Source organism: Devosia chinhatensis (genome assembly GCF_000969445.1).
Classification (GTDB): domain Bacteria; phylum Pseudomonadota; class Alphaproteobacteria; order Rhizobiales; family Devosiaceae; genus Devosia; species Devosia chinhatensis.
In genome coordinates this window covers 1-56,096 of sequence record NZ_JZEY01000054.1, presented here as the reverse complement: position 1 = coordinate 56,096, position 56,096 = coordinate 1, and the positions used below count along the sequence as shown (strand labels likewise).

The 56,096-nt window shown below is 63.2% G+C and carries 57 protein-coding genes and 1 other RNA gene (1 of these 58 running past the window's edge); 27 read left to right on the top strand and 31 right to left on the bottom strand.

Annotated elements, in window-relative coordinates:
• The 6 genes from VE26_RS00510 to VE26_RS00485 form a co-directional block, all read right to left on the bottom strand.
• On the bottom strand, nt 1-1,575 hold the 5' portion of the coding sequence (locus VE26_RS00510) for a beta strand repeat-containing protein (protein ID WP_046103304.1). Its footprint begins 10,125 nt before the window's first position; only the first 1,575 of its 11,700 coding nucleotides appear in the window; the start codon lies at nt 1,573-1,575; its stop codon lies beyond the left edge, outside the window.
• Between the two features lie 112 nt (nt 1,576-1,687).
• A complete protein-coding gene (locus VE26_RS00505; protein WP_046103303.1) occupies nt 1,688-2,503 on the bottom strand; it encodes an efflux RND transporter periplasmic adaptor subunit in 816 nt (271 codons plus the stop codon).
• A gap of 68 nt (nt 2,504-2,571) precedes the next feature.
• Complete coding sequence (locus VE26_RS00500; RefSeq protein ID WP_046103302.1) at nt 2,572-4,047, bottom strand: TolC family protein; 1,476 nt, start codon at nt 4,045-4,047, stop codon at nt 2,572-2,574.
• 213 nt (nt 4,048-4,260) lie between these two features.
• Complete coding sequence (locus tag VE26_RS00495) at nt 4,261-6,786, bottom strand: autotransporter outer membrane beta-barrel domain-containing protein (RefSeq protein WP_046103301.1); 2,526 nt, start codon at nt 6,784-6,786, stop codon at nt 4,261-4,263.
• Nucleotides 6,787-6,954: 168 nt separating this feature from the next.
• Entirely contained in the window at nt 6,955-8,592 is a 1,638-nt protein-coding gene (locus VE26_RS00490) for a GMC family oxidoreductase (RefSeq protein WP_046103300.1), read from the bottom strand.
• A complete protein-coding gene (locus VE26_RS00485) occupies nt 8,589-9,155 on the bottom strand; it encodes a gluconate 2-dehydrogenase subunit 3 family protein (protein WP_160297764.1) in 567 nt (188 codons plus the stop codon). The genes VE26_RS00490 and VE26_RS00485 overlap by 4 nt, the downstream gene beginning before the upstream one ends.
• 97 nt (nt 9,156-9,252) lie before the next feature.
• On the opposite strand from VE26_RS00485, the gene VE26_RS00480 reads away from it, so the two are divergent.
• A complete protein-coding gene (locus VE26_RS00480) occupies nt 9,253-10,410 on the top strand; it encodes an SEL1-like repeat protein (protein ID WP_046103298.1) in 1,158 nt (385 codons plus the stop codon).
• 83 nt (nt 10,411-10,493) lie between these two features.
• Here the strand turns inward: VE26_RS00480 and VE26_RS00475 are convergent, their stop codons facing one another.
• From VE26_RS00475 to VE26_RS00450, 6 genes are all read right to left on the bottom strand, one after another.
• Nucleotides 10,494-11,567 carry an ABC transporter ATP-binding protein gene (locus VE26_RS00475; protein ID WP_046103297.1) on the bottom strand — a complete coding sequence of 358 codons (1,074 nt, stop codon included), beginning with the start codon at nt 11,565-11,567 and terminating at the stop codon, nt 10,494-10,496.
• Between the two features lie 14 nt (nt 11,568-11,581).
• Nucleotides 11,582-12,406 carry a carbohydrate ABC transporter permease gene (locus VE26_RS00470; protein WP_046103296.1) on the bottom strand — a complete coding sequence of 275 codons (825 nt, stop codon included), beginning with the start codon at nt 12,404-12,406 and terminating at the stop codon, nt 11,582-11,584.
• Entirely contained in the window at nt 12,403-13,254 is an 852-nt protein-coding gene (locus VE26_RS00465) for a carbohydrate ABC transporter permease (protein ID WP_046103295.1), read from the bottom strand. Before VE26_RS00465 ends, VE26_RS00470 begins: the two co-directional genes overlap by 4 nt.
• Nucleotides 13,255-13,470: 216 nt before the next feature.
• On the bottom strand, nt 13,471-14,775 hold the full coding sequence (locus VE26_RS00460; RefSeq protein ID WP_200897198.1) for an ABC transporter substrate-binding protein: 1,305 nt from the start codon (nt 14,773-14,775) through the stop codon (nt 13,471-13,473).
• A gap of 110 nt (nt 14,776-14,885) precedes the next feature.
• The gene (locus VE26_RS00455; protein ID WP_046103294.1) at nt 14,886-16,043 is read right to left on the bottom strand and encodes a serine hydrolase domain-containing protein; all 1,158 of its coding nucleotides are present in this window, start codon (nt 16,041-16,043) and stop codon (nt 14,886-14,888) included.
• 3 nt (nt 16,044-16,046) lie between these two features.
• The gene (locus VE26_RS00450; protein WP_046103293.1) at nt 16,047-16,997 is read right to left on the bottom strand and encodes a glycoside hydrolase family protein; all 951 of its coding nucleotides are present in this window, start codon (nt 16,995-16,997) and stop codon (nt 16,047-16,049) included.
• Between the two features lie 128 nt (nt 16,998-17,125).
• On the opposite strand from VE26_RS00450, the gene VE26_RS00445 reads away from it, so the two are divergent.
• The 4 genes from VE26_RS00445 to VE26_RS00430 all read left to right on the top strand — a co-directional run bounded on the left by VE26_RS00445 (nt 17,126) and on the right by VE26_RS00430 (nt 22,175).
• Nucleotides 17,126-18,136, top strand: coding sequence for a LacI family DNA-binding transcriptional regulator (locus tag VE26_RS00445; RefSeq protein WP_046103292.1), 1,011 nt, complete (start codon nt 17,126-17,128; stop codon nt 18,134-18,136).
• Between the two features lie 95 nt (nt 18,137-18,231).
• The gene (locus VE26_RS00440) at nt 18,232-20,877 is read left to right on the top strand and encodes an outer membrane protein assembly factor BamB family protein (protein WP_046103291.1); all 2,646 of its coding nucleotides are present in this window, start codon (nt 18,232-18,234) and stop codon (nt 20,875-20,877) included.
• A gap of 48 nt (nt 20,878-20,925) precedes the next feature.
• Nucleotides 20,926-21,678: a cytochrome c oxidase assembly protein gene (locus VE26_RS00435; RefSeq protein WP_046104855.1), complete on the top strand. Its 753-nt coding sequence runs from the start codon at nt 20,926-20,928 to the stop codon at nt 21,676-21,678.
• Nucleotides 21,675-22,175, top strand: coding sequence for a CopD family protein (locus VE26_RS00430; RefSeq protein WP_052715568.1), 501 nt, complete (start codon nt 21,675-21,677; stop codon nt 22,173-22,175). Before VE26_RS00435 ends, VE26_RS00430 begins: the two co-directional genes overlap by 4 nt.
• On the opposite strand, the gene VE26_RS00425 is transcribed toward VE26_RS00430, so the two are convergent.
• The gene (locus VE26_RS00425; protein WP_084619804.1) at nt 22,156-22,710 is read right to left on the bottom strand and encodes a DUF2231 domain-containing protein; all 555 of its coding nucleotides are present in this window, start codon (nt 22,708-22,710) and stop codon (nt 22,156-22,158) included. The two genes, VE26_RS00430 and VE26_RS00425, sit on opposite strands and share 20 nt — an antisense overlap.
• A 3-nt stretch (nt 22,711-22,713) precedes the next feature.
• Here VE26_RS00425 and coxB point away from each other — a divergent pair, with 3 nt between their 5' ends.
• Genes coxB through VE26_RS00405 form a run of 4 tightly spaced genes read left to right on the top strand, consistent with a single transcriptional unit; the run spans nt 22,714 to nt 27,155 of the window.
• Complete coding sequence (gene coxB, locus VE26_RS00420) at nt 22,714-23,391, top strand: cytochrome c oxidase subunit II (RefSeq protein ID WP_046103290.1); 678 nt, start codon at nt 22,714-22,716, stop codon at nt 23,389-23,391.
• The gene (gene ctaD / locus VE26_RS00415; protein ID WP_046103289.1) at nt 23,378-25,885 is read left to right on the top strand and encodes a cytochrome c oxidase subunit I; all 2,508 of its coding nucleotides are present in this window, start codon (nt 23,378-23,380) and stop codon (nt 25,883-25,885) included. The genes coxB and ctaD overlap by 14 nt, the downstream gene beginning before the upstream one ends.
• Nucleotides 25,882-26,196 carry a hypothetical protein gene (locus VE26_RS00410; protein ID WP_046103288.1) on the top strand — a complete coding sequence of 105 codons (315 nt, stop codon included), beginning with the start codon at nt 25,882-25,884 and terminating at the stop codon, nt 26,194-26,196. Before ctaD ends, VE26_RS00410 begins: the two co-directional genes overlap by 4 nt.
• A 56-nt stretch (nt 26,197-26,252) precedes the next feature.
• Nucleotides 26,253-27,155, top strand: coding sequence for an SMP-30/gluconolactonase/LRE family protein (locus VE26_RS00405; protein WP_046103287.1), 903 nt, complete (start codon nt 26,253-26,255; stop codon nt 27,153-27,155).
• A gap of 66 nt (nt 27,156-27,221) precedes the next feature.
• Here the strand turns inward: VE26_RS00405 and VE26_RS00400 are convergent, their stop codons facing one another.
• Entirely contained in the window at nt 27,222-27,611 is a 390-nt protein-coding gene (locus VE26_RS00400; RefSeq protein ID WP_046103286.1) for a PRC-barrel domain-containing protein, read from the bottom strand.
• Between the two features lie 190 nt (nt 27,612-27,801).
• On the opposite strand from VE26_RS00400, the gene VE26_RS00395 reads away from it, so the two are divergent.
• Nucleotides 27,802-28,059, top strand: a complete 258-nt coding sequence (locus VE26_RS00395; protein ID WP_046103285.1) for a hypothetical protein — start codon at nt 27,802-27,804, stop codon at nt 28,057-28,059.
• Entirely contained in the window at nt 28,059-28,352 is a 294-nt protein-coding gene (locus VE26_RS00390; RefSeq protein ID WP_046103284.1) for a hypothetical protein, read from the top strand. The genes VE26_RS00395 and VE26_RS00390 overlap by 1 nt, the downstream gene beginning before the upstream one ends.
• Nucleotides 28,353-28,399: 47 nt before the next feature.
• On the opposite strand, the gene VE26_RS00385 is transcribed toward VE26_RS00390, so the two are convergent.
• Entirely contained in the window at nt 28,400-29,065 is a 666-nt protein-coding gene (locus tag VE26_RS00385; RefSeq protein ID WP_046103283.1) for a YiaD family glycine zipper/OmpA-like lipoprotein, read from the bottom strand.
• A gap of 97 nt (nt 29,066-29,162) precedes the next feature.
• Nucleotides 29,163-29,933, bottom strand: coding sequence for an SDR family NAD(P)-dependent oxidoreductase (locus tag VE26_RS00380; protein ID WP_046103282.1), 771 nt, complete (start codon nt 29,931-29,933; stop codon nt 29,163-29,165).
• Between the two features lie 325 nt (nt 29,934-30,258).
• On the opposite strand from VE26_RS00380, the gene hemA reads away from it, so the two are divergent.
• Entirely contained in the window at nt 30,259-31,539 is a 1,281-nt protein-coding gene (hemA, locus tag VE26_RS00375; protein WP_046103281.1) for a 5-aminolevulinate synthase, read from the top strand.
• Between the two features lie 196 nt (nt 31,540-31,735).
• On the opposite strand, the gene VE26_RS00370 is transcribed toward hemA, so the two are convergent.
• From VE26_RS00370 to mscL, 4 genes are all read right to left on the bottom strand, one after another.
• The gene (locus VE26_RS00370) at nt 31,736-31,951 is read right to left on the bottom strand and encodes a cold-shock protein (protein WP_046103280.1); all 216 of its coding nucleotides are present in this window, start codon (nt 31,949-31,951) and stop codon (nt 31,736-31,738) included.
• A 199-nt stretch (nt 31,952-32,150) separates the two neighbouring features.
• Nucleotides 32,151-32,321 (bottom strand): DUF116 domain-containing protein, encoded by a 171-nt coding sequence (locus VE26_RS17955; RefSeq protein WP_160297763.1) that lies wholly within the window; start codon nt 32,319-32,321, stop codon nt 32,151-32,153.
• Nucleotides 32,322-32,402: 81 nt separating this feature from the next.
• Entirely contained in the window at nt 32,403-33,038 is a 636-nt protein-coding gene (locus VE26_RS00360) for a response regulator transcription factor (RefSeq protein WP_046103278.1), read from the bottom strand.
• 334 nt (nt 33,039-33,372) lie between these two features.
• A complete protein-coding gene (gene mscL / locus VE26_RS00355) occupies nt 33,373-33,768 on the bottom strand; it encodes a large-conductance mechanosensitive channel protein MscL (protein WP_046103277.1) in 396 nt (131 codons plus the stop codon).
• A gap of 157 nt (nt 33,769-33,925) precedes the next feature.
• On the opposite strand from mscL, the gene VE26_RS00350 reads away from it, so the two are divergent.
• Entirely contained in the window at nt 33,926-35,548 is a 1,623-nt protein-coding gene (locus VE26_RS00350) for an ATP-binding response regulator (RefSeq protein ID WP_052715567.1), read from the top strand.
• Between the two features lie 101 nt (nt 35,549-35,649).
• On the top strand, nt 35,650-36,576 hold the full coding sequence (locus VE26_RS00345; RefSeq protein WP_046103276.1) for a pirin family protein: 927 nt from the start codon (nt 35,650-35,652) through the stop codon (nt 36,574-36,576).
• Between the two features lie 17 nt (nt 36,577-36,593).
• Here VE26_RS00345 and sthA read toward each other — a convergent pair whose 3' ends face one another.
• Both sthA and VE26_RS00335 read right to left on the bottom strand, forming a co-directional pair.
• Nucleotides 36,594-38,066 carry a Si-specific NAD(P)(+) transhydrogenase gene (gene sthA / locus VE26_RS00340; RefSeq protein WP_200897220.1) on the bottom strand — a complete coding sequence of 491 codons (1,473 nt, stop codon included), beginning with the start codon at nt 38,064-38,066 and terminating at the stop codon, nt 36,594-36,596.
• A 97-nt stretch (nt 38,067-38,163) separates the two neighbouring features.
• A complete protein-coding gene (locus VE26_RS00335; RefSeq protein WP_425283805.1) occupies nt 38,164-39,030 on the bottom strand; it encodes an LOG family protein in 867 nt (288 codons plus the stop codon).
• Between the two features lie 152 nt (nt 39,031-39,182).
• Between VE26_RS00335 and VE26_RS00330 the strand changes: the two genes are divergently transcribed.
• Nucleotides 39,183-39,725 (top strand): pseudouridine synthase, encoded by a 543-nt coding sequence (locus VE26_RS00330; RefSeq protein ID WP_046104850.1) that lies wholly within the window; start codon nt 39,183-39,185, stop codon nt 39,723-39,725.
• On the opposite strand, the gene VE26_RS00325 is transcribed toward VE26_RS00330, so the two are convergent.
• Complete coding sequence (locus VE26_RS00325; RefSeq protein ID WP_046103274.1) at nt 39,722-40,453, bottom strand: phosphatase PAP2 family protein; 732 nt, start codon at nt 40,451-40,453, stop codon at nt 39,722-39,724. The two genes, VE26_RS00330 and VE26_RS00325, sit on opposite strands and share 4 nt — an antisense overlap.
• Nucleotides 40,454-40,542: 89 nt before the next feature.
• On the opposite strand from VE26_RS00325, the gene VE26_RS00320 reads away from it, so the two are divergent.
• Both VE26_RS00320 and VE26_RS00315 read left to right on the top strand, forming a co-directional pair.
• Entirely contained in the window at nt 40,543-41,469 is a 927-nt protein-coding gene (locus VE26_RS00320; RefSeq protein WP_052715566.1) for a diacylglycerol/lipid kinase family protein, read from the top strand.
• Complete coding sequence (locus VE26_RS00315) at nt 41,466-42,290, top strand: metallophosphoesterase family protein (RefSeq protein WP_046103272.1); 825 nt, start codon at nt 41,466-41,468, stop codon at nt 42,288-42,290. The genes VE26_RS00320 and VE26_RS00315 overlap by 4 nt, the downstream gene beginning before the upstream one ends.
• Nucleotides 42,291-42,317: 27 nt before the next feature.
• Here the strand turns inward: VE26_RS00315 and VE26_RS00310 are convergent, their stop codons facing one another.
• Both VE26_RS00310 and VE26_RS00305 read right to left on the bottom strand, forming a co-directional pair.
• Nucleotides 42,318-42,563 (bottom strand): hypothetical protein, encoded by a 246-nt coding sequence (locus VE26_RS00310; protein ID WP_052715565.1) that lies wholly within the window; start codon nt 42,561-42,563, stop codon nt 42,318-42,320.
• A 224-nt stretch (nt 42,564-42,787) separates the two neighbouring features.
• A complete protein-coding gene (locus tag VE26_RS00305; RefSeq protein ID WP_046103271.1) occupies nt 42,788-43,042 on the bottom strand; it encodes a hypothetical protein in 255 nt (84 codons plus the stop codon).
• A 337-nt stretch (nt 43,043-43,379) separates the two neighbouring features.
• Between VE26_RS00305 and VE26_RS00300 the strand changes: the two genes are divergently transcribed.
• The 5 genes from VE26_RS00300 to recR all read left to right on the top strand — a co-directional run bounded on the left by VE26_RS00300 (nt 43,380) and on the right by recR (nt 47,958).
• Nucleotides 43,380-44,867, top strand: coding sequence for a PAS domain-containing protein (locus VE26_RS00300; protein ID WP_046103270.1), 1,488 nt, complete (start codon nt 43,380-43,382; stop codon nt 44,865-44,867).
• Nucleotides 44,868-44,987: 120 nt separating this feature from the next.
• Nucleotides 44,988-45,084: signal recognition particle sRNA small type (gene ffs, locus VE26_RS17310), an RNA gene on the top strand.
• 127 nt (nt 45,085-45,211) lie between these two features.
• Nucleotides 45,212-46,969, top strand: coding sequence for a DNA polymerase III subunit gamma/tau (locus VE26_RS00295; RefSeq protein WP_046103269.1), 1,758 nt, complete (start codon nt 45,212-45,214; stop codon nt 46,967-46,969).
• Complete coding sequence (locus VE26_RS00290; protein ID WP_046103268.1) at nt 46,966-47,289, top strand: YbaB/EbfC family nucleoid-associated protein; 324 nt, start codon at nt 46,966-46,968, stop codon at nt 47,287-47,289. The genes VE26_RS00295 and VE26_RS00290 overlap by 4 nt, the downstream gene beginning before the upstream one ends.
• Before the next feature lie 72 nt (nt 47,290-47,361).
• Nucleotides 47,362-47,958 carry a recombination mediator RecR gene (gene recR / locus VE26_RS00285; RefSeq protein ID WP_046103267.1) on the top strand — a complete coding sequence of 199 codons (597 nt, stop codon included), beginning with the start codon at nt 47,362-47,364 and terminating at the stop codon, nt 47,956-47,958.
• 18 nt (nt 47,959-47,976) lie between these two features.
• Here recR and VE26_RS00280 read toward each other — a convergent pair whose 3' ends face one another.
• Nucleotides 47,977-48,438, bottom strand: a complete 462-nt coding sequence (locus VE26_RS00280; RefSeq protein WP_046103266.1) for a hypothetical protein — start codon at nt 48,436-48,438, stop codon at nt 47,977-47,979.
• Nucleotides 48,439-48,534: 96 nt separating this feature from the next.
• Between VE26_RS00280 and VE26_RS00275 the strand changes: the two genes are divergently transcribed.
• Nucleotides 48,535-48,747, top strand: coding sequence for a hypervirulence associated TUDOR domain-containing protein (locus VE26_RS00275; protein WP_046103265.1), 213 nt, complete (start codon nt 48,535-48,537; stop codon nt 48,745-48,747).
• Here VE26_RS00275 and VE26_RS00270 read toward each other — a convergent pair.
• The gene (locus tag VE26_RS00270) at nt 48,744-50,168 is read right to left on the bottom strand and encodes a DNA recombination protein RmuC (protein WP_046103264.1); all 1,425 of its coding nucleotides are present in this window, start codon (nt 50,166-50,168) and stop codon (nt 48,744-48,746) included. The two genes, VE26_RS00275 and VE26_RS00270, sit on opposite strands and share 4 nt — an antisense overlap.
• A gap of 131 nt (nt 50,169-50,299) precedes the next feature.
• Between VE26_RS00270 and def the strand changes: the two genes are divergently transcribed.
• From def to truA, 3 genes are all read left to right on the top strand, one after another.
• Nucleotides 50,300-50,815, top strand: coding sequence for a peptide deformylase (gene def / locus VE26_RS00265; RefSeq protein WP_046104848.1), 516 nt, complete (start codon nt 50,300-50,302; stop codon nt 50,813-50,815).
• Nucleotides 50,816-50,939: 124 nt separating this feature from the next.
• Nucleotides 50,940-51,863: a methionyl-tRNA formyltransferase gene (gene fmt / locus VE26_RS00260; protein ID WP_046103263.1), complete on the top strand. Its 924-nt coding sequence runs from the start codon at nt 50,940-50,942 to the stop codon at nt 51,861-51,863.
• Nucleotides 51,863-52,600, top strand: a complete 738-nt coding sequence (gene truA, locus VE26_RS00255; RefSeq protein ID WP_046103262.1) for a tRNA pseudouridine(38-40) synthase TruA — start codon at nt 51,863-51,865, stop codon at nt 52,598-52,600. The genes fmt and truA overlap by 1 nt, the downstream gene beginning before the upstream one ends.
• Here truA and VE26_RS00250 read toward each other — a convergent pair.
• Genes VE26_RS00250 through dapD form a run of 4 tightly spaced genes read right to left on the bottom strand, consistent with a single transcriptional unit; the run spans nt 52,594 to nt 55,720 of the window.
• Entirely contained in the window at nt 52,594-53,160 is a 567-nt protein-coding gene (locus tag VE26_RS00250; protein ID WP_046103261.1) for a hypothetical protein, read from the bottom strand. The genes truA and VE26_RS00250 overlap by 7 nt on opposite strands.
• 14 nt (nt 53,161-53,174) lie before the next feature.
• Nucleotides 53,175-53,717 (bottom strand): hypothetical protein, encoded by a 543-nt coding sequence (locus VE26_RS00245; RefSeq protein ID WP_046103260.1) that lies wholly within the window; start codon nt 53,715-53,717, stop codon nt 53,175-53,177.
• Nucleotides 53,714-54,868 carry a succinyl-diaminopimelate desuccinylase gene (gene dapE / locus VE26_RS00240; RefSeq protein ID WP_046103259.1) on the bottom strand — a complete coding sequence of 385 codons (1,155 nt, stop codon included), beginning with the start codon at nt 54,866-54,868 and terminating at the stop codon, nt 53,714-53,716. Before dapE ends, VE26_RS00245 begins: the two co-directional genes overlap by 4 nt.
• A 9-nt stretch (nt 54,869-54,877) precedes the next feature.
• Entirely contained in the window at nt 54,878-55,720 is an 843-nt protein-coding gene (gene dapD / locus VE26_RS00235) for a 2,3,4,5-tetrahydropyridine-2,6-dicarboxylate N-succinyltransferase (protein WP_046103258.1), read from the bottom strand.
• Between the two features lie 165 nt (nt 55,721-55,885).
• Here dapD and VE26_RS00230 point away from each other — a divergent pair.
• Nucleotides 55,886-56,096 (top strand): alpha-amylase family glycosyl hydrolase (locus tag VE26_RS00230; protein WP_046103257.1); only part of this gene is annotated, 211 nt, incomplete at its 3' end.

Genomic DNA, 56,096 nt, shown 5'->3' with positions numbered 1-56,096 from the left:
ATCGGTGAAGGCATCGAGCCGGGCCTGGTTTTCGGCGCTGGGCACGATCTGAGTGCCACCGGCATCGAACGCCTTGACCTGGGCATCGGCCGCGACGGTCAGCGTAGAGGAACTGCCGACCAGACCGAATTGTCCATCCACCCTGAAGGTGCTCGGAATGGTGTCGGTCAGGTCCGAGAAGATCGCGTCGACGCCCCAATCGAGCGCGGCCGTGAAGTCGATGCTGGCGAAACGATACTCGGCAGCCGTGTCGAAGGCGACGGCATTTGCGCTGCCGGCTTCGGTGATCATCAGGTTGAGGAAGTCGCCGGGGCCGGTATTGAGATGCACGCCGAAATCGATGGTGCTGAAACTGAGCGTCACCGGCCCGCCGAAATCGATGTCGAACTTGGCCAGATCGATTGCCGTCACGGCGGCGCTGAACATGCCAGCGGTGAAATTGAGGTCGTCCAGGAAGGCGGCGTTAACCGCCCCGCCGAAACTGAGCGCCGAGGTGTCGAAATTGGCGAGCGTCAGCGCCGTGGTGAAATTGCCGCCGCCCGCATTTGTGGTCTGGGCCGACAGATCGAAGCTGAACGTCGTATCACCCAGGTCCGCCAGCATGCCGGCCCAGTTGGTGACCGTGTCGCCGGAGAGACCCAGGCTGTCGAACAGCGAGGCAAAATCGACCAGCATCTGCCCGAAATCGACGGTGACCGCCACATTGGCACCCGCCTGGGCGAAGGCCACCAATGTATTGCCGCCCGAGACCACATTGGTAAGCGAAAGCGTGGTGTCGATCGTCGTGACGCTGCCGGCGATCTGCCCGGCAATGGTCTCGATGAAAGTGCCGCGCAACTGGCTGGCCAGCGCATCGCGCTGGGCGTCGTTGAAGAAGTCGGGACCCGCGCCCGATGGTGCGCTTCCAGCCGTCGAGGACAGGCTGATCGCCTGGTCTTCGGCACTGGCCAGGATCGAACTGAAGGTCGAGGTGGCGCTGAAAAGGGTTTCGAGATTGATCTGGTCGACGGCAGCATCGATGACGCTGTAGACGCCGTCGCGCTGGCTGGTGGACAGGCTCGCGAAATAGCTGCTGGTCGCGTCCCGGAACTCCAGCTTCATCTGCGCGACGACTGCATTCATGGCCGCGTTGATGTCGCTCGAAAGGCCCGCCAGAATGCTGTCCGCAACGGCGTCGCCCAGCGACTTGATCGCGGCGAATGCGTCATCGACGGCGCTGCCGCTCTTGCTCTCATAGGGATTGGCACCGGCAGACTCGAAGATGTCCGCGGCACTACCGAGCGCGCTGCTCAGCTGGTTGGTCAAGAGGCCCGAAAAAGCCGCGAACTGGTCCGACAGCTGGCTGGTCATGTCCAAAAGGTCGGTCAGGGCACCGGTGGCATTGGAGCCGAGCTGGGCATTGAAATAGGCATCCAGTCCCAGGTCGAGGGTGGCATCCATCATGATGCGCGGTTCGAGCGGCATGATGCCGATCGCGCTCGCGTCGAGCGCCGGGGCTGCTTTCACGGCTGCGGTCTCAGGCATGGCCGAGGGACCGAAAGACTGCAAATCCTGCTTCTTGCCTTTGCCGATCATTTTCGGACTACCCCTTAGCAATACGCTTGAGGCGCTGACGGAATGCCGTCATCGCCCTGCAACTCGATCGCCGGAGAACCTCCGGCGGGATACTGATTGAGACCGGCGACCATCACGAGGTTTCCTCGCGTGGGATCTGGCAGGACTGGCCCGGCAGGATTGCGCCCGCTGCATTGTCCAGCTCGAGCAGCACACCGACGACGCCGGTGCCTGCATCCGATACGGTATTGATCGTCCGCACATCCGCTGCGAGCACTGCAGGCTCGGGCAGTTGTACGGCCAGGTTCACCGCCTCGCCCGGTGTCCAGCGTGCGTAGCTTTGGGCCCTGGCAAAGACTTCGACCCGGAGGCGATCGGTGACGGCGAGTTCGAGCAGGGGTTCGGCCCCCGCCGCCTCACCCACCGAAACCAGCCTTTGCACGACCACGGCATCTGCCGGCGCCACGATCTGCGTCTGGGCGTGGGCGGCCTTGGCACGCGCCAGTTCGAGACTGGCCTGAAGGGCGGCGTTCTGTGCCTGGCGCAGTTCGACGACGGCCAGTTCATAAGTGCCACGAATGCGATCCCAGTCGTCGCCGGTCAGTTGCTGGCGCTCGAACAGAGCCCTGTTGCGCTCGTAACCGCTCTGGGCGATCTGAAGCCGAATTTCGGCCAGCTCGACCCCGGAAGCGTCGTTGGCGCGGGCCTGCATCAGCTCGAGATAGGAGCGTTGGATACTGTCATCGAGCTGGATCAGAAGGTCGCCGGCCGCGATCTTATCGCCCCGGTCCACGAAGATTTCCCGCACGAGCCCTTCGGACGGGGCGGCGACCGAAATGCTTTCCCAGGGCAGGACCAGACAACTGACCACATCGGAGGCCATCGGCTGAGCGCGCACCGATGTCACTCCGGCAGCAGCGAAGACCAGCATCAGGGCAGCCGAGCGCACAGCATTCCGCTTCCGCTGAATTGCCCTGACCTCACATCGGCTGGCTGGGGGATACACCTGGCATATCCCTAGATATTGGTGCCCGAGAAAACCTGCACGTCCGCTTCGCTCAATGCGCCCGTCAGGTGCTTTATCTGCACCCATTCGCGCAGCAACTGGAACTGGGCCTGCTGGCGCTGGCGCATATAGCTGGCCAGGTCCAAGCGGGCCTGAAGGCCGTCATCCACTGTGCCCGCCGCGTCGGCGACGCGCTGGTTGACCAGCGAGATCAGCTCGGAACCCTTGCGAATGGTCTGGCTGTCGCGCTGGATGCGCAAACGGGCGGCCAGATAGTTCGAATAGGACATAGCTACGGCGGACTTGGTTTCGCTGGCGACCATGGCCAGTTCGGCCGAGATCTGCTGGTTGCGCGCTACCGCCGTGGTAAATTGGTAGCCCTGGCCACCGGCATTGAAGATCGGCACGCTGAGCTGCAGGCCCACCACGGTCTGGACGGTCTCCGAACCGCCGCCAAACTGGCTGCCGCCGCGGTTTTCGTATTCGTGGCTTGCGAAGCTGTCGAGCGTGGGGCCGAAATCCTTGGCGACGGCGCGCCGCGTCTCGTCGTCGAAGGCGTCTACTTCGTATTTCTTGGCGATGTAGCGCGGGTTGTTGCTGAGGGCCAAATCGATAAGCCCCTCCACATCCTCGATCGGCAAGGTAAGATTGGCCATGGCAATATGGCCGCGCACGGTGCCGACCTTGGTGCCGGTGAGCTCCTCGATGCGGATCATCACGCTTTTCTGCCGGGCTTCCTGAACGCCGAGCTGCGCCTGTGCGTCGCTGAGCTCCTGCTCGAAGCCGAGAGCCATCTCCGCGCTGCCATTTCCGGCGGACTGCCGCGCGCGTTCGTTGCTGGTGCGGGATTGGAGCAGGCTCACCCGCTGGCGATATTCATCGATGATGGCATTGGCTTCTGCCAGGTCGATATAGGCAATCATCAGGTCGCGGATGAATGTCTGCGCGGCCCCGACATATTCCACGTAGCTCTTGCGCTGCTGGCTGTCGGTCTTGCGATAGTTGAAGACGTTCTCAAGGTTGATGATGGGCATGCGGCCCTCGATCGCCACATTGGTAGTTCCGTACTCGGCAGTCCCCTGCTGGAACACCTGGTTGTCCGAGTTCAGGATGTTCTGGAAGGTATAGGATCGCGTCGCCTTGCCGGTGAGCGCCGGAAAGAAGCGCAGGGCCGCATTGCTCAGTTCTGCATCCGCCACCGCCACACGCGAGCGAGCGACGCGGATCTGCGGATTGAAGTCGACCCCGTTTGCATAGAGCTCGCCGAGCGAGGCGGAGGCCAGCGTGGCTCGGGTGGGCGCCGCGTCGACGGCTGCTGGCGTTGCCGGCATGCCTGCCGCCATCTGCGCGGCCTGATTGTTCGCCGAGGCGGCCCAGGCGCTCACATCGGCGCTGACCTGCTTGCCGCCCAGCCCCCCTGTGCTCGCGCAACCGACCGTGACTGCCGAAAGGCATGCCAGGCGCACCAGATTTGCCAGAGTGATCATTGTTGCGACGAGCCTAAAGAGAGCATGAGACGACCATGCCCTTTTCCCGTCAAAAGAGTTAACAAGTGGTTAACCCTCCACGGTCTTCTTCAAAAATTTTAGATGTGACAGAGATTTATAGCTCTGAGAAACGCCAACAACTGGCAAGGCCAAGTAAATGGCAGCCAGTGATAGGAAAGGCGAGCCGGGTTGCGCCGGCTCGCCGTCATTGGATCAGAACTTGAACTTCAGTCCTGCGGTGGCGCGATGGCTGACGCTTGTCGAGGTCAGTTGCGCGCCGTAGTCGAACGAGATGGTCAGACCCGCACGTTCGATATCCAGACCGACGCCGATATCGGCCATCGTCGCACCCGGATCGTTGCCGAGGGTAGTGAATGGCGCAGAGCCACCCACCGTGCCAGACAGCGAGGTGCCCGAGCCGCCCAGACGCTGCGTAAGCGCCAGCTGGGCGCGGGGGCTCACCGCGAAATCGCCCATGTCGAAGTTACCGGAGAATTCCAGCCCGACCGTGGCGAAGGTCTGGCCCGTCGAACCGGCATTGGCCGAGTAGGCCAGCGGGCTGGTCGAGGTTTCCGAGAAGGCGGAATTGCCGGTCTGGATATGGGACAGGGCAGCGAAGGGGCGCACGACATAATCGCCCACTTCGATGGCATAGCCCACGCCGATCGAGCCGCTGAAGACGTTGAGGTCCATCGTGCCGGACGCCGCCGTCGCGGTGCCGCCGATGTTGATCTCACGGGTGCCGGCGATGCGGGCATTGGTATAGCCCAGCACGGCCGAAACGTCCCAGCCATTGCCGGCCCAGCCGGACGTCAGCCCGACGCCGTTGGTCGCGACGCTCGAGGAGGAATTGAGGCTGTTCACGCCGACCTGACCGTTCTCGTGCAGGAAGTAGAGACCGCCATAGGCAATGCCCTCGCCGAGCTGGAACGGCACGCGGATTTCGCCGCTGACGCCGCCGGTCCGCAGCGTTGCGGCTTCGGTCGCGGTTCCGTTGTATTCGGCATACGCTCCCGTGACGTCCACGCGCACCGTGTTGGCAAGCACGCACTGGGCCATGTCGACCGAAGCGCCCTGACGATCCTGACACTGCAGCAGGCTATTCCTGCCGCTGGTGCGCGACACCACGGTCTGCAGGGCGCGGTTGGACACCAGCGAGGCCGAGGTCGCATAGACTTCCCCGCTCATCGATGCCAGCGCCGTGCGAACCTGCGACCGCGTCAGCAGACCCATCAGACGCTCATATTCGAGCGCCAGTGGCGTGCCGGCCGTCGGCGACAGGCCATCGAGGGCACGGGCAACGGCCAGCTGGTTTTCGGTGAGAGCCTGCGACGAGAAGCCGTTGGCATTGCGGTTGAGGGTGATGACGAGGTCGTTGCCGGTATCGCCGGTAAGCGTATAGACCGGATTGTAGAAGGCCAGGTCGTTGCGCAGCGAAGCGAAGTCGCCAACGATGGCGTCTGCGCCGTCATTGTGGATGACGGTGTAGCTGTAGGTGGGGGCAATGAAGCCCGTACCGAAGGGCAGAAGGCGCAGTTCGCCGCCCAGGGTCACGAGACCATTGACGAAGATGCGGTCCGAAACGCCATTGGAGGCGATTTCGATTTCCAGCGTCCCGCCGTTGAGGACGGTGTAATTGCCGTTGACGGTCACGTCGCCCGGAGAATTGCCCGGCTTGTGCAGGGCGCCGGTGTTGATGGTCACATCGCCGTTGAACTGGCCCGAACCATAAAGCGTGCTGCCGGTGCCCGACACCGTGGTCGCACCGTTGACGGTACCGTTGCCCACGAAGGTCGAGCCATTGTTGACAGAAACGCCACCGGTGATCGTGCCGCTATCGGTCAGGTTCAGCACACCCTGCTGGACGGCAAAGCCGCCGGCATTGGTATTGTTGCCCTGCAGCACCATAGTGCCGTCGCCCGACTTTTCGAGAGTGCCGGCACCACTGAAAGCGCCCTGGAAGACCACCTGGGTGTTCTGGCCGATCTGCACCACACCGTCGGTACCGGTGCCGGTGGCATTGACGGTGAAATTGCCGATAATCGCCGCACCGCCCGAATTGAGCGCCAGCGTGCCGCCATTGAAGACCGGATTGACCTCGTTGTTGTTGACCTGGTCGATCGTATAGCCGTCGGGATTGGCAGTATCGATATCGGGAATGGACGGGCCGCCGCCGAGATTGCCACTGTCAACCACGCTATCCTGGGTCAGCGGGGCAGCCCCGGTGCCGTTGAGCGTGCCGTTGGAGAAATAGATACGATAGCCGGCCAGCGAAAACTCACCGGCCAGTGCTTCTACCGTCCAGGACAGGGGATTGCTTGTGTTGACGTCGGCGCGGCCCTTTTCCATTGCGGCGGAGCCAAGAGCGGCAAGATTGACCGAAAGATAGCTCGCCGAGCCGGTCACGCCGCAGAAACTATAGGCGCAGTTGGCGTCTGCATCGTAGGCGATCGTGGTGACCAGGCTTCCAGCGGTTGTGGGGACCGTAAACTTGAGGACGTCGCCTGCGCTCCACGCCCACCAGTTCGTATTCGCGGTGTTCGCGCCATCCGGAACGCTTGAATTGGGGGAAAAATCAAAAGTGATGTTGCCGGAACCGTTCGCGCTTTCCATCCGTTCCTGGTCGATACGAATGCCCTGCCCGGCCTGGATCCAGGTCGGCGTGTTGTTCGTATTCTGCGTGAACAGGTGGCCCGCATAGGCTGGAGCAGCGCCAAGGGCGGCTGCGCCCACGCTCATCAGCAATCCAAGCCGTCCGACGCGGCGTGTCAAATTCTTCACGACTCAAAAGCCCCCGAGTGATTCCCACCTTTCAGTCTGTGATGGACACGGGGCGTGGGTGTCAACGCACAAGTTGCGATTGCGTGAAATCACTTATTTTGCGAGATGCCAGAAGTTTACGAATGGTTAACGATTGGTAGCAATTCCGGCGGCCGTCCTCAGGGCCAACGCCTGGATCGTCAGCGACGGCGATTCCCCGCCTCCTGAACTGGGGAAAATGCTGGCATCCGCGATGTAGAGATTTCGCCAGCGATGCGCGCGCCCGAGCCTGTCCACCACGCTGGTCTGGGGGTCGTCGCCCATGCGGCAGGTGCCAAAGACATGGGTGCTGGAAAACATGTCATAGCTGCTCAATTGCTCGAACACTGCGCCCGCGCCGGCATAGGCCAGAATGGATCGGCAGGTGCGGGCCATGAAGGCGATGCGCGCTATGGCTTCCGAATCGAGAAAACTGTGTATCAGCGGCTTGGGCAAGCCGTGGCGGTCCAACGCGGTGGACAAGGTCACCTTCGATTGCTCGTGCGGCACGCTTTCGCACAGTCCGGCCACCGACAGGACATGACCGAATGTCGCCCGCATGGCCTGCTTGTGCTGGCGTCCCCAGCCGGGCACGACCCGGGTCGCATAATTGATCGGGCCCACCAGATCGCTCTCGGCCTGGGCCGGGCTGAAGCGGAAGCCTCCCGGAATGCCTTCGACGGCATCGGGCGCGTTGAGGCTCCAGGAAATCATGTCCACAGGCTGGCCACGATGGCTGCCCAGGCTTTCCGGATGCAATGCGCTGCTGGTCCAGGAAATGGTTTCCATGAAATTGCGGCCGACCTCGCCGGATTCGTTGGCCAGACCATCGGGGGCATGGGCATTGGCCGAGTTGAGCAGCAGGCGGGGCGAGTGCACGGCTCCAGCAGCCAGGATGATGATCGGCGCGCCTGCACGCACCAGCTGGCCATTCTCGCTCGCCACGACGCCGGTGACGGTGTCATCGGGCCCGGCTTCAAGCGTCAACACGTCGCAATTGCTGCGAATGGTGCAGCGGCCGGTGGCCAGAGCGTGGCGCAGGAAGGTGACGTCGACAGAGCCCTTGTCGCCCAGGGGGCACCCTCTGAGGCAGCCATTGCAGCCATTGCAGGGCGGCCTGTCATCATAGGGTGCGGAGAGAATGGCCAGGGCATTTGGCTCGCAGGCCAGGCCTGCCTTTTCGAACCCGCGCCGCAGGATCGAGCTGGCATGGCTCAGCCGATGATCGGGCAAGGGATAGGGCGCCGAGCGCCACCTCGAGCTTTCCGCGCGACCGGCGACACCGATCACGGTCTCGGCCTCCAGATAATACGGCTCCAGCTCGGCATAATCGATCGGCCAGTCTGCACCGATGCCGGTCCGACTGAAAAGCTGGAAGGCCTCCGGGTGCAGGCGATGCGCCTCGCCGGTAAAATGCAGCGTACTGCCCCCTACCCCGCGCACATGGTGGTAGCCCATCGAAATGCGCTGCTCGCTCGGATTCCACAATCCGGAAATGTGGTTCCACGACCGCAGATCGGCAAGGTCGGCATCCAGCGGCTGGAGCGGGGCCACAGCATAGCTGGCATGTGGCGGGTCCTTGTCGGGGAAGGGCTGCTCCCAATCCTGGCGATCCATCCGGTAATCGGCCAGGTAGTCGTAATGCGGCCCGGCCTCCAGTATCGTGACCGTGAGCCCGGCGCGCGTCAGGGCATAGGCCGCCGCGCCGCCTCCGGCACCCGAACCGATGATCAGGACGTCGCTCATGCGGAGCGCTTGGGTGGCAGGTGGACGTCCTGGTACCCGAGAGGTTGGGGCGGCATCGACATCATCGGTCCCCATGCCGCCTGCTGGCCATAGTAGAGCCGCAGGATGTCCTGCCGCAGGAAGTCGGCAAAGACACGCGCTAAAGTCTGCGGTTCGGACGTAAAGGCAGAGCGGACAATGACCAGCTGGTCCGCCTCGTCGAGGCCGGCAAAGGACGTTCCCCCGAGGCGCTGCGCCTCCTGGTTCAGCCAGGCCGTCCCCTGGGCCAGCAGGGCCGGATAGTTTTCGCGATCCCTTGTCTGCTCGATCAAGAGCAGGTGCACATTCAAATCCCCGGCCGAAGGCGTTTCGTCTGCGGGCACGATCACGTCAGCGAAGGCCTTGAGCGTGCTGATCATCTCCGACCCGGCGTCACTTGCCCCGTCCTGGGCTGACGCGGATGTCGAAAGGCTGAACAGACCGGCAAGGGCGCCCAGGAACAGCCGCCGCGACATCTGCAATTGGGCAAGGGCACGACCCAGGGTTCGATGCGCCCGCGACGCTCGCTCAGTGAATCCACGCATCCACAAACCTCTGGACAGCCAGTTTTCGAGTTCGCATAAGGGCCATGCAGCGTCAACCATTGCCTTGTGGTTCGCGCGCCTAAAGGGAGACCATGGCATGATTTTTCGCAAGACCGGCAGCTTAATCGCGCCCTGGTGCCTGGCGTTAGCCCTTGCAGCGACGAGCGCTTCGTCTGCTCATGAAAACCATGCTGAAGGCGTTGCCGACGATCACGCGCACCCTGTCGGTCAAACTGCCGTGCCGCAAAGCCCGGTGTCGGGCGACAATGCTGCGGGTGTGCATGCGATGCAGGCAGGAAACCCGCAAGGCGCTCGCGATATCTGGCTCCAGCTTGCCGAGCAGGGCGACGCGGTTGCGCAGAGCAATCTGGGCGGGCTCTATCTCACTTCGGCGCTGGGCGCGCCCAATTACGAAGAGGCTGTGCGTTGGTTCCGCATGGCCGCCGAAAAGGACAATGTCTCCGCTCTCGTCAGCCTAGGTCATCTTTATCGCGTCGGGGTCAACCAGGCCATTCCCATGGATCGTGCCGGCGCCATTGAATATTTCCGCCGCGCCGATGCTCAGGGCAGTTCCGAAGCCGCCTATTTCTTCGGCGAACTGACCTTGCAGAACCAGTCATCCGTGACCGCACCAGACGGCGTTAACGCCATCCGGCGCTCCGCTGAAGCCGGCTTCCCCCCCGCCATGCACCGCATCGGCACCTTCCTGCAATCGGGCACCTACACGACCAAGGATATCGAGAAGGCCATCACCTGGTATGAGGGGGCTGCCCAGGCCGGTTATGCGGAAAGCCGCTATCAGCTGGGCGAAGTCTACATGAACGGCGATACCGGCACGTTCGACATGGCTGCCGCCCTCGAGCAATTCGAACTGGCCGTCCCCGGCGACAATATCGAGGCCTTGTTGGCTTCCGGGTTCCTGATGGCGAACGGTCTGGCCGGGCCCGCAGACCCGGAAACCGCCGCCAAGCGCTTCCAGCGCGCTGCCGAACTCTGGAACTACCGCGCCATGTATCAGCTGGGCATGCTTTACTTTGCCGGCAACGGGGTCCCCAAGGACCTCGTGGAGGCCCATAAATGGTTCAATCTGGCGGCCAGCGGCGGGCATGCGGAGGCCCATTACATGCGCAGCGCCATGGCCGCACAGCTGAGCCAGGAAGACCTCGACAGAGCGCAAGCGGCGGCGCAGACATGGTTCGACGACAACCATGACACGCCCCACACCCATGACAGCCTCGAGCCGCACAGCCACTGATCCCGGGGGCAGCGCCATCCAAAACAAAACTGCCGCCGGAAGCACATCCGGCGGCGGCTTTACTTTGCGAGACAGCCTTGTCTCTAGAGGCGCGCGCCCGTGGCCCCGAAGACATGGGCGGCCTCGGGGCGCAGGCCCAGGGCAATGTCCGCTCCCAGCGCGAATGAACCCTGCCCCGGCAAGGCTGCGGTCATTTCCGTGCCGTCGCGCAGGGCGACACGCACGATGGTCTCGTTGCCGAGGCGCTCAATGAGCTGCACCTGACCCTGGAAGGCGCCATTGTCCTCTGCCACCATGTCATGGGGGCGGATGCCGAGCGTGATCTGGTCTCCAACGGCAAGGCCGGGACGCGCCGGCAGGGCAAGCGGCGCGGTCAGTGCCGGCGACGACGCCACAAGACCTGTCGCGTCGCTGCCCTCGACCCGGGCGGACAGCAGGTTCATCTTCGGCGCGCCGATAAAGCCGGCCACGAAGAGATTGGCGGGATTATTGTACAGTTCGAGCGGGCTGCCGACCTGCTGGATCACACCGCCGTCGAGCACGACGATCTTGTCGGCCAGCGTCATGGCTTCGACCTGATCGTGGGTGACGTAGATCATGGTTGCATCGAGATCGTGATGCAGCCGGGCCAGCTCCATGCGCATGTCGCCGCGCAAGGCCGCATCGAGATTGGAGAGCGGCTCGTCGAAGAGGAAAACATCGGGCTGGCGCACAATGGCCCGCCCGATAGCCACGCGCTGGCGCTGGCCGCCGGAAAGCTGGGCCGGACGACGGTCGAGCAGATGCTCCATCTGCAGCACCTTGGCTGCCTCGCGGATTTTCTGGTCCCGCACGGCCTTGGGCGTACCGGCCAGCTTCAGCCCGAAGCCGACATTGTCGTAGACGCTCATATGCGGATAGAGCGCATAGGACTGGAACACCATGGCGACGCCGCGGTCGCGCGGCTCGACATCGTTGACGACGCGGTCGCCGATACTGATCTGGCCGTCGGTGATGTCCTCGAGCCCGGCGATCATACGCAACAGCGTGGACTTGCCGCAGCCCGAGGGGCCGACGAACACCACGAATTCGCCATGGGCGATGTCGAGATCGACGCCCTTGATGACCGGCACGTCGCCATAAGTCTTGTGAACCGAGCGGAGGGTAAGCCCTGCCATGGAAAGTCTCCGATTTAGCCCTTGACCGCGCCCTGCATGAGGGCGGCGACGAACTGGCGCTGGAAGAGGAGGAAGAGTGCAATCGTGGGCGCGAGGATCAGCAGCGCCCCGGCGCACAACAAGGGAATGTCGGTGCCCCACTGGCCCTGGAAGGCGCCCAGGGCACCGGCCATGGTGCGCTGCATGGGGTCCTGCACGAGCACGACCGGAAGCAGGAACTGGTTCCAGGTCCAGAGGAAGAGCAGGATGGTCAGCGACATGATCGCCGGCCGCGCCAGGGGCACCTGCACCATCCAGAATTCCTTCCAGCGCGTCGCGCCGTCCAGCTGCGCGGCCTCGGTCAGGTCATGCGGCACATTGAGAAAATGGGCGCGCATCCAATAGACGCCGAACGGCATGTAGAGCCCGATCAGCGGCAGGATGATCGCGAAGCGCGTATTGAGCAGACCCAGGGCCCGCACTTCGTAATAGAGCGGGGTGATCACCGCCTCGAAGGGAAGCGTCAGGCCGAAGACGAAGATCAGGTAGAGCCACTTGTATTTGTTGGTGGTGAGCTTGGCGAGGCCATAGCCGGCCATGGTGGCGATCAGCACCGAGATGGGCACCACGCCGAGCACGATCAGCGTGCTCGAGAGCAGCAGCTGATCCATCCGGGCCACTTCGAAGGCCCGCACGAAATTGCCCCATTGCGGCTCGGCCGGCCATTGCAGGCCGTTCGGATAGGTGCCCTGTGGTGCCAGCGCGGCTGACAGCATGGACAGGAAGGGCAGCAGCGTGACGATCATCAGCAGAATGATCAATCCGCGCGCCACCAGCGTATTGGGGAGAGCGGTCTTCATTTCTTTTCCCGTGCGAACCACTGGATCGGCGTGATCGAGATCAGCACCAGGACCATGAGGACGATGGCCAGCGCAGAGGCGAGACCAACCTGGCGATGGGCGAAAGCGAGCCGATAAATCTCAAGCCCCGGAACGGTCGTGGTGATGCCCGGCCCGCCCAGGGTCGAGATATAGACGATGTCGAAGCTGGCCAGGGCCGAGATGACGGTCAGCGTCACGCAGACCGCGATTTCCTGGCGCAGGCCCGGCAGGGTGATATAGCGGAATTCATGCCACGGCCGCGCGCCATCGAGCCGGGCGGCCTCGTAAAGGCTGGGATCGATCTTGGTAATGCCGGTGACCAGCAGCATGGTGCACAGGCCGAGCAGCACCCAGGCGCCGATAATGCCGACGGCGGGCAAGGCCCAGACGAAATCACCCAGCCAGCCACGGGCCCAATCGGACATGCCGATGGCGCGCAGACCCTGATTGACCACGCCGGTGGAGGCAAACATCCAGCTCCAGGCGATGCCGGCGGCAACCAGCGGAATGACCTGGGGGAGGAAGAGGATGGTGCGCGTCGCGGTGCCGAACGGGCCGGCCATATGGCCGCGAATGACCGAAGCCACCGCCAGTCCCAGCACCACCGGAATGATGGTGAAATAGCCCACGAGCTGGAAAGCGTTGCCGATGATCTGCAGCAGCTTGGGATCGGTCAGCACAGTGATGTAATTGGTGAGCCCATGGAAACGAGCCTCGCCGATCCCGTCCCAGCGGAGGAAGGAATAATAGAAGCTCATGGCCAGGGGCACGAGCACGAAGGCCGCATAGGCAATGGCTGCGGGCGCTATGAAAAGCCAGGCCGTCATCCTGGTCTTGCGGCTCCCCCTTGCAGGGGGGAGCCTTTTTTGGTGCCGCGGCGCGGCGGGAATGGACGTCATTTCAGTTTTCACCGGTCATTTGTTCTATCCCTGCCAGCCCTTTGGTCGTCATGGCCCGTCCTGTACGGGTCTCCATCCTCCGCGAGCGATGGACCACCCGGACCAGCCGGGTGGTGACGAGGGTGCTGCGGCAGCTTTGCCGGCTTAGCGGGAAAGCTGGGTCTCGTATTCGCGCTGCACGGCTTCGAGCAGGCCTGCCGCATCCTGCTGGCCGCCGACCATCTTCTGCAGTTCCGGCGTCCAGCCGGCGGCAAAAATAGCGCCGGTGGCATTGGCGATGAAGTCCATGGCGCCATTGTCCTGGGCCAGGGTCGCGCCAGCAGCCAGCGAGGCTTCGGTCACCGAGCCGGGCTCGACGGCGGGCATGGCCAGATCGGTCGGGCCGCCGGGATTGGACCCACCGACTTCCACGTTGATCTTGCGCGCTTCCTCGTTGCGGGCAACCCAATCGAGGAAGAAGGCGGCGCATTCGGGATTGGCGGCATTGGCGCTGATGCCGAAGGTCAGCGGCGATGACATGGAAGCGTGGCGTCCGCCCTCTTCCAGGCTCGGCATGATGAAGAAGCCGAACTTGTCCTTGGCGTTGGTATCGAGATTGCCAGATTCCCAGTCGCCGTTGAACATGAACAGACCTTCACCGCCGATATAGCGGCTCATCATCTGGAAATATTCGATGGCATTGGCATCGGAGGGGAAATAGCCGGCCTCGATCCAGCCCTGCAGATGCTCGGCGGCTTCCAGGTTGTCGGGCGTATTGATGGTGGCGCCGTCCTTCTGGAAGATCCAGTCATTGATCGGCTCGGGTGCACCATAGGCGCCCATCAGGTTCTGCAGCGGGAAGGCGAAGCCGCCGGTACCCTTGTTCCACTGCATGATCGGCTGGATGCCCGCTTCCTTGGCCTTGGCCATGGCCGCATCGAGTTCGGCCAAGGTGGTCGGCGCTTCGGTCATGCCGATCTGGGCCGCCAGTTCCTTGTTATAGAACACGCCGGTCATCGAATAATTGATGCCCATGCCATAGAGCGAGCCGGTGCCGCGCGGGCGTCCGCCTTCCTCGACCCGCAGCTGCACCAGCTGGCCCTCGGGGAACTGGTCCCAACCAAGGGCAACAAAGTCCTCGTCGAGATTGCGCAGCAGGTTGTTGGCGACCAGGTCGGTGATCGAGGGCACGCGGATCAGGTCCGGAGCATTGGGCTCGGACAGAATGCGCGGAGAGTTCTCCATCATGTTGGCGAACTGGTCTTCCTTGATGTCGAAGGTGACATTGGGGAATTGGCGGGTAAATTCCTCGGCCAGGCGCGTGGGCAGCGGGAAGCCGGTTTCGAAATAGGAATTGAGCACGACCGGATCGGTGCCGCAGCTGGGTGCGGCCAGGGCGGTGCCGGCGGTTGCGGCCACCGACAGGGTGAGCGCAGCGATGCGAAGTGCGTGGCGGGACTGATTTCTCAAAACGACCTCCTCCAGGATGAGATGCAGTGGATATTTCCGTCTGCTAAATGGATTTAGCGCATGGAGCCAAAACAGAGTCAAGACGAGCTCCGAAGACCCATGCGAGGGGACTATGCCAGTTTGCGCAAGGCCTCGATAATCTGCGTTGCGCGCTGGTCTTCCGGCCCCATCATCCAGTTGGTGACGAAGCCGAAACCGATCCGGCGCGCGGGATCGGCAAAGCCGACCTGACCGCCTGCGCCGTCATGTCCGAAACAGCCTTCGCCGAGATAGCGCCGCGCTTCGGAATCGAGCTGGAAGCCGCAGCCCCAGCGGGAATAGGGAGGATCGCCACCGAACACGGGCTGGCCCTGGCTGCGGGTGTGGGTCGCCACGGCGATGACCGCATCGTCGAGAAGGCGAACACCGCCCGTGGGCGTGACGCAGGCCGACCACATCGTCGCCAGCGCCTGGGCCGTGGCGATGCCGCCGGCACCGGGAATTTCGGCAGCGCGGATGGCTGGCTTGTTAAAGCCACCCTGCTCGCTCACCAGATCAACAGGCAGGGCATGGCCCAGCGTCATGGCTTTATAGGGCCAGTTGGGCGCCGGCTTGCGGGCCTCGACGGCCCACAAATCGAGCAATGGCTGACTGACTTCGATATGAGCAGGCGTGTCGGCCAGGGTTTCGGGAAGCCCGATCCAGGCATCGACGGCCAGCGGCCCGGTGATCAGATCCTCGAAATAGCTGCCGACCGACTGGCCGGTGACGCGACGGATGATTTCGCCCGCAACCCAGCCATGGGTCAGCGCATGATATTGATAGCCACTGCCCAGCGGCCAGAGGGGCTCCTGCGCGGCGAGGATCGCCGTGACGCGATCCCAATCGACGATGTCGTCTTCGGAAAGGTCCTGGCGCGGCGCGGAAAGACCGGCATGATGCGACAGCGCCTGCCCCACGGTGACCCTGTCCTTACCGGCGGCGGCAAATTCGGGCCAATATAGACTGACCGGCGCGTCGTAATCGAGGCGCCCCTCCTGGACCAGACGGGCGGCCAGGATGGAAACCAGCCCCTTGGTGCAGGAAAAGACGGTCGTCGGCGTATCGCGTTGCCAGGCTCGCCCCGTGCGGGCGTCAGCCGTTCCGCCCCAGAGATCGACGACGCACTCGCCTTCGACGAGGACGGAGAGGGCTGCACCCATGCGGGGACGGTCTTCGAATGCGGTCGCAAAGAGGTCAGCGAGCGGCTCGAAGCCCGGCGCGACGGAACCGTGAACGGAAACGGACATGGTTCAGCCTTTCACCACCAGATAGCCGTCCGCATCGATCGACAGGGGAAGCGGATCGGAGATCCCCCCACTGAACTGGCCGTCGCGGGTGACGTTGTTGAAAGCGAGCAGCAGCGGCTGCCCATGGGCGCCGAAAGCGATGCGTCCTGCATAAAGCGCTTCGGGCACCAGGAGCCGCGCCTTCTTGAAGTCCACCTCCGATGGCATCGCTTCGACCGGCATGGTCCAGACGCCGCCTGTCTGCCCGGCACGCGAGCCACAGAGTTTTGCAGCGTCACAACAAAAGACGATATGGTTCTGGCCGTCGATCTCCACCACCTGGAAGACTTCGAGATGGGCAAAGCCCGATCCGGCTGCGCTCAGTGCCGGCTGCACGGTCCAGGTGTCGAGATCGGGCGAGGTCGCATGGCCCATGACCCCGCGATCCGGCTCGTCGCCTTGCTTGCCGCGCCCGGTGATCAGCATGTGCCAAAGGCCATCTGCCCCCCGGAACACCCAGGGGTCGCGCCAGGCTTCTTCGGGCCAGCTCGACGTGCCCAGCGTTTCGTAAAGATGGGGATCGGCGCTGCAGACCGGGCCGGGCTGCTTGGTCCAGGTGTAAAGGTCCTCGGACATGGCCTGGCCGACGGTTTCTACATTGGCAAAGGTATCGGGCGCCAGAAACCGCGAGCCGGTATAAAACATGCGCCACAGCCCGGCATCGTCCCGCACCACCGAACCCGTCCAGGTGGCGCTGCCGTCGAATGTGCCGGCGGCGCCGGCATCGAAGATGCGGCCGTGATCCTGCCAGGAAACGAGATCTTTCGACGTGGCATGGCCGATGCGCGCATTGCGGTGGCGCAGATCGGGATTACCGAGCGATTTGGGGGCGTGCAGGTAATAGAGATGCGTAAGGTCGCCATCCTGGGCGAACCAGAAATCCCAAACCCAGTAATCGGGAAGGTTGAAAGCCATGCACAGCCCCTGCTAAAACCATTTAGCAAATGCAATGCGGTCAAAGAGTTGTCAAGCGCGTGTTGCATGGCTATCCAGTCAAATTTGCATGGCGACGGGTTTGGCCATGCCGCAGGGGACATCGCAGCGTGGCGAAAAAGCGCGTGACACTGGCCGACGTGGCCAAATTGGCCGGGCTGTCGACAGCTGCCGCGTCCATGATCCTGACCGGCCGGCCTGACACGAGGCTTTCGGCCGATGCTCATGCCAAGGTGCATGCAGCGGCCACCAGTCTGGGCTATCGGCCCAATGTCGCGGCACGGGCCCTGCGCACCGACAAGACGCGCACCATCGCCTTTATTTCCGACTATGTCGCCACCACCCGCTTTGCCAGCGGTCTCATTCGCGGTGCCTTGGCCGGGGCGGAAGCCGCCACGCATGTCATGATGGTGCTCGAAACCGGTGGCGAGCCGGCGCGGGAAATCCAGGCCGTCGAGGCGGCGCTCGATCGTCAGGTGGATGGGTTGATCTTTGCGGCAATGCGCTCTCGCGAGGTGTTCGTGCCCGACATCTCCATCAACGTGCCCACGGTCATGCTCAACGGTACCAGCGCGCGCTTTCCCGTCTCGGTCCTTCCGGATGAATATCAAGGTGGGCGCGCGGCCGTTGACCTCCTGGTGCGCGCGGGCATTACCCAGGACATCTTGCTGCTCGGCTACAATGCCAACGAGGAAGCGGACCTCTTCCGCTCCGAAACCCTGACGCGGCGATTTGCCGGTATTCGCGATGGCATGGCCGAGGCCGGATTGAGCTTCATCGCGGAATTGAGCTGCTGGGACTGGGAGCCGCGACAGGGCTATGAACTGACCAGGCAGGCCCTGCAATCGCACCGTGTGCGCGGCCTGTTATGCCTCAACGACCGGCTGGCGTTCGGCGCCTATCAGGCGCTCAGCGAAGCGGGACTTTCCATTCCGAGAGATGTGGGCCTCGTGTCCTTCGACAATGACGAGCTCGCATCCTATCTCCGGCCCGGACTGACCACGATTGGGCTGCCGCACGAAGACATGGGACGGCGTGCGGTCGAGCTTTTGCTTAACTCAGGCAAAGTTAAGCCGACGCTGGTCCCCATGCCCGTTCTGGTGCGCGGTTCCCTTCCCTAACACGCCAGTTTGCAAGGCTTTTGAGCCCGGCGAATTTTTGTCGGAACTATGACGGGATCGGGGCGTTGCGCCTTCATCACGCACAGGAGGGCTCTATGGCGTCGCACGATCTGCCACATAACAACCGCAAGACGATCGGGTTTTGGTGGACCATGCTTGTCGCCATTGTGCTGGTCGTCTTTGGCGCACCGATCGCGGCGGGTGGCGTCTGGCTCATCGCGCTTGGGGGCTCCTGGTATTACCTGCCCGCAGGCATTGGCCTGCTGCTGACGGCCTATTTCCTGTTCCGGCGGGATATCATGGCGCTTTGGGTCTATCTGCTGACCTATGCCGGAACGCTTGCCTGGGCCTTGTGGGAAGCCGGTTTCAACGGCTGGGCGCAAGTGCCGCGCCTCATCGCTCCGAGTGTAGTGCTCGTGCTCGTCCTCACCACACTTCCCATGCTGCGCGGGTCGGTACGCCGCTATGGCACCGGCATGGCGGCAGCCATGGTGACGCTGCTCGGCGCCTTCGGCGCCATCAACGTTGCTCAATATAGCGTCGAACCCAGCTTTGCTCAGGAAACCCAGGTGCCTGTCGCGCCGCAGGCGCCTGTCACTGAGCCGCAGACCGATGCAGCCCCTGTCCCGCCGGCGTCCGAACCCGCGCCGACCACGCCTGTCGCGCCCCAGACAGAGCCGACCACTCCCGCTGCGCCCCTTACCGGGGATGAGCCCGCTCCTGCCGCAGAGCCCGTTGAGGCGCCTGAGGTTCCTGCCGGGCCGGCCCAGCCGGGCGTTGATTATGTGGCGCTCGAAACCGGCGCGGATTGGCCCGCTTACGGCGGCACGCACAAGGCGGTGCGCTATTCACCGCTCGACCAGATCACCCGTGACAATATCGGCGAGCTCGAACAGATCTGGGAATTCCGCACGGGCGACCTGCCGGAAAACGATGAGCCGTTCGGCAATCAGAACACCCCGGTAAAGGTCGGCAACCGGCTGTTTCTCTGCTCGGCGCTGAACAAGATCTCCGCTCTTGATGCGGCGACGGGTGCCGAGTTCTGGACCTATGATCCGGTCGTCTCGACCGATGCGGTCGGCTACAATGCCTCCTGCCGTGGCCTCATCTATTACGACAATCCCAGTGTGGAGCGCACCGAGCTCTGTGCGACCCGCGTGGTCAATCTCACCCACGATGCCCGCATGATTGCGCTCGACACGCAAACCGGCCAGCTCTGCCCCGATTTCGGCAATGCCGGCATGGTCAACCTGCTCGACGGCATCGGCGACACCGCCCCGGGCTTTTATGCGCCCACCTCGCCGCCGACACTGGTGCGCAATGTTCTCGTCGTGGGCAGCCAGGTCAGCGACGGTCAGACCCGTGAAGCGCCTTCCGGCGTCATCCGCGGCTATGATGCGGTGACTGGCGAGCTCAAATGGGCCTGGGACATGGGTCGTCCGGGCGAGACCGGCCTGCCCCCCGAGGGCGAAATCTATACGCCCGGCACGCCCAATATGTGGACGATCGCCTCGGGCGACGACGAGCTGGGCCTTGTCTATATGCCCATGGGCAATTCGGCGGTCGACTATTGGGGCGGTGATCGCTCGGAAGAAGAAAACACCTATTCGACCGCCATCGTGGCGCTGGATGTGGAAACCGGCGATGTCGCCTGGCATTACCAGACCGTCCATTACGACATCTGGGATTATGACCTGGGCGGCCAGGGCAGCCTTGTGGATTTCCCCACGCCCGAAGGTCCGGTGCCGGCCATCATCATGCCGTCCAAGCAGGCGCAGTTCTATATTCTCAACCGGGAAACCGGCGAGCCGCTGGTCACCATCGAGGAACGCCCGGCCCCTCAGGGCGGTGTCGAGCCGGAACGTCTCTCCCCCACCCAGCCCTTCGTCACCGACTTCCCCAACCTGCTCAAGCCGGACCTGACCGAAGCCGACATGTGGGGCATGACGCCGCTGGACCAGCTGTGGTGCCGCATCCAGTATCGCCAGGCGGCCTATGACGGGGTCTATACCCCGCCCACCGTCGATCGGCCCTGGATCCAGTTCCCCGGCTATAATGGCGGCGTGGACTGGGGTGGCGTCGCCATCGATCCGGTGAACAACATCATGATCACCAATTACAACAACATGCCCAATTTCAATCAGTTGGTGCCGCGCGAAGAGGTGGATGCTGCAGGCGTGTTGCCGATCACCGATCCCAATTACGATTCCGATGCCGGCGGCGGCTCGCACGGTTCGCTGAGCCCGCAGGCCGGCGCGCCCTATGGCATCCGTGTCAATGCGGGCTGGCGGGTGCCGTTCACGGGTCTGCTCTGCAAGGAGCCCCCCTATGGCGGCATTGCGGCGATCGATCTGGAAACGCGTGAAGTCCTCTGGGATCGCCCCTTCGGTTCGGCCCGCAAGAACGGCCCGTTCGGCATCCCGTCCATGCTGCCCTTCGAGATCGGCACGCCCAATAATGGCGGCGGCTTCGTGACGGCGTCGGGCCTGTTCTTCATCGCGGCCACCACCGACGATATCCTGCGCGCCATCGATATCGAGACCGGCGAAGAGGTCTGGCAGACCGTCCTGCCGGCCGGCGGCCAGGCGACCCCCATGACCTATGAGGCGGGCGGGCGGCAGATCGTGGTGATGAATGCCGGTGGCCATGATTTCATGGAAACGCCGATCGGCGACTATTTCATCGCCTTCGCGCTTCCCGCCAACGCCACCGGCACGGGCGGGGAAACCAGCCAGCCCTGATGCACAGGGGCGCACCCGCCCCTCGCTTCCTCCTAAAACGGAATGGAAATGGATCAAGCGTCAGCCTTTTCCTTCGACCTGAGCTATTGCGGTGCCCCGCCCCTGCCGGCGGACCTCTGGACCCGCTGGAATTTCGAGCCCGGCCTATTGACCGGGCTCGTCATCGCCGCCTTGGCAGGGCTGTGGCTGCTACGACTGGCCGGCCCACGGCGACAGCTCGCCTTTGCCCTGTCCTGGGCATTTGCAGCGCTGCTCTTCGTGTCCCCCCTCTGCGCCCTGACGGTGGCGCTCTTTTCGGCCCGCGTCGGTCACCATGTGCTCCTCACCATGGTCGTGGCGCCGCTTCTTGCGCTTGCTCTGCCGGCCTCCTGGGGCAACAAGGGCGGCACCCTGCCGCCTCTGGCCCTTTCCACGGCAGCGCTCTGGCTCTGGCACAGTCCCGATCTCTACACGGCGGCCTTTACCCATCCTGGGCTTTATTGGGCAATGCAGCTCAGCTTGCTCACGACGTTCACCTGGCTCTGGCTTGGCTTGCTGCATGCCCGGCGTCCCATCCAGGCGGGTCTGGCGGCGCTGACCAGCGCCATCCAGATGGGCATGCTCGGCGCCCTCCTGGTCTTCGCCGACCAGCCACTCTATCTGCCGCATTTCCTTGCCAGCCAGGCCTTCGGCCTTTCAGCGGCCGAAGATCAGCAATTGGGCGGCCTCATCATGTGGGTGCCGGCCAACCTGCCGCTTCTGGCGCTGGTGCTTTGGCGTCTTGTCGACCTTCTCGGTGACCGGCAGGCGGCCCCACGATGATCGTTACCTGGCTCAAGTTCATCCACGTGGCGGGAATAGCGCTGTGGAGCGCCGGGCTCATCGCCCTGCCGTTTCTATACATGCAGCGGCGGGGCCTTGAGGATGACGCCCTGCACAAGCTGCATGGCTTCACCCGCTTTTTCTACGTCTCGCTGATGTCGCCGGCAGCGTTCGTCGCCATCGGCTCGGGCACGGCGCTGATCTTTCTGATGGCGACCTACGAGACCTGGTTCTCGGCCAAGCTCTTTGCCGTCTCGGTGATGACCGGCATTCACATCTTCTCCGGCCTCATGATCCTGCGCCTCTTCGAGCCGGGGCGGGATTACCCGGCGTGGCGTTTCATGCTGGTCATGCCGCTCACCCTGCTCACGGTGTCGTCCATTCTCATCCTGGTTCTGGGCAAGCCGGAAATGGCCTGGCCGGAGCCGTTGGCCGACTTCTTCGCCCCCGGCCGGCTTGGCGAGCTGGCCGAACCGTTCATTGCTTGGATGAAATGAGGAGGCCGACACCATGATCGAAAATCAGCTTGCCTCCGTGCCATCCGGCAAAGGCGGCCGCCATGCTGGCCAGCGTCGACAACATCAATCCGCCGGGCAGCACCGCTTCGGGCCAATAGAGGCGCAATCCCGCATTGGCACCGACAATGGCCAGCATCACCATGGCCGCGATGGCATGGTTCCAGCTGGCGACGCGCACGCGAATGCCTGGAACGGCCAGCAATTCGAGCGTGCCGACAATTGCCGCCAGCACGCCGAAGGCGAAGGCCGCACCGGCCGACCAGGTTCCGACCTGGATCCAGAAGTCGTCCGCGGTGAACCAGTAGAAAATATCCACGCCCAGCGTGGCAATCACGAAGGCGATCGGAAAATGCACGAGCATGGCATGAATGGGATGCCCGGCCACGGCGATCGCCGATCCGATATCCTGTTTGGCGACCTCCCGAATATGAGGATTGGGGTGATCGGCGCTGACTTCCTGGCCTTCTTCGAGCGCAATCTCGACTTCTTCGCTCTGTCGCGCAGTTTCGCTCATCGAATGTCCCCCGTTCTCAAGACGCTGTGCCTGGGTGCAACGCCGTTTGTGCTCGCCGGTTGCAGCGGCGAGCTGTCCACACTCGACCCCGCCGGTCCGCGCGCCGCCAATCTGGCCCTGCTCTGGTGGGTGATGTTCTGGGGCTCGGTCGTGCTGTTCGCTCTGGTCATGATCCTCTTCTTCCTCGCCTATTTCCGCAGCGCGCTCCTCGCGCGCTTTACCCCGGCGCATTGGATCATCGGCGGCGGGCTCATCCTGCCCATTCCCGTCCTGGTCCTGCTGACCGGCACGGCCCTCGTCCTGGGCGAGCAATTGCTGCCCCATGGGCAGGCGCCGCTGCGTATCGGCGTCGAGGCATCCCGCTGGGAATGGCGTTTCACCTATCCCAATGGCGTCAACAGTGCCGAGGAAGTCGTGCATATCCCGGCCGGTCAGCCGGTCGACTTCGAGATCAGCGCGGCCGACGTCATCCATTCGTTCTGGGTGCCGCGGCTGGGGGGAAAGATCGATGCTGTTCCCGGCCATGTCAATGTCATCCGCCTCGAGGCCGACGAGCCGGGCACCTATTGGGGCCAATGTGCCGAATATTGCGGAGAGGGCCACGATACCATGTTCTTCAGGGTCGAAGCGCACCCGCCCGAAGTCTTTGCGGCCATGATGGAGGACAATGCCGGTGAGTAAGGCCATATCCGCTGTCCGCCTGCACAAGCAGCTCGAGCGCATCTGGATGACGCCTGCGGGCATCGGCCGGCTGTCGAGCGTCAATCATACGGTCCTCGGCAAGCGCTTCATGCTGGTCGCGCTGGTCTTTTTTGCCATCGGCGGCTTCCTCTCGATGCTGATCCGGGCGCAATTGGCCACGCCCAACAGTGCCTTTATCGGCCCCGAATTCTACAATCAGATCTTCACCATGCATGGCACGGTGATGATGTTCCTGTTCGCCATTCCCATGCTGGAAGGCTTTGCCATCTACCTTTTGCCCAAGATGCTTGGCGCGCGGGACATGGCCTTTCCGCGCCTCACCGCCTATGGCTTCTGGTGCTACCTGTTCGGGGGCACGATCCTCATCGTCGCCATGCTGGTGGGGGCCGCACCCGATGGCGGCTGGTTCATGTATACCCCGCTCGCCTCCAAGCCCTATACGCCCGGCATCAATGCCGATGTCTGGCTTTTAGGCATTACCTTCGTCGAAATCTCGGCCGTCACGGCCGCCATCGAAATCTTCGTCTCGATCCTCAAGATGCGGGCGCCGGGCATGTCGTTGACCCGCATGCCCCTGCTCGGCTGGTACATGCTGGTCACCACCGGCATGATGATCGTTGGCTTTCCGCCGCTGATCCTGGGATCGATCCTGCTCGAACTCGAGCGCGCCTTCGATCTGCCCTTCTTCGATCCCACGCGCGGGGGCGATCCCCTGCTCTGGCAGCACCTGTTCTGGCTCTTCGGTCACCCGGAAGTCTATATCATCTTCCTACCCGCCGCCGGGGCGCTCTCCACCATCATTCCGGTCTTCGCGCAGCGCCAGATCCTGGGCTATCGCGCCATCATCGCGGCCATCGTCGCGATGGGCTTCCTCAGCTTCGGCCTCTGGGTGCACCACATGTTCACCGTGGGCATTCCTCATCTGGCGCTGGCCTTTTTCTCCGCCGCCAGTGCGCTTGTGGCCATCCCGACCGCCGTGCAGATTTTCGCCTGGCTGGGCACCCTGGCCTCGGGCAAGCCGAAATGGGACGTTCCCATGCTCTACGTGTTCGGCTTTTTCTTCGTTTTCGTCATCGGCGGACTTACCGGCGTCATGCTCGCTATGGTGCCCTTCAACACGCAGGCCCATGACAGCTATTTCGTGGTCGCCCACCTCCATTACGTGCTCGTGGGGGGCTTCGTCTTTCCCATGCTGGCCGGGATTTATCACTGGCTCCCCCACATTTCCGGACGGCAGAGCCTCTACAAGCTCTCCATTCCGGCTTTCTGGCTGATCTTTATCGGCTTCAATCTCACGTTTTTCCTGATGCACCTCACCGGGCTCATGGGCATGCCGCGGCGCATCTCGACCTATCCGTCGAACTGGGGCTGGGACTGGCTGAACCTGCTCTCTTCGGTGGGCGGCTTCATCCTCACCATGGGCTTTACCCTGGTGCTGGCCGACATGATCCTGCAATTTCGCTTCGGCCGCCGCTTCCGCCGCGATCCCTGGAAAGCCCAGACGTTGGAATGGGCCACGCCGACACCGCCGCCAAGCTACAATTTCGCTGCCATTCCGCGTATCGCGGAACGCGCCGACTGGCTCGAACCGGCGCGGATCGGTCCGGTTTTGGCCGGCGGCGACGGTTATCTCGGGTTTGCCCGCAATGATGACCAGGAGACAATGGGCGTCGACATGGCGACCGGCGCGCCCGAGCACGTCATCATCCTGCCCCGCAGGACCTATCTGCCGCTTTATACGGCAATGGCCACTGCCAGCTTCTTCCTGGCCATGCTGTTCGGCCAATATTGGCTGGCCCCCTTCGGCGCGGTACTGACGCTCGTGATGTTCCTCCTCTGGCCGCGCGATCTGGGCCAGAAGCGGGATATGGGGCCGGTCGATATCGGTCGGGGCGAGCAGGCAGTGCTCGACGTCGAATGCGCCACCAATGTCAGCATTCTGGCCAACCGCGCAGCGCTCGTCATGAACGCGACGCTGTTCTCCTCGCTGTTGTTCGGCGGCCTTTTCCTTCTCGTCGTCGCTTCCAATTGGGAGGGCCTGCGCCCGCTCGAACTGCAGCCTCTGCCCGCAATGTTGGCTCTTGCTGGCGCGGCCTCGGGCTGGGCACTCACGCACATCGCCCGTACGCGGAACGCTCGTGGCGATAGCGGCCAGACCATGCTTGCCCTTGCCACCCTCGCCCAGGTCATCGCCAGCGCCTCGCTTGTCTGGCTGATGGCCAGCGTGCCCGGCCCGGCAGAGCATGCCAGGCAGGCCGTGATCTTCGTCACGCTCGCCTATGCTGCCCTTCATTGCGGATTGGCTGCGCTGCTGGCGGGCCATGGCGTCTGGCGCATCGTTCAGGGCTATGTCTCCGCGCGCCGCCAGACCGAGATGGTGCTGGCCTGGATGTGGAATGGCTATGGTCTTGCCGTCACGCTCATGGCGCTCGGCTTGAGCCTGTTGCTGGCGCTTGCGGGAGGGGTGGCATGACCCGCCAGAACAATCGCGCCCTCATGCTCCTGATCGCCGGCTTCACGCTCTGGTCAGGGGCCTTCGTCCTGCTCTATGCCCTTCAGGCCCTGGGTTGCGCCTATGGCTGGGGCGAGTGGCATCGGCCGATCCTGATCGTGGCCTATGTCGTCAGCCTCGTGCCTCTCGCCGTCCTGGCCTGGCAACGCCCCAACAAGACCGGGGAACCGCAGACATCGCTCTCGCTTTCAGCACTCTGGGCCAATCGCGCCGCCTTCGTCGCCGGCATTCTCGTCTACCTGCCGGTGACCTTTGCCACTGCCTGTATCTGAAAAAGCGCCTTGAGAGCCGTGCGTCCTGCCGCTAGCCTTGTCCGCGGGAGGACAGCATGGCTGCACGTTACGACATCATCGACCCGCGCTTCGCCGACAAGATCGACCCGCAGGCCGAGCTCAGGGAACTTTATTCCGACTGCCTTTGGGCCGAAGGTCCGGTCTGGTTCGCGGATCATGATTGTCTTTATTTCTCCGACATTCCGAACCAGCGCGTGCTGCGTTACCTGCCCGCGGATGGCTCGGTCACCCCGTTTCTGGCCCCATCCAATTTCGCCAATGGCCACACCCGCGATCGGCAGGGCCGGCTGATCTCGTGCGAGCATGGCACGCGCCGGGTCACGCGGCGCGAATGGGATGGACGCTTCACGGTTCTGGCCGACAGCTTCGAAGGCAAGCGTCTCAATTCGCCCAATGACGTGGTGGTACGTTCAGACGGGTCGATCTGGTTCACCGATCCCACCTACGGCATCCTCTCCGATTACGAAGGCTATAAGGCCGATCCCGAGCAATCGGCGCGCGGCGTCTACCGTATCGATGGCGACACCGGCGCAATCACCCGGGTGATCGACGATTTTGCCCAGCCCAATGGCCTTGCCTTCTCGGCTGATGAGAACCGGCTCTTCGTCGCCGATTCCGGCGCCAGCCACGATCCCGAGGTGCCGCGCCATATTCGCGTCTTCGACATTTCCGCCGATGGACAGGCCCGCAACGGACGTGAATTCTGCACCATCGATGTCGGCATCCCCGATGGCTTCCGCGTCGATGAAGACGGCTGGCTCTGGTCGTCCTCGGGCGACGGGGTCCAAGTGTTCGATCCAGACGGCAGATTATGTGGCCGCGTGCTTCTGCCGCAAACCTCGGCCAACCTGACCTTCGGGGGTCCAAGGCGCGATTGCCTCTACATCACGGCCACGAAGTCTGTCTATGCGCTTGCTGTCCGCGCACGCGGTCTCTGAAACAAGAACGGCGCCCCGAAGGACGCCGCTCGTGTAATGGTTAGGTGCTGAAAAAAGCGGGCTGGATCAGATCCAGTAAGGGGTTACGCCATAATAGTCGTACACCCGACGACCATTTTCGGCGGTAAAGAAATCATCGTCGTTGCGCTCATATTTGGGCGCGCCTTCGAGTTGTTCCTTGTTGATGTCGACCCGATATCCGCCCAGGCTCTCGTCGTAATTGAGCTTTGACCAGGGCAGCGGGTAGTGATCGTCACCGATCCCGAAAAAGCCACCGAAGCTGAGAACGGCATAGGAAACCTTGCCGCCGCGCTTCTCGACCAGAAGACGTTCGATCGAACCGATATGTTCGCCCGAATTATCGTAGACCTTGGTGCCTTCGACCTTGTCCGATGCGATCAGATCGTGGGTTTCCTTAAGATCGGCGGTCGCCACGCGGGCGTCGTCATAAGCCATTGGATCCTCCTTGCATGGGTTGTGCTGCCTCAACGCGGCAAGCGCCGAGGGGTTTCCTCGTCACGTCACTTTTGAGGAGAGGTGCCTCTTTGAGGAGAGGTGCCTCGGCAAACCGGTCTGGCGGAACTTCTAGGGGCAAACGGGCATTGAGCCGGTTGAACCCCTCTCGAAGCGACCAGGGAGTAGCGTCATGGTCTTCGACACACTCAAGCAGCGCATGTGCGGCAAGGACCAGCTCAATCCCATGCAGATCGCCCGCCACACATTGTTTACGGCGCGAGAGAAGCTTGACCTGCTCAACCAGCTCAAGGGGGAGGCAATTGGTGCTCCGGTGGACGGTCAGCCTGTCGCTTTTGAGCCCCAAGAGATCGACGACGCCATTGCCCATGTGCGCGAAGGCGCCTCCCGCGGGGTGGGCACCCAAACCGTTTTACGAGGAGATTATTGATGGCAGAACCAACCGAACCGCGTGTCCGCGAGGACGCCAAGGTCGATTTCCTGGTCGATGAAAACGGCTCGCGGATCGATGTCCCCGACAATTCCGGGATCAGGGTCGCTGGCGAGCACGAGGCATCCGTCGGTGCGACAGGCCCTACCAATTGGTGGCTCTATGGGCTGGGCGCACTTGGCATCATCATCGCGATCCTGCTGGTGCTGCAGATCTTTTCCGGCGCCCCCGGCACGGATATGCAGCCGGGCACCCCGACATCGGCTCCTGTGGTTGAAACCCCGGCACAATAAAAAACGCGGCCAGATGGCCGCGTTCTTTTTTGCCTGGGACAGATCGATCAGCCGCGAATGGGCGACAGCTGGATTTCCACGCGTCGGTTCTGGGCCCGGCCGGCCTCGTTGGCGTTGGACGCGATCGGGCTCGAAGAGCCCTTGCCCTCGATATAGAACCGGCGCTGATCGATGCCCTGATTGGCGAGGTTGGTCGCCACGGCAACCGCACGACGCTGGCTGAGCGCCAGGTTGTGCTCGTTCGAGCCGGTGGAATCGGTGTGGCCGTAGACATCGACGATGGTCTTGTCGAACTTCTTGAGCACCAGCGCGACCGAAACCAGGGTCTGGTTGAACTGCGGCTGCACCGTCGACTGGTCGGTGGCAAAGGTGATGTTGGACGGCATGTTGAGGATGATCTGGTCGCCCACGCGCGTCACCGAGACGCCGGTGCCCTGCAGCTGGGCGCGCAGCTCGGCTTCCTGCTGGTCCATGTAATTGCCGATGGCGGCACCGGTCAGGCCGCCGACACCCGCGCCGATCAGGGCGCCAACACGCGGATCGCCGCCCACGGCCGCGCCGACAATGGCGCCCGCCACGGCGCCGCCGCCCACGCCCAGCAGCGTGCCGCCGGCGGTGTTGGAGAGCTGGCCCTGGCCGGTATAGGGATTGGTGGTGGTGCAGGCGCTCAGCGCCAGGGTCGCGGCAAGCGCGACGAGAACCTTAGACTTCATCTTATCCCCCTGAAGGATTCGCACAGAATGGCCTCTGATGTCGCTGCATTAAGGCAGGAGCGTGGTAACGCCGATATGATGAATGGAGGGTGAACGCCTAGCCATTGGCCCAGCCGGCATCGACCAGAAAATGCTGCCCCGAAATCATCCGGCTGTCATCCGAGGCCAGGAACAGGGCCATGCGTGCACAATCGCCGGGCGTGAGATGACCGGAGAGAGCCTGGTTGGCTTCGATGCCCTTGAGGTCCTCTGGCTTGACCCAGAGATCGAGCTGGCGCTGGGTCAGCACGGCGCCCGGCACCAGTGAGTTGACCCGGATATTGTCGCGGCCCAGCTCGCGGGCCATGGACCGGGTCAGGCCGTGCACGGCCGCCTTGGCGGTTTCATAGACCGGCAGCGCCGGCGTCATGATCATCCAGCTGATGGAGCCGAAATTGATGACCGCGCCGCCCCCGGCCTTCTTCATGCCCGGCGCCACCGCCTGGGTCGCGAAGAAGGCATGCTTGAGATTGACCGCCATCCGCGCGTCCCAATCGTCCGGCGTCACGTCCGACCAATGGTGCCGCGCATCATGGGCCGCATTGTTCACCAGCACCAGCGCATCGCCATGGGCCGCGGCGAAACCGGCGATCGCGGCCTGATAGGCGGCAATATCGGTGATGTCGCACGGCGTGAAGCGGACTGTGTGTCCTTCTGCGCTCAGCGTGCGCACCAATGTCTCCCCCGCCTCCTGCGCAATATCGACAAAGCCCACCTTGGCGCCTTGGGCAGCGAAATGGCAGACGAGAGACGCACCAATGCCAGAGGCGCCGCCGGAAATGACGACCGGGCGGTTCTCAAGGCTCGGATAATGCGCATAATCGGTCACGATGGTCCCCCGTCTGGCTCTGGTTTTTCCTGGTGATAACGCTCGCCTGGAAACGTCGCAAGTATGAAATGAGGTACGTACCTCATTTTGACGCCGCGCTGTACATGACCTCGCCATGCTGTGATGGGCGGCAGATGTTGGCAGAACGAGCCGAAAACTTTAGAATGGCTCTCAAATGAATCTCTCCATTCCTTGATTGCCAATGGCTTAGCGCAAGAACGCGCGTCGAATTGACCTATATCAATGACACGGTCGCAGGTTTAGGAAAGAGACATGTTCGCCGGGATGGCCTGTTGTCACCTGGCGTCTGCAAAGGAACGGCTTCATGGACTATCGCGGCATTTTCGAGGATGCGGTGGACACATTGCGGGCAGAGAAGCGCTATCGCGTCTTTGCCGATCTCGAACGCATCGCCGGCAATTTCCCCAAGGCGATGTACCGTGACGAAGCGGATAATGCCCGCGAAATCACCATTTGGTGCTCCAATGATTACCTGGGCATGGGACAACACCAGAAGGTTGTGCGCGCCATGCAGGAAACCGCTGGCGCCATGGGTGTCGGCGCTGGTGGCACGCGCAACATCTCGGGCACCAATCGCCCGCTGGTCGAGCTTGAGCGGTCGCTCGCGGACCTGCATCGCAAGGAAGCCGCCCTGGTCTTCACCTCGGGCTTCGTGTCCAACGAGGCTGGTATCTCGACCATTGCGCGGCTGATGCCCGATTGCGTTATTTTTTCGGACCAGCTCAATCACGCCTCGATGATTCAGGGCGTACGCCAGTCGGGCATGGAAAAGAAGATTTTCCGGCACAACGACGTCGCTCATTTGCGCGAGCTTCTGAGCCAGGTGGATCGCAAGCGACCCAAGCTGATCTGCTTTGAATCGGTCTATTCCATGGACGGCGATGTCGCGCCGATCAAGGAGATCTGCGACCTGGCCGAGGAATTCGGCGCGCTGACCTATATCGACGAGGTCCATGCTGTGGGCATGTATGGCCCGCGCGGCGGCGGCATTGCCGAGCGCGACGGCCTCATGGATCGGATCGACATTATCGAGGGTACGCTGGCCAAGGGCTTTGGCGTCATGGGCGGCTATATCGCGGCCAATCGCGCCATCATCGACGCCGTGCGCTCCTATGCACCCGAATTCATCTTCACCACCGCCCTGCCCCCGGCGCTCTGTGCTGCCGCCCGCGCCTCCATCGAGCATCTCAAGGGCAATGGGCTCGAGCGTCAGATGCATCAGCGCCAGGCCCGCCTCACCAAGGCCATCCTCGCCGATGCCGGCCTGCCGGTCATGGAAACCGCTACGCACATCGTGCCGCTGATCGTCGGCGATGCCCGCGCGGTCAAGGCTGCCAGCGACATGCTGCTCGACAAGCACAATATCTATATCCAGCCGATCAACTACCCCACCGTGCCCAAGGGTACCGAGCGCCTGCGCATCACGCCCACACCGCTCCATACCGACGAGATGATCTTCGAGCTGCGCCACGCACTGGTCAGCGTGTGGACGGCGCTGGAACTGCCGCGCGAAAAAGCCGACGCGGCTCTCACTGCCAGCAAGTTGACCTCGGGCGATCTCACCCTGCCCAGCCTGGGCGGCTGAACCCGCCCGTAGCGAGCCCATCAAAAGCCTGCGGCCCTTGCCGCGCGCTTTCTCATTGGCCGGGCAGCCCCTCGCGGCCGGCTCGACTTGCCGGCTCAGAGATCGCACGATCAGCCGCCCATGAAAAAACCCGCCGGGCTTGCGCCGGGCGGGTCTTTCTGATCACAGCGGGCCGAGGCCCGCGAGCGCCAGGCGCTTACTTCTGGAGAACCAGGTTGATCGCGGATTCACGACCGTCACGGCCGGTTTCGACTTCGTAGGTCAGCTTGTCGTTTTCGTAGAGACCATCGACGCCCGAGTTCTGGACGGCCGAGATGTGCACGAAGTGATCCTTGCCGCCATTGTCAGGGGTAATGAAGCCAAAACCCTTGGTGGTGTTGAAGAATTTCACGGTACCATTGATGGTTGCCATTTTAAGTTCCTTTAAAAGCTCGACGCCGCAGCAAAACGAGCGTTTCCCTTCGCAACATGCAAAAGGGACGACAAACGTTCGCAAGATGAATCAGTGAGCCAAGGAGCCGGAAATGACCGGCAGAAGGCAGCCGACTTGGGCTGAAAACGTATAATGACCTTATCGCACCGAATAATGGTGAGGGCAAGGCAAAGCTGAATTATTTGATTTCTGCGTGGGCAACCATCAAGCCGCGCAATTGCTTGGCCAAGGTTCCGCCCGTTACGGTGGCCAATTCATAACCCTCGCTTTTCAGGGCGGACTTGATTTCGGTCAGCGTCCGGCATTTGCCGCTTCGAGCAAGTTCGAAGGCGCGTTCGATCGGCGTCATGTTTGGTTTCATGCCCGCATTCTACACGGATCGCGGCCGGAAGACAGGGGCTTGGAAACAAGTTCGTGATGGCCGCGACCCTCAGCTGGTCAGCACGATGCGCATGAGATCGGCCGTGTTGCGGGCGCCCAGTTTTTCCATGACGCGCGCCCTGTGCACCTCGATGGTGCGTGGCGATATGCCCAGTTCACGCCCCGCTTCCTTGTTGGACTGGCCGTTGGTAATCAATTGCAACACTTCGCGCTCGCGCGGGGTCAGCTGCGAGAAGCCGCGCACTTCGACCGGCCGGCGACCGTCATTCATCGCCCCCAGATGCACATCTCGGCGCAGCGCATCGCGCACGATGCCCAGGAGATGCTCGTTGTCGATCGGCTTGGTCAGAACGTCGGTCGCCCCGAGCTTCATGGCGGTGACCGCAGCGTCCACATGGGGCGTGTTGGACAGCATGATGACCGGCGCCCCGGTGCGGAGCGCCTTCAGCCGGCGCAGCAGGCCGAGGCCGCTCTCCCCGCCCAGCACGAGGTTGATCACGGCAATGTCCGGCGGCCGCCGCTCGATGGCGGTGTCGGCACTGTTGCTGTCCCGCGAGAACGTGGTCTGGAAGCCTTCGAGGCGGAACAGGACGCTCAGCGTTTCGCAGGTATCGAGGTCCTCGTCCACGATCTGAACCAGCCGGTCGCGATTGAGAAAGGCGTGGTAATAGGAATGCGTAGTCATGCCTAAGTCCTTTCGGCGGATGTTTCCCTAAAAGCGCCCCCAGTCCAGCAAGGGTCGCTCCCGCTCAAGTCAGCCCTCCGTTTGCACCTCCGCCAGCCAAACGATTGACCTCGCAGGAAATCGGACCAAAAGCTCGTCAGGTCATCACGTCGGATCGCAGCGTCCGAATCTCCTGCCCGAGGTAGTTTGCCCTAGGTGACCGAGCCGTCCGATAAGGACAATTCGTAGGAAGAACCACTTAGGCTCCAGCATGGTATAAGACTTTATTCCTGTCAACAGATACTATTCCTAGTCTCTCGACGTGGAAAAGGCCGGTCGAGCCGGCCTTTTCGGATCAGATCCTGTTCTGTGCGCGCAGGGCGTCGCGGATCTCGGTCAGGAGCACCTCTTCCTTCGTCGGGGCCGGCGTTGTCTCGACCGGCTCCTTGGCAGCCTCGCGCTTGAGCGAATTGATGAACTTGACCACCATGAACAGCACGAAGGCGATGATGGTGAACTTCACCACGGCATTGATGAACAAGCCGATGCGCACCTGGGCCTCGCCTACCTGGATCACCAGCGCGGAAAAATCGATGCCGCCGATGACGATGCCGATCAGCGGCATGAACAGGTCATCCACGATCGAGGATACGATGGCGCCAAAGGCCGCGCCGATGATGACGCCGATCGCCAGGTCGATCATGTTGCCCTTGACGGCAAAGTCCCGGAATTCCTTCAAAAAGCCGCTCATTATGGTCCCTCTCGCATAGGCCGTCCTTACCGGCCTGACTAACCCATATTAACGATTGCCGGGCTTTGGCCGGAAATGCAATGGGTGTAGCCACACGCTTGCACCGATCCTTGCCGCGCTCGATAAGGGTGGGTCAGGCCAATCGCGGAACCCGCTCATGCCTCTGCATCCCGAAGACCCGGCCGGTGCCGTCCGTCTGGCCATGGACCACGTCCCGCAAGGCGTGGCCGTGTTCGATGCCGGTCTGCGGCTCGTCACCTCGAACAGCCGATACAACCGCCTGCTCGACCTGCCCGAGGATCTGACCCGCCCCGGCACGGCACTGTTCGACATCGCACTCTACATGGCCGAGCGCGGCGATCTGGGAGAGGGCGATGCCGCGCGCCTGGCCATCGAGCGCATCAATCTGCTCACCTCCGCACCCACCACGATCAGTCAGAGGCAGGGCAATGCCGGGCAGGTGCTGGAGTTCCAGTCCAGCCGATTGCCCGATGCGGGCCTCGTCATCAGCTTCTCGGACGTTACGGCGCGCGTGCGTGCCGAGCAGCAGCTCGAACAGGTCAACCAGACCCTCGAGCGCCGCGTCGAGGAGCGCACCGCCGCGCTACGCCAGGTCAATGCCGAGCTCGAAATCGCCCGCGCCAAGGCCGATGCGTCCAATCACGACAAGACCCGGTTCCTTGCGGCGGCCAGCCATGACCTCCTGCAACCGCTCAATGCGGCGCGGCTCTACACCTCGACGCTGATCGAGCGCGCCAAATCCACCACCTTTGCCGAGCTGGCCAATTCCATCGAGGCCTCGCTGACGGCGGTGGAGGACATCATGAGCGCCCTGCTCGATATTTCGCGCATCGACAGCGGCGCGCTGAAGCCTGCGCCCGATGCCATGCAGGCCCAGGACCTGCTCAAGAAAACCGAGGTGGAATTCGCGCCCATGGCGCGCGAACGCTCGATTTCGCTGCGCATCGTTCCCACCCGCGCCACCATTCTGGCCGATCGGGCGCTGCTCGGCCGCATCGTGCAGAACCTTGTGTCCAACGCCATCAAATATACCCCGGTCGGGGGCAAGGTCCTGGTTGGCCTGCGCCGTCGCGGCAATCGCTGGCGGCTCGATGTCATCGATACCGGCATCGGCTTCAACAAGGACCAGCACAAGCTGGTCTTTGCCGAGTTTTCCCGCCTGGAACGCGGCGCCCGCATGGCGCAGGGACTGGGTCTGGGCCTTTCCATCGTGCAGCGGCTGGTGAGCGCCCTGGGACTGACCCTCGAACTCGACAGCCGGGAAGGCCATGGCTCGCGGTTTTCCATCTACCTGCCGGCCGTCCGCAATGCCCGGCCCGCCGCCAAGCCGGAGGCGCCGCCGCCCGAAATCGGCTTCGGCACAATCAGCCTCAAGATCCTCTGCGTCGATAACGAGAGCGCCATTCTCGAAGCCATGGAGGGGCTGCTCACCCATTGGGGCTGCGATGTGCGCACCGCCCTCTCGCTCAAGCAGATCGACCGCGAGCGCCTGCTCGAAGGCTGGTATCCCGATCTGGTGCTGATGGATTACCATCTCGACCAGACCTCGGGCCTCGATGCCATCGAATGGCTGCGCCACAATCTGGGCGGGCACCTGCCCGCCGCCCTGGTGACCGCCGATCGCAGCCCTGCCGTGCGCGCCCTGGCCGAAGATCGCGGCATTGCCGTCGTCACCAAGCCGGTCAAGCCGGCCGCCCTGCGCGCCGCCATCAGCGGCCTCGCCAATCAGAGCGGCAGGGGCATCCAGAAGGCTGGGTAGTCTTTATCGTGCGCCACCGCGCCTTCCCCAGTCACATCCCTGTGCCGCCTCGACAGCGGCGCAGGTTCGGCGTCAATGTTGGACCCTGAAAGGAGACGCCCATGACCTGGCTGCCCGATTACGATCCCATCGCCGGTGACACGCAAAGCTGCGACGCGCTTGAACTGGTCGTGGTGCCTCGCACCCGTGATCTCGGCGAAGGCTTTCCGGTGCGCCGCGCCCTGCCCCACGGCAAAAGGCAGATGGTGGGGCCCTTCATCTTCTTCGATCATTTCGGGCCGGTGCAGTTTCTGGCCGGACAAGGCATGGACGTCAAACCCCATCCCCATATCGGGCTCGCGACCGTCAGCTATCTCTTCGATGGCAAGATCACCCATCGTGACAGCGAGGGGAACATCCAGGACATTCGGCCCGGCGCCATGAACCTGATGACGGCGGGACGCGGCATTGCCCATTCCGAGCGCACGCCGGAGGTGGAGCGCGCCGATGGCCACACCCTTCTGGGCCTCCAAAGCTGGATCGCCTTGCCGGAAGGCAAGGAGGAAATCGACCCCAGCTTCCAGCATTTCGCCGCCGATGCCCTGCCCTTTGTCAGCGACAATGGCGTCTTCGCCCGCATCATTGCCGGCAAGGCGTTCGGCAAGACCGCGCCTGTCTCGACAATATCGGACTGGTTCTATGTCGAGGTGCAACTGGGCCAAGGCATGAGCGCGCCGCTCGACACCGATTACGAGGAACGCGCCATCTATCTCGTCAGCGGATCCGTCCGGATCGCCGGCGATGTCTTCGAAGGCCCCCGCCTTCTGGTCTTCCGCCCCGGCGACGCCATCACCGTGACCGCGACAACGCCCGCCCGCATGATGTTTCTCGGCGGCACGGCGCTCGAAGGGCCGCGCTATATCTGGTGGAACTTCGTTTCCTCCAGCCAGGAGCGGATCGAACAGGCCAAGGAGGACTGGAAACAGGCCCGCTTCGGCCCGGTGCCGGACGAGACCGAGTTCATCCCGCTGCCGGAAAAGAGTTACTGAGGGCAGTCAGCGGCACCCTATTCGGTCACCGGCTCAGCCACTTCCGGGCTTTCGTCCGGCGTCGCCGTCGCCTGGTCGGCCACCGGCGCTGCCGGGGTCACCCTGGGCATGCGGTTCCAGGCGTCCAGCGCGGCGATCTTGTAGGCTTCGGCCAGCGTCGGGTAATTGAAGGTGTTCTCGACGAAATAGTCGAGCGTGGCCCCCAGGTTCAGCACCGCCTGCCCGATATGGATCAGCTCGGTCGCCCCCTCGCCCACGATATGGACGCCGAGCAGCTTTCGCGTGTCGAGCGCCACGATCATTTTCATCATGCCCGATTGCAGTCCCATGATGTGGCCGCGCGAGGTCTCGCGAAACCGCGCCACGCCGCATTCATAGGGGATTTTCTGCTCGCGCACCTGCTGCTCGGTCAGCCCGATGGTCGAGATTTCCGGCACGGCATAGATGCCATAGGGAAAGAAATCGGGCGCGGGCGGCATCTTGGCGCCAAAGGCATGGAGAGCTGCGATCCGGCCCTGCTCCATCGAGGTCGAGGCCAGCGCGGGAAAGCCGATGACGTCGCCCGCCGCATAGATGTGGGGGATCTGGGTCTGGAACGTATCCGGATCGACCTTGAGCCGTCCGCGATCGTCGGGCACGACGCCGCAGCAATCGAGCCCCAGATCCGCCGTGGCGCCGACGCGCCCGGCCGCGTAGAGCAGCATGTCCGAGCGGATCTGGCGGCCGTCGGTCAGATGCGCGATGGCCCAGCCCTGGCCATCCCGTTCGACGCGATCCACCTTGCCGCCAAGCCGCATGGTCACGCCGCGCTGGCGCAGGTCATGGGTGAATTCCTCGATGATTTCCCGGTCGATGAAATCGAGAAAATTGTCGCGCGGCTCGATGATGGTGACCGGCACGTCGAGCGCTGAGAAGATGGTCGCATATTCGATGCCGATTACGCCCGCACCCACCACGGTGAGGCTGCGCGGCACACGCAGTTCGCTGACCAGCGTATCGCTGTCCATGACCGTATGGCCATCGAAGTCGATATTGGCCGGCCGGTAGGGCGCGGTGCCCACGGCGATGACGGCAAAATCGAAGCCGAATGTGTGGTTTTCGCCGGCGTGATCGGTGACGACCACATGATTCTCGTCCTTGAAGCGCGCTATGCCGCCAAAGGTGCGCACGCCGTTGCGGGCGAATTGATGCTCGAGAACCTCGATCTCATAATCGAGCGTCTTGCGCAGGCGGGCACCGAGGTCTTTGCCTTCGATGTCCTTCTTGACCCGATAGGACAGGCCGTAGAAGCCCCGCTCGCGCCAGCCGGAGAGGTTGAGAACGGTCTCGCGCAGGGTCTTGGACGGGATGGTGCCGGTATGAACCGAGACCCCGCCCAGTTGCAGCCGGTTCTCGATCACCAGCACCGACTTTCCCAGCTTGGCCGCCTGGATGGCGGCGCGCCGGCCTGCCGGCCCCGAACCGATGACGACAAGATCGAACCGTTCCACCGCTGCTGCCCCTTTTTCGTTTTGCGCCATGCTAGAAGCAGAGTGTGGCATTGCCGTTAAGGTTGCGACACCCTGCCCGGTGCAGGGCCGTCCTGCGTCAGCCTCCGACCCAGACCGGCTCGCCGGTCTCGGGCAGGTTGTAGAACTTGCGGATGCAGTCCCAGCCTTCCTCGGCGGTATCGACCAGGGTGAAGAGATCGGGATCGGTCGGAGCAATCGTGCCCGCCTCGGCCAGGGCCTCGAGATTGATGACCTTGGTCCAGAAGTCCTTGCCGAACAGCAAGACCGGCACCTTGTCCATGCGCCCGGTCTGGATAAGGGTCAGCGTCTCGAAGAATTCGTCCAGCGTGCCGAACCCGCCCGGGAACACGGCAACCGCCTTGGCGCGCATCAGGAAATGGATTTTCCGCGTGGCGAAATAGTGGAAGTTGAACGACAGATCGGGCGTCACATAGAGGTTGGGCGCCTGTTCGTGCGGCAGGACGATATTGAGCCCGATCGAGGGCGCTCCGACATCGGCGGCGCCACGATTGCCCGCCTCCATGACGCCCGGGCCACCACCGGTCACCACCACATATTCCTTGAAGTCCATCGATGCCGCGATCTGGCTGGCCAGTTGCGCGAAGCGTCGTGCCTCCTCGTAATAGCGGGACGCAGCCTCGAGGTTCTTTTTCTGGATCTCGTTCTTGGCCGCCCAGGCCGGCTTGCCCGGCTCGGGAATGCGCGCGCCGCCGAACAGCACCACGGTGGAATTGATGCCATGCTCGCGCAGGCGGAATTCGGTCTTGAGATATTCGAGCTGGAAGCGGACGCCGCGCGTGTCCTCGGAGGTCATGAACTCGTCGTCGGCAAAGGCCAGCCGATAGGCTGCGCTGCGGGTCTGCGGCGTATCGGGAGCCTTGCGGGAGACGGCGATGTCTTCGCTGGAGGTGCGCAGCGAGGTGGGGTGGCGGCGTTTGGCCAAGATGGGCTCCTCGTCCGGTGAATGCGACAGGCGTGGTGCAAGGGGATAGCGGTCCTCCCCTGTTCGGGCAAGGGTGGGTGGGCACGCGTCCATCACGAAGGCGCCAGCGCCCGGGCTTGACGAATGCGCCGTCATGCCGGATGCCTCTGGCCATGGCCCGGCTCATCCTCTTCAACAAGCCCTTCAACGTCCTCACCCAGTTTTCCGGCGAGGGCGAGACGCTGGCCGATTACATCAAGGTTAAGGACGTCTATCCTGCGGGGCGCCTCGACAAGGACAGCGAGGGCCTGCTCCTGCTGACCGATGACGGCAAGCTGCAGGCGCGCATCGCCGACCCGAAATTCAAGCTGACCAAGACCTATCTGGTGCAGGTGGAGGGCGTGCCCGATGCGGCTGCCCTCGATCACTTGCGCAAGGGCGTGGTGCTCAAGGACGGCCCCACCCGCCCCGCACAGGCCGAGGCGATCGATCCGCCCGACCTCTGGCCACGCGATCCGCCGGTGCGCTTCCGCAAGAGCGTGCCCGACAGCTGGCTCTCTCTGACCATCAGCGAGGGGCGCAACCGGCAGGTACGGCGCATGACGGCGGCCGTCGGGTTTCCCACCCTGCGGCTGGTGCGCTGGCGGATCGGCGACTGGAGCCTGGATGGGCTCGCCCCGGGTCAATGGCGGGATGCAACGGCACGGCGCGGCTAGTTTTCCGCCGGGGTCGCCATGACCTTGCCGCCGCGTTGCAGCAATACGGCTCCGGCGCTGCACAACAGGGCCCAGGCCGCGCCAAGGCACCAGCCGGCCAGGACGTCGCTGGGATAATGCACGCCCATATAGACGCGACTGAACCCCACGATCAGCGTCAGGAAGATGGCGGCGCCGAACGCATAGAGGCGCAGGCCGCGACTGGGTGCGAGCCGCGCCAGGAGCGCGCCCAGCGTCAGGAAAGTGACGGCCGACAGCATGGCATGGCCGCTGGGAAAGCTGGCGGTGAATTGCTGCGACATGGAGGTGAGATCGGGGCGCGGCCGGTCATAGCCCATCTTGAGCAGGGTACTGATGACCGTTCCGCCCAGCACGGAGAAAAGCACCATCAGCATTTCGGCCTTGAGCCGCTGCATCAGCAGGTAGATGCACACGCCCACAACGCAGAGGCCCAGGAGCGAGAAACTGCCCAGGGCCGTAATGTCGCGGATCATCTCGTGCACCCAGGCCGGTCCGATGATCTGATCGACATTGCCGGGATCGCGAAACAGCATGAGGATGGCGTTGTCGAAGGCCTCGGTTTCCCCTTCCACGACTTCGTCGGCGAGACGGAGAAACGCCAGGATCAGGCCGCTGACGATGGCGATGGAGGCCAGAAGCCCCGCCTCGGCCGTGATGAAGCCGCGAACCCGGCGAAAATGGGAAGATCGGACCAGTCGATCGAGCATGCAGAGCAATTCCAGTTGTCGCACACGCAACGCCTGGCCTGCGCAATACGTTGCGCGAGGGCACGATCGCATTTCAGGGGCACTGGCCGATGACCGAAACACTCTATCACGTCATTCTCAACCCCAATTCGGGGACCGCGCGGGCGCTCGGCGTTACCGCCGCCACCCTGGAGGAATTGTTCGCCGCCCAGGGGCTCAATGCCATTGTCGACGATGATGACCATCGCCCGCTGATGGACCGCATTGCCGAGGCCGTCAGCGGACCGGCGCAGGTTCTGGTCGCGGCAGGGGGCGATGGCACGATCACGGCCATGGCCGGCGCGCTGCTGGGCAGTGACAAGGATCTGGCCATTCTCCCTCTGGGCACCTTCAACGCGGTGGCCAAGGACCTGCATCTGCCGCTCGACCTTGCCGGCGCCGTTGCCGCTCTGGCGACCGGCACGGTGCAGCGGATCGACGTCGCCGAAGTCAATGGCCGTGTGTTCATGCAGAAGGTGGTGATCGGGCTTATCCCGGGCCTAGCCGCAGGGCGCGAGCATATTCGCGGCCGCGAGACGCTGGGCACCAAGATCGGTTTCATGCGCTATTTCTTCCGCCGCCTGGCGCGGCAGCGCCGCATGGCCGTCGCCATCGAAGCCGATCACGGCGAAACCCGCATCGAGCGCGTCCAGGCCATGGCCGTGGCCTGCAATGCCTATGACGAAGGCCTGGGCAAGTTCTTTTCCCGCAAAAGCCTCGACCGGGGCGTGCTGACGCTCTACGTGCTGCGCCATTTCACCGCCCGCGATTTCGTGCGACTGGTCACCGGCATGCTGCTCGGGCGCTGGCGCGACGACGAAGCGCTGAGCATGGAAAGTGTCCGCTCGGTCACCATCGATGCGCACAAGGAGTTGATAAAGGTCATGTTCGACGGCGAAGTCGAGACCCTCGAAACTCCGCTGCATTTCTCCATCAAACCCAAAGCTCTTTCGGTCGTGGTGCCGGCGGAGGCACAAGAGACCGCGGAGGCGGCATGAAGATCCTGCATATTTCCGACCTGCATTTCGGCCATCACGATCCCGAGCTGGCGGCCGGCTTTTCCGATGACATCAATGCCCAGAATCCTGACCTGATCGTCGCCAGCGGCGACTTCACCCAGATCGGAACCAAGGAAGAGTTCGAGCAGGCCCGGGAATTTCTCGATACGCTCAAGGCGCCGGTCTTTGCCGTCCCGGGCAATCATGACGTGCCCGCGGTCAATATCCTGCGCCGCTTTCTCAACCCTTATGGGCTTTATCGCCGCTACATTTCCGACGATCTCGAGCCGTTCCTGGAAATGGGCAATGTCGCGCTGGTGGGCATGCGCACCTCGCGCCGGGCGCGGCTCGAATGGAACTGGGGCCACGGCACCATTTCACGCGGCCAGTTGGACGATCTGGCCGAACGCTTCGAAAAGGCCTCGCCCAATGCGGTGCGGGTAATCGTGGCGCATCACCCGCTGCTCTTCCCCACCGAGCCGATGATGCAGAAGACCAAGCGGGTCAAGCGCGCCGACGACGCGCTCGAAACCTTTGCCGGCCTAGGCGTGCGGCTCGTACTTTCGGGACATTTTCATCTGTCCTATGTGCGCAAGCACGAATCCCACGATGCCGCGCGCGAAGGCCAGCCCATGGGCCTCAGCAAGTCGGTGCGCGCGCCCATTCTGATCGCACAGGCGGCATCGGCCATTTCCACCCGCCTGCGGGGCGAGGGCAATGCCTATAATCTCATCGATATCGGGGATCAGATCGTGGTCACGGTGCGCGAATGGCGCGATGGCGCCTGGCACACGCGGGACCGGGCAAGCGAACCGGTTTGAAAGGCCGCCTGCCCCGTCGGGCAGGCTTTAGCTAAGGGTCAGGCGCGCCTTGGCAATCTGGTCGTGCAGGGCGCGGATCTGGTGCGGCCCGAAGGTCAGCGTGCCCACGCGCAGGCTGGCGCCCCGCAGGCTGACCGGGGCTGCCTGCTCCATGGCGAAGCGCACGGCCTTGGCCGCCGATCCGAAGCGGCGCGCACCCAGCGTCATGGCTGTGGTCGCGTCGCTGCCCAGATAGAGTTCGGCGGGGTTATTGAGAATATGCGTCAATTTCATTCAGTCTTTCTGCCGGCGCGATGCCGGCGGGATCTATCGTGCAGCCGCTTGCGGCCGCTCTGATGGGAATGTGTCTGCGGCGCTGGTTGAGCAGCCGGAACGACACTGTGCGCATCGGCGCGGCCATTAAGGCGCGCGGACGATGCGATGATAATGAACGAGCGCCCCATTCGTTCGACGGGCACGCCTGGTCTTAGCTTGGCAAGCGCCTGGACGGCGTTGCGTCAGCGGCGCGAAACGGCAATCGAAAAAACTTCCGTGGCGCTTGGGCCTTCCGCCTTCACTGCCATGCTGGGAACGAGGTCGAATTCTTCGACGACGCGCTCATAGCTTTCGCCCAGCGACTTGACCCGGTAGAGCACCGGGCCTCTTTCATGTGGCAAGCAGGCGACCACTTCGCAAGGCCCGGAAGGGCGATTGCTCTGGCGCGGTGCCGACCGCAGATCGAGGACTTGTCCGATAGCGTAGCGGTGGGCCATTCTTTTGGGCTCCCTGAACGTGCCCGCATCTGGACGATGCGAGCCTATACCCGGCGCGACATGCGACGGGATCGTCAACGTTCACATTTGCAGGAAGGAAAGCCGAAAGCTGGCCATGCCAGCCACGTCAGGTCGCCAACAGAGGCAGAAAACGCAGATCCATAAAATGCGCCCTGAGCCGCGATCTGTCAAGGTGATAGCGAAAATGCCATTTTTGATCTGAACGGAGTGCGATCAATAACCGTTGGATAATTCGATCTTGCGCGGATCCTGACACGAGGTCCCTGCTGGTGCTGCGATCGAGGAATGAGTAAGCAGTACGGACCGGAGAGACGCAATGAGCGAACACGATATCCGCATCGAGCACGAGCTGCATAATCGGCTCGCGTCGAACGATCCTTTTGCCTCGGCCGTGCGGGCAACGCGCATGCCGATGATCATCACCGATCCCCGGCAGAAGGACAATCCGATCGTCTTTGCCAACGATGCCTTCGGCAAGCTCACCGGCTATTCGCGCGAAGAAGTCCTGGGGCGCAATTGCCGGTTCCTGCAGGGCCCCGCCACCAATGGCGAGGATGTCGTGCGCATCCGCAATGCCATTGCGCGCCAGGAATCAATCGAGATCGACCTGCTCAACTACCGCAAGGACGGCAGCACGTTCTGGAACCGGCTGCTGATTTCGCCGGTCTTCGACGAAAGCGGGGAATTGTCCTATTTCTTTGCGTCACAGTTCGATGTCTCGCCCGAGCGCAATCGGGTCAGCGAATTGCAGATGTCGCACAGCGAACTCGAAAGCGAGATCGAGCGGCGCATGCTCGACCTCATGGCCAATGAAAACCGCATCCGGTTCATCCTGCATGCCGCACGGATGGGCATCTGGACGCTCGACCTGTCCAACGACCGGTTGATCTCGTCGCCGCAATGCAAGGCCAATTTTGGGCGCGATACGCTCGATCCGTTCACCTATGAGGATCTCAAGGCCTCGTTTCTCGAAGCCGACCGGCTGCGCTGGCAGGAAGTGGTCTCGCACGCCATCGAGACGGGCGAGGAATTCGATATCGAGCTGCGGATCCGCACGCCCCGGCACGAAGTCCGCTGGGTGCAGATCCGCGGGCAGATTTCCCGCAACCTGGAGGAGCAGCCCTCCATGATGTCCGGCGTGACGCTCGAGATCAGCGAACGCAAGGAGGCCGACGAGCACCGCAAATTGCTGTCGCGCGAGCTCAACCACCGCGTCAAGAACATGCTGGCCACGGCCCAGTCCGTCTTTACCCAGTCGCTGCGCTCCGCCTCCGACCTCAAGGAAGCCCAGACCATCGCTGTCGGACGCATCCAGTCCCTGGCCATTGCGCAGGATCTGCTCACCCAGGAAGGCTGGAGCAGCGCCACGCTGGCCGATGTGGTGGAGCGGGCCATGGCGCCCTTCAACGGCTCCGATCTTCGGATCGCCGGGCCACGCGTGCTGCTGGGCGCAAAGGCCGTTTCGACCCTCTCGCTGGCCATGCACGAACTGGCCACCAATGCGATCAAGTATGGCGCTTTGTCGGAGCCGGGAGGGTCGGTCACGATCACCTGGGAGCTCACGGGCGACGACGAAAAGATGCTGCGGTTCAATTGGAGCGAGATGGGTGGCCCGGCCGTCGAGCCGCCGACACGGCGCGGTTTTGGAACACGCGTCATCGAGCAGATGGTGGCTGCCGAACTGGGCGGGCAGACCAATCTTGAATTCCGCTCCTCGGGAATTCTCTACGAGATCGCCGCTCCGCTTGAAAAGATGATCGACAATGTCGATGCCTATTCCGGTCGGGCAACGAACGGCGTCTGAACCGCTTTCCCGCCTTTACCCGGCAAGCCGTCACCTTCATCGACGCGGCGGGCAGGCTGGCGACGACGAAGCAATCGCTGCCTCTTGCATCTGCCGCGAGAAATCCGCATATAGCGCCTCGGGAGGTTGGCGCGGACGTGTTCCTCGCCAACCGGGTCAGGTCCGGAAGGAAGCAGCCCCAACGAGATCCTCACGGGTCGTCTGCCAGCCTCCTACTCAATCTGTTCACAACAGGGCTCTCACACGCGCAAATCGCCTGATGGCTTTTGCGGTCGGTTGCGGCTTGCCCTATGGTCGGGACATGAACGAACCCAGATTTTCAGTGCAACAGGACGAGGCCCGGCATGGCTGACACTCCGGCCAGCCCCTATCTCGTTCTGGCGCGCAAATATCGCCCCCGCGACTTCTCGACCCTGGTCGGGCAGGACGCCATGGTGCAGACGCTGGGCAATGCCTTTGCGCAGAACCGCATCCACCATGCCTTCATCATGACGGGCGTGCGCGGCGTGGGCAAGACGACCACCGCCCGCATTCTCGCCCGGGCCTTCAATTACGAAGACGCCACCGGCCGCCATCCCACGCTCGATCTTTCCGTTGAAGGCGTGCATTGCCGCGCCATCATCGAAGGGCGCCATGTCGACGTGGTCGAGATGGACGCTGCGTCCAATACCGGCATCGGCGACATTCGCGAGATCATCGACTCGGTCAAGTACGGCCCGGTTTCGGCGCCTTACAAGGTCTATGTGATCGACGAGGTGCACATGCTCTCGACGGCCGCCTTCAATGGCCTGTTGAAGACGCTCGAAGAGCCGCCGCCCTATGTGAAGTTCATTTTCGCGACCACCGAAATCCGCAAGGTGCCGATCACCATATTGTCGCGGTGCCAGCGCTTCGACCTGCGTCGCATTCCGGCGGAGATCATGTCGGCCTACCTCGAGAAGATCCTCGGCCAGGAGGGCATCGGCTTCGAGCCCGACGCTCTGGCCATGATCGTGCGCGCTGGCGAAGGCTCGGCGCGTGACAGTCTGTCGCTGCTCGATCAGGCCATCGCCCACGGCAATGGCGCCGTAACCGCCGCAACCGTCAAGGCCATGCTCGGCCTCGGCGACAGGGCACGCATCATCGACCTCTTCGAGGACCTGATGGGCGGGCGCATCGCCGAGGCCCTGACGGCGTTGCGGGAACTTTACGATCTGGGCGCCGATCCACAGACCATGCTGGCCGACTTGGCCGAATTCACCCATCTGGTCACCCGTATCAAGGTCGTGCCGGCCGCCGCCGACGATGCCTCCCTGACCCCCGACGAGCGCTCGCGCGGACGCGACCTCGCCGGCCGTCTCACCATGCGGGCACTGACCCGCACCTGGCAGATTCTTTTCAAGGGCAATGAAGAGGTCTCGCGCGCCGGCAATGCGCTTCAGGCCGCTGAAATGGTGCTGATCCGGCTTGCCTATGCCGCCGATCTGCCCAGCCCCGACGAGCTGATTTCCAAGCTGACCCAGCAGGGCACCCTGCCCTCCGCGGCGCCGAGCGCGCCGGCGCTGCCGCCGCGCGGCCCGTCGGGCTCTGGCTCTTCAGGCGCCGCTTCGGCCATGCGGGTCGAAGCCCAGTCCCTGCCCGAGCCGGTCATGGCCGTCACCAATCCAAACCCGGTGCCGACCGCCATTGCGCAACCGGCTCTGGCGACCATCGGCAGCTACAAGGACCTCATCGCCATCGCCACGGCCAAGCGGGACATGCTGATCAAGCTGGCGCTCGAAAGCCAGATGCTGCCCGTTTCGTTCGAGCAGGGCCGCATCGAGGTATCGCTGCTCGAAGGCACCAATCCGTCCGTCGTCAACAATCTGGCAGCGCGCCTGCAGACTTGGACTGGCCAGCGCTGGCTGGTCACCGTCTCCACCAAGCCGGTCGATGGGCTCACCATCCGGCAGGAAAAAGAACAAAAGAAAGAAGCGGCCACGGCAGCGGCGCATGACGATCCGCTGGTCAAAGCCATAATGGAAACATTTCCCGGGGCCAAACTGGTCAATGTGACGGTGCGCGAAGACGCCGCCGCCATGGCAGACCTGCCCCCGCCCCCACCCGAAGAGGACGACGAATGAAAGACATCATGGGCATGATGAAGGCCGCCAGCGAAATGAAGGGCAAGATGGAGGCCATGCAGGCCGAGCTTGCCGAAATGGTCGTCGAGGGCCGTTCGGGCGGCGGCATGGTCGTGGTTGCGCTCAGCGGCAAGGGTGACCTGCGCGGTCTCAAGATAGACCCCACCTTGCTCAAGCCGGAAGACGCCGAAATGGTCGAGGACCTGATCGTGGCCGCCTTCAACGACGCCAAGGGCAAGAGCGAAGCGGAAATGCAGCGCAAGATGTCCGAGGTCACCGCGGGTCTCCCCATCCCGCCCGGCATGAAGTTTCCGTTCTGACTCTTTTTCGCATGTCTGCGACGCTCAACGTCAACAGTCTGCTAACCAATTGCTTCCTGCGGTGACATTCTGATGGCGTCCGGCGGACCTGAAATCGAACAATTGATCCAGCTCCTGGCGCGGCTGCCCGGCTATGGGCCGCGCTCGGCTCGCCGGGCGGTTCTGCACCTGATCAAGCGCAAGGACCAATTGATGCTGCCCCTCTCTGCCGCCCTCGACCGGGCGGTGGCCGCGGTGCGCAGCTGCGAAATCTGCGGCAATGTCGACACGATCAGTCCCTGCTCCATCTGTGCCGATCCGCGCCGTGGAGAAAGCGGAATTCTCATTGTCGTGGAAGATGTTGGCGATCTCTGGGCCCTGGAGCGCGCGGGCGTCGGCCAGGTCCGCTATCACGTGCTGGGCGGGGTTCTCTCGCCGCTGGACGGCATCGGACCGGACGACCTCAATCTCGACGCCCTGCTGTCGCGGGCCGGGGATTACACCGAGCTGGTGCTGGCCATGAATGCGACGGTCGAGGGCCAGACCACGGCCCATTACATCACCGATCACCTCAGCGGCCGTGGCATCAAGGTCACGCGCCTCGCACATGGCGTGCCGGTCGGCGGCGAGCTGGACTACCTCGATGAAGGCACGCTAAGTCAAGCACTTAGGGCCCGGACCGAAATCTGATCCGGGCCGCTTTTGCGGTCAGTTGAGGCCCAGATTTTCGGCCGTTTCGTCGTCTTCGAGCTCTGCGTCGAAGTTCTCGTCCGCATCGTCTTCCTGGCCCGTCAGGGCCGCGCGCGCCTCGACATCGTCGGGCGAGAGGGCGTCGAGATGATCGTTGGGATCGGCGGCCATGTAGGCAGCGGCGTCGCCAGTTTCATCGACATTGTCGGCATCGCGCCGCAATTCCTCGATCGCGCGGTCGAGTTCGTCCAGCATGGCGGCAGGGTCTTCATCCCCGAAATCACCGCTCTCGCGGGCCGCCAGCTCCTCGCGCATTTCCTGCAGCCGCGCGACCCGGTCTTCCACCGGCCTGCCATCGCCATAGAGCAGGTCGTCGATTTCGCTCTGGCTATAGGGCTGGGCGATGCCGGGAGTGTCGGCATTGTCGAAATTGGTTTCCTGCGGCACGAGGCTGCCGGGGTGGTCGTGATTTTGGGCCATGAGCCTGTTTCCCGTTCACATTGATCTTGGCTGCTGGAACGCCGCCGGGCCCTGGCGAGTTCGCTGCTGGATGCAAAGTGATCGCAGGAGGATGAATTGGCGCTTCGCAAAGGCTCGAAAGTGACGTGGAAATGGGGATCGAGCACGGCATCGGGTAAGATTGTCGAGCGGTTCACCAAGCCGGTGACCCGCACGATCAAGGGTTCCGAGGTCAAGCGGGAAGCGAGCGCCAAGGAGCCGGCCTACCTTATCCAGCAGGAGGACGGCGATAAGGTGCTCAAGAGCAAGAGCGAAGTGAGCGCTGCCTAATTGAGGTCGCCCGGTTCGTCGCCGACGAGGCGCAGGGTGGGCTTGTCTTCGCTGCCGCCATCCCATCCGGACGGCAGGGGCTTATTCGACTTGGCGCCCAGTTCGCGCAGCATCTCGACCTGACGAACGACGTTGCCGCGACCGCTCGAGAGTTGGTTTCTGGCATCGTCGAAACTTGATCGGGCCTTGTCGAGATGCCCGCCGAGCTTGTCCATGGTCGACAAGAATCCGGCAACCTTATCGTAGAGCGCTCCGGCGCGCTCGGCGATTTCCTCGGCATTCTGGTGGCGCTTTTCAATGTCCCAGACATTGCGGATGGTGCGCAGCACGGTCATCAGCGTGGTGGGGGTCGTCAGCATGACGCCCTTGCTCATGCCGAATTCGACCAGTTTGGCGTCGTTCTGGATCGCCGTCGCCAGGGCAGATTCGATGGGAACGAACATCATCACATAATCGAGGCTCGACTTGGCGGCGCGATGATAGGTCTTGTCGCCCAGCGTCGTAATATGCCCGCGTACCGAGGCGATATGGGCGCGCAGATGCTGGTCGCGCATGTCGGCCTCTGCATTCACATAGGCCTCGAACGCCGTCAGCGAAACCTTGGAATCGATGACCAGCACATCGCCATTGGGCATGCGGATCTCGACGTCGGTACGCACCCGCTGTCCGTCCTCGGCGGTGTGGCTCTTCTGGGTGACATATTGCTCCCCCTCGCGCAGCCCCGATTGTTCGAGGATGGTGGAAAGGATCATTTCTCCCCACGCGCCCTGGGTCTGCGAGGAGCCCTTGAGCGCCCGCGTCAGGTTTTGCGCTTCGGTGGTGATCTGCAGATTGCTTTCCGCCAGTGCCTGGATGCGTTCTTTCATGGCAGACCGATCCTCGATCAGGCCACGGTGAAATTCGCCGATCTTTTCCTGCAGCGGCTTGAGCAGCACATCGACCTGCTCCCGGTTCTGCTTGGTAAACGTCTCGCTGTGACTGCGCAGCACATCCCCGGCAATCGCCTTGAATTCGTCGGTCATCTGCTGACGGGCGTTGGTGAAGCGCTCGAGATTGACCTCGTTTTGCCGGGCTTGCTCGTCGAGCCGGGTGCGCATCGCGGCCAGCTCCGCGTGCAGCGCGCCACTCTTTTCGCGTTCGGCATCGAGCAGGTCGCTCGACCGCATCCGCTCGCGCTCCAGCTGCGCTTCCAGGTCACGAATACGACCATCGCGCCCGGCCACCTGTTCAAGAAAATTGGCACGCAGGCCATCCGCCGCCTCCCGCGCCGCAGCGTCGGCCCGTGCAGCGCTGGCGCGGGACTGGGCGACCAGAAGGGCGATAATCGCGACGAGGACAAGCGCGCCCATGGCGACAAGCGCCAAACCGAGACTGACCGGGACATCCCCCAGGATGAAAAGCGTACCATCGAGTGCGTTCATGGCCGCCAGCTTAGCCCGATTCTGATGTTCGCAAAATGTTCTAGTTACGCCCTGTGATCGGGGGCGGAGTTGACCATGGGGCCGGAAATCGCCATATCGGGGGCGATCCTTTTTTCGCCGGACTTTCTGCCATGGCCATCCGCCCCATTCTCGTCATTCCCGATGCCCGACTTCGCGCCGTCGCCGATCCGATCATCGAGGTCGACGACGAGATCAGGACGCTGGCCAAGGATATGCTGGACACCATGTACGACGCCCCCGGCATCGGCCTGGCCGCGCCGCAGATCGGCGTCATGAAGCGGATCGTGGTCATGGACCTCGCCGCTGAAGGCGAGCCGCCGGCGCCGCTGGTGATGATCAATCCCGAGATCACCCATTTCGGCGACCAGATCCAGGTCACCGAAGAGGGGTGCCTGTCCATTCCCGAGCTCTATTATGAGGTCGAGCGTCCCAACGATGTCACGGTGAAATACACCGACCTCGACGGCGAGGAAGTGGTCAAGGAGGCCGAAGGCAAGCTGGCCGTCTGCATCCAGCACGAGCTCGATCACCTCGATGGCGTGCTCTATATCGACTATCTCAGCCGCCTCAAGCGCGACCGCGTGATCAAGAAGTTCGACAAGCAGGCCAAGCTGGCCGCGCGTTAAGTCCGTCCCCCCTTCGGGAGGGTGAGGATGGTTCAGCGCGGGTGGCAACAATGGTCTTCCACCGTCGCAACGTTCCGGCCACCTCCCTCGAAAGAGAGAGGAACAAGAAGGACTGTCTTCAAAAATGCGCGTCGTTTTCATGGGTACGCCCGAATTTTCGGTTCCCACGCTGACCGAGATCGTCTCGGCGGGGCACGAGGTCGTCGCCGTTTATACACGGGCGCCCAAGCCTGCCGGCCGAGGACAGGCCGAGCGCAGGACGCCGGTCCATGAGGCTGCCGAAGCGTTCGGCATTCCCGTCTTCACGCCCAGATCGCTTAAAGGCGCTGACGAGCAGGCCCAGTTCGCCGCGCTTGGTGCCGATGTCGCCGTCGTCGTCGCCTATGGCCTGATCCTGCCCAAGCCAATCCTCGACGCGCCTGCGGAGGGCTGTCTCAATCTCCATGGCTCGCTCCTGCCCCGCTGGCGCGGCGCAGCGCCAATCCAGCGGGCCATCATGGCTGGCGACAAACAGACCGGCATCGTGGTCATGCAGATGGACGAGGGCCTTGATACCGGTGCCATGGGGCCTACCGAGATCATTCCCATCGGCCCGGACATGATCGCCGGCGAATTGCACGACCAGATGATGCGGCTTGGCGCCGACCTCATGGGCCGGGCGCTGGCGGCGCTGGAGCGCGGCAGCCTCGCCTTCACGGCCCAGCCGGCCGATGGCGCCACCTATGCCGCCAAGATCGACAAGGCCGAGGCACGCATCGATTTCACCCGCAGCGCCGAAGAGGTTCACAATCTGATCCGTGGGCTCTCCCCCTTCCCCGGCGCCTGGTTCGAACTGGATCTGGGCGGCAAGCCGGTGCGGATCAAGGCGCTGCGCGCGACCTTGGCCGATGGCGCGGCACCGGCGGCTACGTTGCTCGGCGACGATCTCACCATTGCCTGCGGCACCGGCGCCATTCGCTTCACCCAGGTGCAACGCGAAGGCAAGGGCGCCATGGATGCCGCCACCTTCCTGCGCGGCGCCGGCCCGCTGCCGGCAAAAGCCAGCTGATGGCGCGCTTCAAGCTCATCATCGAATATGACGGAACCTCCTTTTGCGGCTGGCAGCGGCAGAAGGACCGGATGAGCGTACAGCAGGCGCTGGAAGAAGCGATCGCCAAATTCTCCGGCGAGACGGTGACGACCCAAGCGGCGGGACGCACCGATGCCGGCGTCCACGCCCTGGGGCAAGTGGCCCATTTCGATCTCCTGAGAGATTGGGATGCCTTCCGCGTCCGTGAGGCGCTCAACTACCACCTGCGACCGCATCCCGTCGCCGTGATCGAGTGCGACGCGGTGAGAGCCGACTTCGAGGCGCGCTTTTCCGCCAGGGCGCGCCATTACGAATATCGCATCCTCAATCGCCGGGCGCCGGCCGCTATCGAGCGCAATCAGGTCTGGCATGTGCCGATGGCCCTCGACGCCGATCGCATGCAGGATGCGGCCCGGCGCATTCTCGGCAGCCATGATTTCACGACGTTCCGCTCTTCGGAATGTCAGGCCAAGTCGCCGATCCGGACATTGGACGCCTTCGAAGTCAGCGCCGATGGCGAGGTGATTTCGATCACCGCCAGCGCCCGCAGCTTCCTGCATCATCAGGTGCGCTCGATGGTGGGATCGCTCAAGCTGGTGGGCGAGGGCAAGTGGAGCCCGGTCGATTTCCGCGCCGCTCTCGACGCTGCCGACCGGTCGCGCTGCGGCGGCATGGCGCCGTCATCGGGCCTTTATCTGACCGGCGTGGATTATTGAACCGCTGTCGGTACCGGCAGGATCAGCGCCAGAACGCCCATCGCCAGGAAGATGCCCACGGCCTGGGAAATGAACAGCAGCACGATCTGCATGGCCTTGAGGGTGACGATGAACCGCCCGATATTGATGAAGGTCATCATGGCGACGATTACGATGGCGAGGAGTATGATAAGCCCCGCCTCGCCGAAGAACAGCGACAAGAGCAACAGCACGCCCGAGACCAGGGTCACCCAGTTGCTGGCGACCAGATAGGGCACGAAGCCGTCCTGCCGTCCCATCTGCCGCAGCACCAGCATGGCCATCAAAGCCTGGGCCGCGAACAGCGCACTATTCATCACGATGGACTGGGTGGGTGCACCGGCCGGAACCGGAATGCCCAGAAGCATGGGTCCGAAACCGGCAATCAGCATCGCCAGCAGCACCGCCACGAGGCTGCCGATGAGCCCGCGCTGGGAAAAATCGAACCAGGTCGAGGCGTCGCGGCGGCCGATGACGAGCGCCCAGCAGCCGCGGGCGGCGTTGAGTGCTTCTTCGAAAAAGGAGGGCGTGGGCTGGGCCAAGGAAAACTCTCGTCTCAGGCTGGGGGCGCGAAGGTCGTGGCTAGCATGTAGAGCGTCATCGGCAGCCCGACAAGCAGAACCACGGTGAGGAACGCGAATGCCGCAGACACGCCATGCGTCCAGCCTGCTGCCACGCGGCCGAGCCGATAGAGCATGAAGACCAGCGCCAGCCACAGAAGCGGCAGCAGCATGCCCAGGATCAGCGAGACCAGCGAGCCCAGCACCAGATAGGCTGTAAGCGCGTGGATCCCCGGCACCAGAACCGGAAAGACCGGGCTTTTGTCGCGCACGGCAAAGCGCGTCCCGTAAAGGCCGATGAGCAGCGCGCCGAGCCAGAGCGACTGGATCAGCATGATATCGAAAAATCCCTCAAGGCTCGGCACGCCGACCTGGAGGGAAGCCAGCACCACGGCCAGGACGGCAAAAACGTAGAACAGCACGACGGCCGAGGCGAGGCCCGCCGCCGAGAGGCGGAAATGGCTCGACCAGTTCGGATCGCCGCGCAGGATCATCTGCCAGCCGGCCAGCGCCGCGAGCAGCAGCCCGCCGATCTTCATTTGGCGCCACCGGCAAAGAAGGCGCGCATGAAATCGGTGTAGATGGCGGTGAGGCTATGCAGGTCCTCGAGAGCAATGTGCTCGTCGGCCTTGTGCATGGAGGGGCCGACCAGCCCACATTCCACCACCGGACCATATTGAGCGATGAAGCGCGCGTCCGAGGTGCCGCCACCGGTCGAATAATCCGGTGCCTTGCCGGTGCGCGCGGCGATCACGGCCGAAAGCGTCTCGATATCCGCGCCCAGGGGTGAAAGAAACGCGCGCGAAGGCACACCCGAGACCTCGAACAGGACTTGGGTTTGATTTGCCGCCACCGCGCCGATCCGCTCGCGGACCCAATCGCCCAGCGTCTCGGGCGTCCAGAGATCGTTGTAGCGGATATTGAACCGCAGCGTGCCGCTCATCGGGATCACGTTGGACACGGGATTGCCGACATCGATCGTGGTGATCTCGAGATTGCTGGCCGGAAAATGCTCTGTTCCCGCGTCGAGCCGCTCCGATGACAGGGCCGTGGCCATGGCGGCAAGCACCGGCAGGGGGTTGTTGGCCTTGTGCGGATAGGCGACATGACCCTGCGTGCCCGTCACGGTCAGTTTGCCGGAAAAAGACCCGCGCCGGCCGATCTTGATGCTGTCGCCCACGATCTCGGTGGAACTGGGTTCCCCGACAATTGCGAAATCGAAGCCATGGCCGTTTTCGACCATCCAGCCGACGAGCTTGTCCGTGCCGTTGATCGCATCGGCCTCTTCGTCATTGGTGATAGCCAGCTGGATGATGCCGGCATCCTGCGGCAGGGCCGAGCAGGCAGCAATGAAGGCGGCAATACCGGACTTCATGTCTGCAGCACCCCGGCCATAGAGCCTGCCCTCGGCCACGCGCGGGATGAAGGGATCGCTGGTCCAGTGCGCCCGGTCGCCGGGGGGAACCACGTCGGTATGACCGGCAAAAAGCAAGCGACGCCCGGTCTTTCCGCGCGTGGCGAAGAGATTGTCGACCGGATAGGAATTGTCGCCCTCAAAGCGCAGCCGCGTGACCGCAAAGCCCGATGCGGACAATTCACGCTCGAGCAGGTCCAGCGCCCCAGCCTCTTGCGGCGTCACCGACGGACAGGCAATGAGCCGTTCGAGCAGGGCTTGCGGATCGATGGCCACGCTCGTCTCCTAGTCGCGCAGAAGGTCGTTGATACCGGTCTTGGAGCGCGTCTGGGCGTCCACGGTCTTGACGATGACGGCGCAGTACAGGTTCGGGCCGGGCGTGCCATCGGGCAGCGGCTTTCCGGGCAGGCTGCCCGATACCACGACCGAATAGGGCGGCACCTTGCCGATATGGATTTCGCCCGTGGCACGGTCGACGATCTTGGTAGAGGCGCCGATGAAGACGCCCATCGAGATCACCGCGCCCTCGCCCACCACAACGCCCTCGACGATCTCCGAGCGCGCGCCGATAAAGCAATTGTCCTCGATGATCACGGGCCCGGCCTGGAGCGGCTCCAGCACGCCACCAATGCCGACACCGCCCGAAATGTGCACGTTGCGACCGATCTGGGCGCAGGAGCCGACGGTAACCCAGGTGTCGACCATGGTGCCTTCATCGACATAGGCGCCCAGATTGACGAAGCTGGGCATAAGGATGACGCCCTTGCCGATATGGGCCGAGTGTCGCACGATCGCTCCGGGCACGGCGCGGAAGCCGGCCTGGCGGAAATGGTTCTCGCTCCAGCCCTCGAACTTGGTGGGCACCTTATCCCAGAAGGAAGACCCGCCGGGGCCGCCGGAGATCATCTGGTTGTCGTTGAGGCGGAAGGACAGCAGCACCGCCTTCTTGAGCCATTGATTGACCTGCCAGCTGCCTTCGACTTTCTCGGCCACCCGCGCCTCGCCCTTGTCGAGCATGGCCAGCGCCGTATCGACCGCATCGCGCACCTCGCCTTTGGTGGCAAAGTTGATCTCGCCGCGGTTCTCGAAAGCGGCATCGATGATCTGGGCGAGCTGGGTATGCGACATGGTCCGTCCTGCGCGAGCAAATGGTTCGGGCGGACCATAGCCGGGGCGACCGCCAAGTCAACGGGGATGGCGGCTTGCGGCTGCCGTGCGAGGGCTGGTGGAACCACCCCTTGTCCGCGCCATTAGGGGAGTTATGGCATAAAGCCGCGTTCAGGACCTCCCCAAGTGATCCAGCCCATTCCCACTTCGACCTATCGCATCCAGCTGCGAGACGGGGTCACCTTCGCCCATGTCGAAGCCCAGCTCGATTATCTGGCCGGTCTGGCCATATCGCACCTTTATCTATCGCCGATCTTTCTGGCTCCGGCAGCATCGACCCATGGCTATGACGTGCTCGATCCCACGCTGATCGACCCGGCCCTGGGCGGGCGGGAGG

Bases quoted from the DNA above. Each gene is read 5' to 3' on its own strand.
- VE26_RS00485 (WP_160297764.1), bottom strand. From the start codon at position 9,155: ATGCGTGGATTCACTGAGCGAGCGTCGCGGGCGCATCGAACCCTGGGT.
- VE26_RS00270 (WP_046103264.1), bottom strand. From the start codon at position 50,168: ATGAACGCACTCGATGGTACGCTTTTCATCCTGGGGGATGTCCCGGTC.
- recR (WP_046103267.1), top strand. From the start codon at position 47,362: ATGGCGTCCGGCGGACCTGAAATCGAACAATTGATCCAGCTCCTGGCG.
- VE26_RS00370 (WP_046103280.1), bottom strand. From the start codon at position 31,951: ATGGCAACCATCAATGGTACCGTGAAATTCTTCAACACCACCAAGGGT.
- VE26_RS00455 (WP_046103294.1), bottom strand. From the start codon at position 16,043: ATGTCCGTTTCCGTTCACGGTTCCGTCGCGCCGGGCTTCGAGCCGCTC.
- VE26_RS00465 (WP_046103295.1), bottom strand. From the start codon at position 13,254: ATGACGGCCTGGCTTTTCATAGCGCCCGCAGCCATTGCCTATGCGGCC.
- VE26_RS00295 (WP_046103269.1), top strand. From the start codon at position 45,212: ATGGCTGACACTCCGGCCAGCCCCTATCTCGTTCTGGCGCGCAAATAT.
- ctaD (WP_046103289.1), top strand. From the start codon at position 23,378: ATGCCGGTGAGTAAGGCCATATCCGCTGTCCGCCTGCACAAGCAGCTC.
- def (WP_046104848.1), top strand. From the start codon at position 50,300: ATGGCCATCCGCCCCATTCTCGTCATTCCCGATGCCCGACTTCGCGCC.
- truA (WP_046103262.1), top strand. From the start codon at position 51,863: ATGGCGCGCTTCAAGCTCATCATCGAATATGACGGAACCTCCTTTTGC.
- VE26_RS00450 (WP_046103293.1), bottom strand. From the start codon at position 16,997: ATGGCTTTCAACCTTCCCGATTACTGGGTTTGGGATTTCTGGTTCGCC.
- fmt (WP_046103263.1), top strand. From the start codon at position 50,940: ATGCGCGTCGTTTTCATGGGTACGCCCGAATTTTCGGTTCCCACGCTG.
- VE26_RS00410 (WP_046103288.1), top strand. From the start codon at position 25,882: ATGACCCGCCAGAACAATCGCGCCCTCATGCTCCTGATCGCCGGCTTC.
- VE26_RS00490 (WP_046103300.1), bottom strand. From the start codon at position 8,592: ATGAGCGACGTCCTGATCATCGGTTCGGGTGCCGGAGGCGGCGCGGCG.
- VE26_RS00330 (WP_046104850.1), top strand. From the start codon at position 39,183: ATGGCCCGGCTCATCCTCTTCAACAAGCCCTTCAACGTCCTCACCCAG.
- VE26_RS00405 (WP_046103287.1), top strand. From the start codon at position 26,253: ATGGCTGCACGTTACGACATCATCGACCCGCGCTTCGCCGACAAGATC.
- VE26_RS00425 (WP_084619804.1), bottom strand. From the start codon at position 22,710: ATGAGCGAAACTGCGCGACAGAGCGAAGAAGTCGAGATTGCGCTCGAA.
- VE26_RS00470 (WP_046103296.1), bottom strand. From the start codon at position 12,406: ATGAAGACCGCTCTCCCCAATACGCTGGTGGCGCGCGGATTGATCATT.
- VE26_RS00480 (WP_046103298.1), top strand. From the start codon at position 9,253: ATGATTTTTCGCAAGACCGGCAGCTTAATCGCGCCCTGGTGCCTGGCG.
- VE26_RS00475 (WP_046103297.1), bottom strand. From the start codon at position 11,567: ATGGCAGGGCTTACCCTCCGCTCGGTTCACAAGACTTATGGCGACGTG.
- coxB (WP_046103290.1), top strand. From the start codon at position 22,714: ATGTCCCCCGTTCTCAAGACGCTGTGCCTGGGTGCAACGCCGTTTGTG.
- VE26_RS00360 (WP_046103278.1), bottom strand. From the start codon at position 33,038: ATGACTACGCATTCCTATTACCACGCCTTTCTCAATCGCGACCGGCTG.
- VE26_RS00290 (WP_046103268.1), top strand. From the start codon at position 46,966: ATGAAAGACATCATGGGCATGATGAAGGCCGCCAGCGAAATGAAGGGC.
- VE26_RS00350 (WP_052715567.1), top strand. From the start codon at position 33,926: ATGCCTCTGCATCCCGAAGACCCGGCCGGTGCCGTCCGTCTGGCCATG.
- VE26_RS00495 (WP_046103301.1), bottom strand. From the start codon at position 6,786: ATGAGCGTGGGCGCAGCCGCCCTTGGCGCTGCTCCAGCCTATGCGGGC.
- mscL (WP_046103277.1), bottom strand. From the start codon at position 33,768: ATGAGCGGCTTTTTGAAGGAATTCCGGGACTTTGCCGTCAAGGGCAAC.
- VE26_RS00395 (WP_046103285.1), top strand. From the start codon at position 27,802: ATGGTCTTCGACACACTCAAGCAGCGCATGTGCGGCAAGGACCAGCTC.
- VE26_RS17955 (WP_160297763.1), bottom strand. From the start codon at position 32,321: ATGACGCCGATCGAACGCGCCTTCGAACTTGCTCGAAGCGGCAAATGC.
- VE26_RS00245 (WP_046103260.1), bottom strand. From the start codon at position 53,717: ATGAAGATCGGCGGGCTGCTGCTCGCGGCGCTGGCCGGCTGGCAGATG.
- dapD (WP_046103258.1), bottom strand. From the start codon at position 55,720: ATGTCGCATACCCAGCTCGCCCAGATCATCGATGCCGCTTTCGAGAAC.
- VE26_RS00280 (WP_046103266.1), bottom strand. From the start codon at position 48,438: ATGGCCCAAAATCACGACCACCCCGGCAGCCTCGTGCCGCAGGAAACC.
- VE26_RS00320 (WP_052715566.1), top strand. From the start codon at position 40,543: ATGACCGAAACACTCTATCACGTCATTCTCAACCCCAATTCGGGGACC.
- VE26_RS00430 (WP_052715568.1), top strand. From the start codon at position 21,675: ATGATCGTTACCTGGCTCAAGTTCATCCACGTGGCGGGAATAGCGCTG.
- hemA (WP_046103281.1), top strand. From the start codon at position 30,259: ATGGACTATCGCGGCATTTTCGAGGATGCGGTGGACACATTGCGGGCA.
- VE26_RS00305 (WP_046103271.1), bottom strand. From the start codon at position 43,042: ATGGCCCACCGCTACGCTATCGGACAAGTCCTCGATCTGCGGTCGGCA.
- VE26_RS00310 (WP_052715565.1), bottom strand. From the start codon at position 42,563: ATGAAATTGACGCATATTCTCAATAACCCCGCCGAACTCTATCTGGGC.
- VE26_RS00500 (WP_046103302.1), bottom strand. From the start codon at position 4,047: ATGATCACTCTGGCAAATCTGGTGCGCCTGGCATGCCTTTCGGCAGTC.
- VE26_RS00325 (WP_046103274.1), bottom strand. From the start codon at position 40,453: ATGCTCGATCGACTGGTCCGATCTTCCCATTTTCGCCGGGTTCGCGGC.
- VE26_RS00345 (WP_046103276.1), top strand. From the start codon at position 35,650: ATGACCTGGCTGCCCGATTACGATCCCATCGCCGGTGACACGCAAAGC.
- VE26_RS00385 (WP_046103283.1), bottom strand. From the start codon at position 29,065: ATGAAGTCTAAGGTTCTCGTCGCGCTTGCCGCGACCCTGGCGCTGAGC.
- VE26_RS00440 (WP_046103291.1), top strand. From the start codon at position 18,232: ATGGCGTCGCACGATCTGCCACATAACAACCGCAAGACGATCGGGTTT.
- VE26_RS00435 (WP_046104855.1), top strand. From the start codon at position 20,926: ATGGATCAAGCGTCAGCCTTTTCCTTCGACCTGAGCTATTGCGGTGCC.
- VE26_RS00400 (WP_046103286.1), bottom strand. From the start codon at position 27,611: ATGGCTTATGACGACGCCCGCGTGGCGACCGCCGATCTTAAGGAAACC.
- VE26_RS00300 (WP_046103270.1), top strand. From the start codon at position 43,380: ATGAGCGAACACGATATCCGCATCGAGCACGAGCTGCATAATCGGCTC.
- VE26_RS00390 (WP_046103284.1), top strand. From the start codon at position 28,059: ATGGCAGAACCAACCGAACCGCGTGTCCGCGAGGACGCCAAGGTCGAT.
- VE26_RS00315 (WP_046103272.1), top strand. From the start codon at position 41,466: ATGAAGATCCTGCATATTTCCGACCTGCATTTCGGCCATCACGATCCC.